At 62.9% G+C, this 56,315-nt stretch carries 54 protein-coding genes and 1 pseudogene (1 of these 55 running past the window's edge); 37 read left to right on the top strand and 18 right to left on the bottom strand.

Features of this window, described 5'->3' with window-relative positions:
- From AC0L2C_RS26580 to AC0L2C_RS26560, 5 genes are all read left to right on the top strand, one after another.
- On the top strand, positions 1–439 hold the 3' end of the coding sequence (locus tag AC0L2C_RS26580) for an ABC transporter permease (RefSeq protein ID WP_023802089.1). The gene continues 629 nt to the left of window position 1, outside the view; 439 of the gene's 1,068 nt are visible here — the last part of the coding sequence; the start codon falls outside the window, past its left edge; the stop codon is at positions 437–439.
- Between the two features lie 145 nt (positions 440–584).
- On the top strand, positions 585–1,511 hold the full coding sequence (gene nikC / locus AC0L2C_RS26575) for a nickel transporter permease (RefSeq protein ID WP_419695864.1): 927 nt from the start codon (positions 585–587) through the stop codon (positions 1,509–1,511).
- The gene (locus AC0L2C_RS26570; protein ID WP_287226871.1) at positions 1,508–2,341 is read left to right on the top strand and encodes an ABC transporter ATP-binding protein; all 834 of its coding nucleotides are present in this window, start codon (positions 1,508–1,510) and stop codon (positions 2,339–2,341) included. Before nikC ends, AC0L2C_RS26570 begins: the two co-directional genes overlap by 4 nt.
- Positions 2,338–3,087, top strand: coding sequence for an ABC transporter ATP-binding protein (locus AC0L2C_RS26565; RefSeq protein ID WP_287068179.1), 750 nt, complete (start codon positions 2,338–2,340; stop codon positions 3,085–3,087). Before AC0L2C_RS26570 ends, AC0L2C_RS26565 begins: the two co-directional genes overlap by 4 nt.
- A 330-nt stretch (positions 3,088–3,417) precedes the next feature.
- A complete protein-coding gene (locus AC0L2C_RS26560; RefSeq protein ID WP_473524810.1) occupies positions 3,418–4,695 on the top strand; it encodes a 4-aminobutyrate--2-oxoglutarate transaminase in 1,278 nt (425 codons plus the stop codon).
- Positions 4,696–4,868: 173 nt separating this feature from the next.
- Here the strand turns inward: AC0L2C_RS26560 and AC0L2C_RS26555 are convergent, their stop codons facing one another.
- Entirely contained in the window at positions 4,869–6,122 is a 1,254-nt protein-coding gene (locus AC0L2C_RS26555) for an NAD(P)/FAD-dependent oxidoreductase (protein WP_473524809.1), read from the bottom strand.
- Positions 6,123–6,593: 471 nt separating this feature from the next.
- Between AC0L2C_RS26555 and AC0L2C_RS26550 the strand changes: the two genes are divergently transcribed.
- From AC0L2C_RS26550 to trmB, 19 genes are all read left to right on the top strand, one after another.
- On the top strand, positions 6,594–7,886 hold the full coding sequence (locus AC0L2C_RS26550; protein ID WP_473524834.1) for an imelysin family protein: 1,293 nt from the start codon (positions 6,594–6,596) through the stop codon (positions 7,884–7,886).
- Positions 7,887–7,985: 99 nt separating this feature from the next.
- Entirely contained in the window at positions 7,986–8,297 is a 312-nt protein-coding gene (locus AC0L2C_RS26545; RefSeq protein WP_023802096.1) for a (2Fe-2S)-binding protein, read from the top strand.
- Entirely contained in the window at positions 8,263–8,748 is a 486-nt protein-coding gene (gene bfr / locus AC0L2C_RS26540) for a bacterioferritin (RefSeq protein ID WP_023802097.1), read from the top strand. Before AC0L2C_RS26545 ends, bfr begins: the two co-directional genes overlap by 35 nt.
- 12 nt (positions 8,749–8,760) lie before the next feature.
- Positions 8,761–10,368, top strand: a complete 1,608-nt coding sequence (locus AC0L2C_RS26535; protein ID WP_473524808.1) for a di-heme oxidoreductase family protein — start codon at positions 8,761–8,763, stop codon at positions 10,366–10,368.
- Positions 10,368–11,447, top strand: coding sequence for an imelysin family protein (locus tag AC0L2C_RS26530; protein WP_473524807.1), 1,080 nt, complete (start codon positions 10,368–10,370; stop codon positions 11,445–11,447). The genes AC0L2C_RS26535 and AC0L2C_RS26530 overlap by 1 nt, the downstream gene beginning before the upstream one ends.
- Positions 11,448–11,449: 2 nt before the next feature.
- Positions 11,450–12,556 (top strand): DUF1513 domain-containing protein, encoded by a 1,107-nt coding sequence (locus AC0L2C_RS26525; RefSeq protein ID WP_473524833.1) that lies wholly within the window; start codon positions 11,450–11,452, stop codon positions 12,554–12,556.
- Positions 12,557–12,737: 181 nt separating this feature from the next.
- On the top strand, positions 12,738–13,427 hold the full coding sequence (gene tsaB, locus AC0L2C_RS26520; RefSeq protein WP_473524806.1) for a tRNA (adenosine(37)-N6)-threonylcarbamoyltransferase complex dimerization subunit type 1 TsaB: 690 nt from the start codon (positions 12,738–12,740) through the stop codon (positions 13,425–13,427).
- Positions 13,427–13,921: a ribosomal protein S18-alanine N-acetyltransferase gene (rimI, locus tag AC0L2C_RS26515; protein ID WP_023802102.1), complete on the top strand. Its 495-nt coding sequence runs from the start codon at positions 13,427–13,429 to the stop codon at positions 13,919–13,921. The genes tsaB and rimI overlap by 1 nt, the downstream gene beginning before the upstream one ends.
- Positions 13,922–14,064: 143 nt before the next feature.
- Positions 14,065–14,865, top strand: a complete 801-nt coding sequence (olsA, locus tag AC0L2C_RS26510; RefSeq protein ID WP_023802103.1) for a lyso-ornithine lipid O-acyltransferase — start codon at positions 14,065–14,067, stop codon at positions 14,863–14,865.
- 99 nt (positions 14,866–14,964) lie between these two features.
- Complete coding sequence (gene miaB, locus AC0L2C_RS26505) at positions 14,965–16,386, top strand: tRNA (N6-isopentenyl adenosine(37)-C2)-methylthiotransferase MiaB (protein WP_473524805.1); 1,422 nt, start codon at positions 14,965–14,967, stop codon at positions 16,384–16,386.
- Positions 16,387–16,469: 83 nt separating this feature from the next.
- The gene (locus AC0L2C_RS26500) at positions 16,470–17,462 is read left to right on the top strand and encodes a PhoH family protein (protein WP_287305617.1); all 993 of its coding nucleotides are present in this window, start codon (positions 16,470–16,472) and stop codon (positions 17,460–17,462) included.
- A gap of 12 nt (positions 17,463–17,474) precedes the next feature.
- On the top strand, positions 17,475–17,981 hold the full coding sequence (gene ybeY, locus AC0L2C_RS26495) for an rRNA maturation RNase YbeY (protein ID WP_091600007.1): 507 nt from the start codon (positions 17,475–17,477) through the stop codon (positions 17,979–17,981).
- 27 nt (positions 17,982–18,008) lie between these two features.
- Positions 18,009–19,082, top strand: coding sequence for a hemolysin family protein (locus AC0L2C_RS26490; protein ID WP_023802107.1), 1,074 nt, complete (start codon positions 18,009–18,011; stop codon positions 19,080–19,082).
- An 87-nt stretch (positions 19,083–19,169) separates the two neighbouring features.
- Positions 19,170–19,580, top strand: coding sequence for a VOC family protein (locus AC0L2C_RS26485; RefSeq protein ID WP_287175354.1), 411 nt, complete (start codon positions 19,170–19,172; stop codon positions 19,578–19,580).
- A gap of 86 nt (positions 19,581–19,666) precedes the next feature.
- The gene (locus AC0L2C_RS26480; protein WP_128174036.1) at positions 19,667–20,491 is read left to right on the top strand and encodes an alpha/beta fold hydrolase; all 825 of its coding nucleotides are present in this window, start codon (positions 19,667–19,669) and stop codon (positions 20,489–20,491) included.
- A 180-nt stretch (positions 20,492–20,671) separates the two neighbouring features.
- Positions 20,672–22,264: an apolipoprotein N-acyltransferase gene (lnt, locus tag AC0L2C_RS26475; protein ID WP_473524804.1), complete on the top strand. Its 1,593-nt coding sequence runs from the start codon at positions 20,672–20,674 to the stop codon at positions 22,262–22,264.
- Between the two features lie 140 nt (positions 22,265–22,404).
- A complete protein-coding gene (locus AC0L2C_RS26470) occupies positions 22,405–22,824 on the top strand; it encodes a helix-turn-helix domain-containing protein (protein WP_023802110.1) in 420 nt (139 codons plus the stop codon).
- Positions 22,825–23,152: 328 nt separating this feature from the next.
- Complete coding sequence (gene metK, locus AC0L2C_RS26465) at positions 23,153–24,466, top strand: methionine adenosyltransferase (protein WP_287175352.1); 1,314 nt, start codon at positions 23,153–23,155, stop codon at positions 24,464–24,466.
- A gap of 26 nt (positions 24,467–24,492) precedes the next feature.
- Entirely contained in the window at positions 24,493–25,194 is a 702-nt protein-coding gene (gene trmB, locus AC0L2C_RS26460) for a tRNA (guanosine(46)-N7)-methyltransferase TrmB (protein WP_091599999.1), read from the top strand.
- Positions 25,195–25,275: 81 nt separating this feature from the next.
- Here trmB and AC0L2C_RS26455 read toward each other — a convergent pair whose 3' ends face one another.
- Positions 25,276–25,440: a hypothetical protein gene (locus AC0L2C_RS26455; RefSeq protein WP_095517012.1), complete on the bottom strand. Its 165-nt coding sequence runs from the start codon at positions 25,438–25,440 to the stop codon at positions 25,276–25,278.
- 321 nt (positions 25,441–25,761) lie between these two features.
- Between AC0L2C_RS26455 and rimP the strand changes: the two genes are divergently transcribed.
- The 10 genes from rimP to AC0L2C_RS26405 all read left to right on the top strand — a co-directional run bounded on the left by rimP (position 25,762) and on the right by AC0L2C_RS26405 (position 38,176).
- Complete coding sequence (rimP, locus tag AC0L2C_RS26450) at positions 25,762–26,406, top strand: ribosome maturation factor RimP (protein ID WP_473524803.1); 645 nt, start codon at positions 25,762–25,764, stop codon at positions 26,404–26,406.
- Positions 26,407–26,453: 47 nt separating this feature from the next.
- Entirely contained in the window at positions 26,454–28,049 is a 1,596-nt protein-coding gene (nusA, locus tag AC0L2C_RS26445) for a transcription termination factor NusA (protein ID WP_023802116.1), read from the top strand.
- A 38-nt stretch (positions 28,050–28,087) separates the two neighbouring features.
- Positions 28,088–28,738: an RNA-binding protein gene (locus AC0L2C_RS26440; protein ID WP_091599993.1), complete on the top strand. Its 651-nt coding sequence runs from the start codon at positions 28,088–28,090 to the stop codon at positions 28,736–28,738.
- A complete protein-coding gene (gene infB, locus AC0L2C_RS26435) occupies positions 28,735–31,302 on the top strand; it encodes a translation initiation factor IF-2 (protein ID WP_023802118.1) in 2,568 nt (855 codons plus the stop codon). Before AC0L2C_RS26440 ends, infB begins: the two co-directional genes overlap by 4 nt.
- A gap of 225 nt (positions 31,303–31,527) precedes the next feature.
- Positions 31,528–31,965: a 30S ribosome-binding factor RbfA gene (rbfA, locus tag AC0L2C_RS26430; RefSeq protein ID WP_128169859.1), complete on the top strand. Its 438-nt coding sequence runs from the start codon at positions 31,528–31,530 to the stop codon at positions 31,963–31,965.
- A complete protein-coding gene (truB, locus tag AC0L2C_RS26425) occupies positions 31,965–32,927 on the top strand; it encodes a tRNA pseudouridine(55) synthase TruB (RefSeq protein ID WP_473524802.1) in 963 nt (320 codons plus the stop codon). Before rbfA ends, truB begins: the two co-directional genes overlap by 1 nt.
- A gap of 43 nt (positions 32,928–32,970) precedes the next feature.
- Complete coding sequence (gene corA, locus AC0L2C_RS26420) at positions 32,971–34,065, top strand: magnesium/cobalt transporter CorA (RefSeq protein ID WP_128169861.1); 1,095 nt, start codon at positions 32,971–32,973, stop codon at positions 34,063–34,065.
- A gap of 77 nt (positions 34,066–34,142) precedes the next feature.
- On the top strand, positions 34,143–34,517 hold the full coding sequence (gene rpsO, locus AC0L2C_RS26415) for a 30S ribosomal protein S15 (protein ID WP_274609416.1): 375 nt from the start codon (positions 34,143–34,145) through the stop codon (positions 34,515–34,517).
- A 406-nt stretch (positions 34,518–34,923) separates the two neighbouring features.
- Positions 34,924–37,071 (top strand): polyribonucleotide nucleotidyltransferase, encoded by a 2,148-nt coding sequence (gene pnp / locus AC0L2C_RS26410; RefSeq protein WP_023802123.1) that lies wholly within the window; start codon positions 34,924–34,926, stop codon positions 37,069–37,071.
- 91 nt (positions 37,072–37,162) lie between these two features.
- The gene (locus AC0L2C_RS26405; RefSeq protein WP_287067264.1) at positions 37,163–38,176 is read left to right on the top strand and encodes a class I SAM-dependent methyltransferase; all 1,014 of its coding nucleotides are present in this window, start codon (positions 37,163–37,165) and stop codon (positions 38,174–38,176) included.
- Between the two features lie 41 nt (positions 38,177–38,217).
- Here AC0L2C_RS26405 and fabI read toward each other — a convergent pair whose 3' ends face one another.
- The 3 genes from fabI to fabA all read right to left on the bottom strand — a co-directional run bounded on the left by fabI (position 38,218) and on the right by fabA (position 40,910).
- Positions 38,218–39,030, bottom strand: a complete 813-nt coding sequence (fabI, locus tag AC0L2C_RS26400; protein ID WP_023802125.1) for an enoyl-ACP reductase FabI — start codon at positions 39,028–39,030, stop codon at positions 38,218–38,220.
- Between the two features lie 12 nt (positions 39,031–39,042).
- A complete protein-coding gene (gene fabB / locus AC0L2C_RS26395) occupies positions 39,043–40,263 on the bottom strand; it encodes a beta-ketoacyl-ACP synthase I (protein ID WP_287364326.1) in 1,221 nt (406 codons plus the stop codon).
- 128 nt (positions 40,264–40,391) lie between these two features.
- Positions 40,392–40,910: a 3-hydroxyacyl-[acyl-carrier-protein] dehydratase FabA gene (gene fabA / locus AC0L2C_RS26390; RefSeq protein ID WP_023802127.1), complete on the bottom strand. Its 519-nt coding sequence runs from the start codon at positions 40,908–40,910 to the stop codon at positions 40,392–40,394.
- A gap of 243 nt (positions 40,911–41,153) precedes the next feature.
- On the opposite strand from fabA, the gene irrA reads away from it, so the two are divergent.
- On the top strand, positions 41,154–41,585 hold the full coding sequence (irrA, locus tag AC0L2C_RS26385; RefSeq protein WP_027151698.1) for an iron response transcriptional regulator IrrA: 432 nt from the start codon (positions 41,154–41,156) through the stop codon (positions 41,583–41,585).
- 183 nt (positions 41,586–41,768) lie between these two features.
- Here the strand turns inward: irrA and AC0L2C_RS26380 are convergent, their stop codons facing one another.
- Positions 41,769–42,326, bottom strand: coding sequence for an SH3 domain-containing protein (locus AC0L2C_RS26380; protein ID WP_027151699.1), 558 nt, complete (start codon positions 42,324–42,326; stop codon positions 41,769–41,771).
- A 158-nt stretch (positions 42,327–42,484) separates the two neighbouring features.
- Between AC0L2C_RS26380 and AC0L2C_RS26375 the strand changes: the two genes are divergently transcribed.
- Complete coding sequence (locus AC0L2C_RS26375) at positions 42,485–43,486, top strand: 2-hydroxyacid dehydrogenase (RefSeq protein WP_023802130.1); 1,002 nt, start codon at positions 42,485–42,487, stop codon at positions 43,484–43,486.
- Positions 43,487–43,514: 28 nt separating this feature from the next.
- Here AC0L2C_RS26375 and AC0L2C_RS26370 read toward each other — a convergent pair whose 3' ends face one another.
- The 12 genes from AC0L2C_RS26370 to AC0L2C_RS26315 form a co-directional block, all read right to left on the bottom strand.
- Positions 43,515–43,997, bottom strand: a complete 483-nt coding sequence (locus AC0L2C_RS26370) for a GNAT family N-acetyltransferase (protein ID WP_473524801.1) — start codon at positions 43,995–43,997, stop codon at positions 43,515–43,517.
- Between the two features lie 3 nt (positions 43,998–44,000).
- Complete coding sequence (locus AC0L2C_RS26365) at positions 44,001–44,756, bottom strand: molybdopterin-synthase adenylyltransferase MoeB (protein WP_473524800.1); 756 nt, start codon at positions 44,754–44,756, stop codon at positions 44,001–44,003.
- Between the two features lie 294 nt (positions 44,757–45,050).
- A complete protein-coding gene (gene recF, locus AC0L2C_RS26360) occupies positions 45,051–46,205 on the bottom strand; it encodes a DNA replication/repair protein RecF (RefSeq protein ID WP_473524799.1) in 1,155 nt (384 codons plus the stop codon).
- A gap of 130 nt (positions 46,206–46,335) precedes the next feature.
- Positions 46,336–47,454 (bottom strand): DNA polymerase III subunit beta, encoded by a 1,119-nt coding sequence (dnaN, locus tag AC0L2C_RS26355; protein WP_023802134.1) that lies wholly within the window; start codon positions 47,452–47,454, stop codon positions 46,336–46,338.
- Positions 47,455–47,777: 323 nt separating this feature from the next.
- Positions 47,778–49,250 (bottom strand): chromosomal replication initiator protein DnaA, encoded by a 1,473-nt coding sequence (dnaA, locus tag AC0L2C_RS26350; protein ID WP_287067253.1) that lies wholly within the window; start codon positions 49,248–49,250, stop codon positions 47,778–47,780.
- Between the two features lie 935 nt (positions 49,251–50,185).
- Positions 50,186–50,452: a 30S ribosomal protein S20 gene (gene rpsT, locus AC0L2C_RS26345; RefSeq protein ID WP_023802137.1), complete on the bottom strand. Its 267-nt coding sequence runs from the start codon at positions 50,450–50,452 to the stop codon at positions 50,186–50,188.
- A gap of 204 nt (positions 50,453–50,656) precedes the next feature.
- Positions 50,657–51,430, bottom strand: coding sequence for an enoyl-CoA hydratase (locus AC0L2C_RS26340; RefSeq protein WP_287067251.1), 774 nt, complete (start codon positions 51,428–51,430; stop codon positions 50,657–50,659).
- An 81-nt stretch (positions 51,431–51,511) separates the two neighbouring features.
- Positions 51,512–52,420 carry a bifunctional DNA-formamidopyrimidine glycosylase/DNA-(apurinic or apyrimidinic site) lyase gene (gene mutM, locus AC0L2C_RS26335; RefSeq protein ID WP_473524798.1) on the bottom strand — a complete coding sequence of 303 codons (909 nt, stop codon included), beginning with the start codon at positions 52,418–52,420 and terminating at the stop codon, positions 51,512–51,514.
- Positions 52,413–53,651, bottom strand: a complete 1,239-nt coding sequence (locus AC0L2C_RS26330; RefSeq protein ID WP_473524797.1) for a phosphopentomutase — start codon at positions 53,649–53,651, stop codon at positions 52,413–52,415. The genes mutM and AC0L2C_RS26330 overlap by 8 nt, the downstream gene beginning before the upstream one ends.
- Positions 53,652–53,885: 234 nt before the next feature.
- A complete protein-coding gene (locus tag AC0L2C_RS26325; protein ID WP_128178175.1) occupies positions 53,886–54,485 on the bottom strand; it encodes a TadE/TadG family type IV pilus assembly protein in 600 nt (199 codons plus the stop codon).
- 55 nt (positions 54,486–54,540) lie between these two features.
- Entirely contained in the window at positions 54,541–55,098 is a 558-nt protein-coding gene (locus AC0L2C_RS26320) for a TadE/TadG family type IV pilus assembly protein (protein WP_128169869.1), read from the bottom strand.
- Between the two features lie 152 nt (positions 55,099–55,250).
- Positions 55,251–55,673, bottom strand: coding sequence for a pilus assembly protein N-terminal domain-containing protein (locus AC0L2C_RS26315; protein ID WP_287306574.1), 423 nt, complete (start codon positions 55,671–55,673; stop codon positions 55,251–55,253).
- 366 nt (positions 55,674–56,039) lie between these two features.
- On the opposite strand from AC0L2C_RS26315, the pseudogene AC0L2C_RS26310 reads away from it, so the two are divergent.
- Positions 56,040–56,210: pseudogene (locus tag AC0L2C_RS26310) on the top strand (Flp family type IVb pilin); the annotation flags it as partial.
- Positions 56,211–56,315 lie beyond the last annotated feature (105 nt).

The following is a 56,315-nucleotide window of genomic DNA, read 5'->3' as shown; positions in this document are numbered from 1 at the left end:
ACAGTGGGATGTGTTTCGCGATGCCTTCCGCCACATCATCCTGCCGGCCTCGCTGCTTGGCTATTTCTCGCTCGCCTATATCAGCCGGATGACGCGATCGTTCATGCTGAACGAGCTTGCCCAGGAATATATCGTCGCGGCGCGCGCCAAGGGCCTGTCGGAAACACGCATCATCTGGGGCCACGCGCTGCGCAACGCCGCCGTGCCGATGGTCACCGTGATCGCGCTCTCCTATGCCGGCCTGCTCGAAGGCTCGGTGCTCACCGAGACCGTGTTTTCCTGGCCGGGTATCGGCCTCTACATCACCAATTCCCTGCAGAACGCCGACATGAACGCCGTGCTCGGCGGCACCATCATCATCGGCTCGGTGTTCATCGGCATCAATCTCCTGTCCGACCTGCTTTATCGGGTGCTTGATCCGAGGACCAAAGTGAGATGAGCAGAGGTAACGCACTTGCGGGCTTGGCTGCGGCCAATCACCCCCACTCCGGCCCTTCGGGCCACCTCTCCCCCTGCCCGGGGGAGAGGAAAAGCTGGTCGCACGCGTGGCGCCTTTCCTCTCGACAGCTCCGAGAGGCATTGTCATGACTGCCTCCCACGCCGGCCCCCTCTCCCGTCGCGACTGGCTGCTCAGCGAGCGGCCGGCGTCGCGCATGCAGGCCAGGCTCGGCCGCGCCTATGTCGCGTGGCGGCGCTTTTCAGCCAACCGGCTGGCGTTTCTCGGCCTGCTCATCATCATCGCTTTGCTGGTGGTCGCCGCCTTTGCCAATGTGCTGGCGCCCTATTCGCCGACATTCGGCGACCTCAAGGGCTCGCGGCTGCTGGCGCCAAGTGCCGAGCACTGGTTTGGCACTGACGACCTTGGCCGCGACATCCTTTCGCGCGTCATCTTCGGCTCGCGATGGACGCTTTACGTCGTCATTCTCGTCGCAGTCATCGCCGCTCCTATCGGCCTGCTGGTCGGCACCGTCGCCGGTTATGCCGGCGGCTGGATCGATGCGATCCTGATGCGTATCACCGACATCTTTCTCGCCTTTCCGAAGCTGATCCTGGCGCTGGCCTTCGTCGCCGCACTCGGCCCCGGCATCGAGAATGCGGTGCTCGCTATCGCCGTCACCTCATGGCCGCCCTACGCCCGTATCGCGCGTGCCGAAACGCTCACCGTGCGCAATTCGGATTACATCAAGGCGGTGCAATTGATGGGCGCCTCGCCGTTCCGCATCGTGCTGCGCCACATCATGCCGCTCTGCATCTCCTCGCTGATCGTCAGGGTGACGCTCGACATGGCCGGCATCATCCTGACCGCCGCCGGTCTCGGCTTCCTCGGCCTCGGCGCGCAACCGCCGCTGCCGGAATGGGGCGCGATGATCGCGTCGGGCCGCCGCTTCGTGCTCGACCAATGGTGGGTGGCCGGTGCACCGGGCTTTGCCATCCTCTTCGTCAGCCTCGGCTTCAACCTGCTCGGCGACGGCCTGCGCGACGCGCTCGACCCCCGCAGTGGTGACCAATGAGCACGCTTCTCGAGGTCGACGATCTGCGCGTCACCTTCCCGACGCGCACCGGCCGGATCGAGGCGGTGCGCGGCGTCTCCTTCTCTCTCGGCCGCGAACGGCTCGGCATCGTCGGCGAGAGCGGTTCCGGCAAGTCGCAGACCGGCCGCGCCATCATGGGCCTCACCCCGCCGCAGGCCGAGGTCACGGCCAGGAAACTTGCCTTCGACGGCACCGACCTGCTCGCGGCCTCGCCCCGCGACCGCCGGGCGCTGCGCGGCAAGCGCATCGCCATGATCCTCCAGGATCCAAAATACTCGCTCGACCCGGTGATGAGCATCGGCCGCCAGATTGTCGAGACGCTGCGCACGCATGAGAAGGTCGGCAAGGCGGAAGCCCGCGACCGCGCGCTTGCAATGCTGGAGGCGGTGCAGATCCGTGACCCCGCCCGTGTCTTCGACCTGCATCCGCACGAGGTGTCGGGCGGCATGGGCCAGCGCGCCATGATCGCCATGATGCTGATTGCCGGGCCGGAGATGATGATCGCCGACGAGCCGACCTCGGCGCTCGACGTCACCGTTCAGCTCGACGTGCTCGGCATCCTCGACAGGCTGGTCAGCGAGCGCGGCATGGGCCTGATCTTCATCTCGCACGATCTGCGCCTGGTCTCGTCCTTCTGCGATCGGGTGATCGTCATGTATGCCGGCAAGGTGGTCGAGCAGCTCAAGGCGTCGGAGCTCGGCCGCGCCCAGCATCCCTATACGCGCGGCCTGCTCAACTGCATGCCCAAGATCGGCGCCGACCGCCACCCGCTGCCGGTGCTCGACCGCAAGCCGGAGTGGGCGGCATGACGGCAGCACTTTCCGTCGACCGGCTGGAGGTGGTCTTCGACCGCTTTCGCGCGCTGAAGGGTGTCAGCCTCGAGGTGCAATCCGGCGAATCCTTCGGCCTGGTCGGCGAATCCGGCTCCGGCAAATCGACGCTGCTGCGCGCGATCGCCGGCCTCGCGCCGGCCGCTTCGGGCAGCATCACCGTCAACGGGAAAAAACTCGGCAAGCGCCGCGACAAGGCCTTCTATCGCGAGGTGCAGATGGTCTTCCAGGACCCCTACGGCTCGCTGCATCCGCGCCAAACCGTCGACCGACTGCTGCAGGAGCCGCTCGCCATCCACGGCTTTGCCGATGGCGAGAAACGCATCCAGCGGGCGCTCGACGAGGTCGGGCTCGGCACCGGCTTCCGCTTCCGCTATTCGCATCAATTGTCGGGTGGCCAGCGCCAGCGGGTGGCGATTGCGCGGGCGCTGATCCTCGAACCGGCGATCCTGCTGCTCGACGAGCCGACCTCGGCGCTCGACGCTTCCGTGCAGGCGGAGGTGCTCAACCTGTTGGAAGACATCCGGCGGCGGCGCAAGCTGACCTTCCTGATGGTCAGCCACGACCTCGCCATCATCACCCATATGTGCGAGCGGCTGATGGTGATGCAGAACGGCGAGGCGGTCGAGCATCTCACCGCTGATGACCTCGTCGAGCGCCGCGTCAGCAAGGATTATACGCGCAATTTGCTCAGGGCGAGCGACGGGTTTGTGCGGACTGCGTGAGTGGGCTTACTTTCAATTTCCTACGTCGCATTCCTTGGCGCCCCCCTCTGGCCTGCCGGCCATCTCCCCCACGGGTGGGGAGATTGGCCGTCACCACTGATTTCGCCAATCGCGAACGTTGTAGAAGGAGCGCCGTCGATGAAGCTGCCGATCTCCCCCCTTGTGGGGGAGATGGCCGGCAGGCCAGAGGGGGGCGCGAAGGAACACGACGTTAATGGCAGGCCCAACGACCCGGCGCTGGTGCCAACTTGAGGAATGTATGAAATAAGGCAAGAAGACTTCCGAGCATATACCAAACGAGAACGGGCGCCGGCCCGGTGAGGGAACATCATGAAGAACTCAGCCATCTCCGAACGCAAGAACCAGTCGATCTCGCGCGGCGTCGGCATGACCACGCAGATTTATGCCGACCGCGCCGAGAACTCGGAAATCTGGGATGTCGAGGGCCGGCGCTACATCGATTTCTCGTCCGGCATCGCCGTCGTCAACACCGGCCACCGCCATCCCAAGGTGATCGAGGCGGTCAAGGCGCAGCTCGACCGCTTCACCCATACCTGCCACCAGGTGGTGCCCTATGAGAGCTATGTCAGGCTGGCCGAACGGCTGAACGGCTTGCTGCCGGGCAAATTCGACAAGAAGACGATTTTCGTCACCACCGGTGCCGAAGCGGTGGAGAACGCCATCAAGATCGCCCGCAACGCAACCGGCCGTCCGGCGGTCATTGCCTTTGCCGGCGGCTTCCATGGCCGCACCTTCATGGGCATGGCGCTGACCGGCAAGGTTGTGCCCTACAAGGTCGGCTTCGGCGCCATGCCGGCCGATGTTTTCCACGCGCCGTTCCCGGTGGCGCTGCATGGGATCACGGTCGCCGATTCGCTGGCCGCGCTCGACCGGCTGTTCAAGGCCGATGTCGATCCGGCCCGCGTCGCCGCCATCATCGTCGAGCCGGTGCAGGGCGAGGGCGGATTTTACGAGGCGCCGCGCGACTTCATGACGGCGCTGCGCAAGATCTGCGACCAGCACGGCATGCTGTTGATCGCCGACGAGGTGCAGACCGGTTTTGCCCGCACCGGAAAGATGTTCGCCATGGATCATCACGAGGTGGCGCCCGACATCACCACCATGGCCAAGAGCCTTGCCGGCGGCTTCCCGCTGTCGGCGGTCACCGGCCGCGCCGAGATCATGGATGCGCCCAGCCCCGGCGGGCTCGGCGGCACCTATGGCGGCAGCCCGATCGGCGTTGCCGCGGCGCATGCCGTGCTCGACGTGATCAAAGAGGAAAAGCTCTGCGACCGCGCCAACACGCTGGGCAACCGGCTGAAGCAGCGGCTGCAATCGATCCGCGACGACACGCCGGAGATCGTCGATATCAGAGGCCCGGGCTTCATGAACGCTGTCGAGTTCAACGATGTGAAGAAGGGCCCGCCGTCGGCCGAGATCGCCAATGCGGTCCGGCTGAAGGCGCTCGACAAGGGCCTGATCCTGCTCACCTGCGGCGTCTACGGCAACGTCATCCGCTTCCTCGCGCCAATCACCATCCAGGATGGCGTCATGAACGAAGCGCTCGACATCCTGGAAAGCTCGATCCGCGAGGTCCGTGCCGCCTGAGCGGATCTTTCCGGGCGTTGGCGCTGCCCCTCACCCTTGCCCTCTCCCCGTGAAAAACGGGGAGAGGGGGCGCCAGCGTTGCGATCAGCCCCTTCCGCCCGTCCTTCACGGGGAGAAGTGCCCGGCAGGGCGATGAGGGGCAGCGCCGAGATCGACAATTGGCGGGCGGCTCCCTACTCCGCGGCGCGGACGGGCTCTACCTGCTGGAAAGCGGCGAGCGCCGCCTTCAATCCGTCCGGTCCTGTCGCGACCGTCTGCGGCGTCGGCGAAAAGCCGGCGCCGAGCATCTTGCGGCCAAGCATGTGGTCGCCAGGCCGGTTGACCGATTCGATGCCGAGCAGACGATTCCCAGCATAGTGGTAGATGGAGAACCGGTTCTCGTTGACGTCGCCCAGCACGACATGGCTGTCGCCGCCCGAAATCAGGCCGACCATCTGCAGCTTGATGTCACCGATATCGGACCAGAACCACGGCACCGCCGCAAAGGCGTCCGCATGGCCGACAACGGTGCGTGCTGCAAGACGCGCCTGGTCGGTCGCATTCTGCACCGATTCCAGCCGCACATCGCCGCCGGTGAGCCAGTGCCGGTAGGAGGCGGCATCGCCAATGGCGAGGATTTCGGGCACCGACGTGCGCATCTGCTGGTCGACGCGGATGCCGTTGGCGATAGTGATGCCGGCGGCTTGCGCCAGTTCGACATTCGGCACGACGCCGATGCCGATGATGACCATCTGCGCCGGCAGCCGCTCGCCGGATGCGGTGATTGCCGCCGAGACATGGCCGTTCTCGGCTTCGAGCCGTGCAATCGTGGTGCCGGTGAGAATGCGCACGCCGGTCGCTTCCAGCCGCTGCCGCACGTGGCGCGCGATGATCGGCGCCACCGCCCGACCGAGCAGCCGGTCGACCGCCTCGACCACGATGACCTTGCGGCCGGCCGCTGTGAGCGTCGCGGCGATCTCCAGCCCGATGAAGCCGCCGCCGAGGATGACGACATCCTCGCTCTGCGCGCTCAATTCGCGGATCAGGCGCGCGTCGGCGAGCGAGCGCAGCGACACCACGCCCGAAAAATCCGAACCCGGCAGCGACAGCATGCGCGGCCGCGAACCGGTCGCCAGGATCAGCCGGTCGAACGGCAGTGTGCCGCCATCCGATAGCTCCAGCCTGCGGCCGCCGGCATCGATGCGATCGATGCGGACGCCCGGCCGGTAGTTGATCGCGCTGCCGGTATAAAAAGCCTCGCCGCGCAGCGGCTGCGGTTTGGCCTCCTGATCCTTGATGAAGGTCTTCGACAGCGGCGGCTTGTGGTAGGGCAGTTCGTCCTCATCGCTGATGAGGATCACGGGTTCGTCGTAGCCGTCCTCGCGCAGGCTGGCGGCCGCTTGCACGCCCGCATGACCCGCACCGACAATGACCACACCGTTTTTCATCGCAGCCCCAATTCCTCATCTCTCCTAGGCGTTATCCAAGTCTAGGACGTCTCGCCAAGTGGCGATTGTCTGACGCCGCCGCAAGACCACCCTTGCGGGTCGCACCCGGAATGGCGCTCTGTCAATCGTTCGTTCGACGGCGGCGCGGCAAATACGGCTAAAGTTGATACTTGCAGTTTAGAATAATTCTAAACTGTTGTTTCAATTGGCTTTTCTCTCTGAAATTGGTTGACTTCCGGCACCTTCATCGCTTTATGGAAGCGTGCGCGTCAAGCGCATCCCTTTGATGTCTGGGCCTTGAACCCTTTCGATTGGAGGCATTTCGATGTCTTTCTTCCGCAAACCGCGCTATGCCGCGGCCTGTATCTCGCTCAATGGCATGGACCTGCCTTGGCGCCGATTGCCTGCCGACGCGCCTTTGGCGCAGGCATTTTCACTGAATTCCCGAGGGAGATGACAATCATGAGAGCGATGATCACGGCGCGATATGGCAGCAGGCTTGCAGCGATCGGCGCCACGGTGGCCTTGACGGCGGCGATATTCGTGCTGCCGGCCAAGGCGGAAACCGATGCCAAGGCGGTCATCAAGACCTATTCCGATATTGCGCTCGCCAAATATGAGGATTCGCTGACCACGGCGCAGGCGCTCGGCAAGGCCGTCGACGCGCTGCTCGCCAAGCCTTCGGTGGAAACGCTCACCGCCGCCCGCGAGGCCTGGAAAGCGTCGCGCGTTCCCTATCAGCAGACCGAAGTCTATCGCTTCGGCAACGCCATCGTCGACGACTGGGAAGGCAAGGTGAACGCCTGGCCGCTGGACGAAGGCCTGATCGATTATGTCGCCGAGAACTACGGCACCGAGTCGGACGCGAATGCGCTGTATACCGCCAATGTGATCGCCAACAAGTCGATCGAGATCGACGGCAAGAAGATCGACGCCACCAATCTTACTCCCGAGTTCCTCTCCGGCACGCTGCAGGAAGCCGGCGGCATTGAGGCCAATGTGGCGACTGGTTATCACGCCATCGAATTCCTGCTGTGGGGCCAGGACCTGCACGGCACCGGCCCGGGCGCTGGCGAACGGCCCTATACCGACTACGACCTCGCCAATTGCACCGGCGGCAATTGCGATCGTCGCGCGCAGTACCTGAAGTCGGCGAGCGAGCTTCTGGTTTCCGATCTGCAGGACATGGTCGACGACTGGAAGGAAGGCGGCGCCGCCCGCAAGAACCTTGCAGATGGCGAGCCGAAAGCCGGCATCTCGACCATCCTCACCGGCATGGGCTCGCTGTCCTACGGCGAACTCGCCGGCGAGCGCATGAAGCTCGGCCTGCTGCTGCACGACCCGGAAGAGGAGCATGACTGCTTCTCCGACAACACCTACGATTCCCATCTCTACGATGCCGTCGGCATTCGCGCCGCCTATAAGGGCAACTACACCCGCCTCGACGGCACCGTCGTCAAAGGACCGTCAGTATCCGACATGGTCAAGGAGGCCGATCCGGCGGTCGACAAGGAACTGTCGGACAAGCTTGATGTCACCGTCGCCAAGATGGAAGCCATCAAGGCGCGGGCGCTTGGCGGCGAGGCCTATGACCAGCAGATCGGCGAAGGCAGTACGCAAGGCAACGCCACCGTGCAGGCGGCGATCGACTCGCTGGTCGACCAGACCAAGTCGATCGAACGCGCCGTCGGCACCCTGAAACTCAATGCCATCGCCTTCGAGGGCTCGGACAGCCTCGATGCGCCGGACAAGGTGTTTCAGTAAGGCGTCGATGCCCGGAGCCCGAAACCGAAAGCCCAGGCTCCACTAAGAAAATAAGCCACATGGCGCCGAGCACGCGCCGTCAGCCACACAGAGCAAATAATGCTGATCTGCCATTGCAACATCATCACCGAGAAGGAGATTGAGCAGACGATCGTCGGGCTGCTGGATCAGGACCCCTGGCAGCTTATCGTGCCGGCGAAGATCTATCATGCCATGCAGAAGCGTGGTCGCTGTTGCGGCTGCTTCCCAAATGTGGTCGAAACGATCATTCGGGTAACCGAAAATTACCACGCCCGCTCGGAGGCGAGCGGCGTGGATGTCGTTTCACACCTGGATCGCGTCAGAGGCCTGCGCGTCCAATACGGGAGCAGAACCCATGAAAGGCGAACAACAGATCATAGAGCGGCTTAACGAGGCTCTGTTTCTGGAACTTGGAGCAGTCAATCAGTACTGGGTGCATTTCCGCCTGCTGGAAGACTGGGGATACGCCAAGCTGGCAAAGAAGGAACGCGCGGAATCGATCGAGGAGATGCACCATGCCGACCGGCTCGTGGCCCGCATCATCTTCCTTGAAGGCCATCCGAACCTGCAGTCGGTAGCGCCGCTGCGCATCGGACAGAATGTCAAGGAAGTGCTCGAATCGGATCTTGCCGGCGAGTATGACGCGCGCACTGCCTACAAACGGTCGCGCGAGATTTGTGACGAAGCAGGTGACTATGTGACGATGAAGCTGTTCGAGGATTTGTTGTCCGACGAGGAAGGTCACATCGACTTCCTCGAGACGCAACTCGACCTGCTCGCCTCGATCGGCGAGGAAAAATACGGCCAGCTCAACGCCGCATCGGCCGACGAGGCGGATTAGGGACATGCCGGAATGCGGCGCCGCTTAGACTACTTGCGCCGCTTGCGGCGGGCCGAGGATTGCGGCCTGTCGTCCCAGCACAACCCGCGATACAGCTGGCTTCGTGGGCTTTCGCCTGCCGTAGTGGTCGCGCTGACCGCCACGGCGCTGGCCGGCGCGCCCGAACCGGCGGGTCTCGCCACCGGCCGTGCCGATCTGACGCCGAAGGATCTGGCGCGCGTCATTGCCATCACCAGGCCGACCAGGGATTTCTCCAAGCCCGAGCAGTTCGAGCCGATGCAGGGTGGCGCCGGCACGTCGCGGAAAGGCGCCAACAAGGACGCTTTCTCGCAATCTTCCGCCAATATCACTTTCGAGGAACAAGGCACCTTCAAGCTCGGCAATGCTCTTTTCCGCAAGAACTGGGTGTCATCGCCCTCGTCGACGCAGGCATCGGACGGGCTTGGTCCGCTGTTCAACGAGCGGGCGTGCCAGAATTGCCATCTGAAGGACGGTCGCGGTCATCCGCCGCAAGCCGACAGCGGCACCACCTCGATGTTCCTGCGGCTGGCGCGGCAGGCGAGCACCGAGGAGGAGAAAGCAGCGCTCGCCGCCGGCAAGGTGCTCAACTTCCCTGATCCGGTCTACGGCTCGCAATTGCAGGAACTCGCCGTTCCGGGCCTTCGCGGCGAAGGCAGGATGCGTGTCGTCTACCAGGAGCAAAAAGTCACGCTGCCGGACGGCACCGTGGTTTGGCTGCGCAAGCCGAGCTATTCGGTCGATGATCTTGCCAACGGGCCGCTCGATCCGCACACCACGCTTTCGCCGCGCTTGACGCCGCCGATGATCGGCCTCGGCCTGGTCGAGCAAATCGCGCCGGCCGACATTCTCGCCAGTGCCGATCCGGACGATCGCAACAGTGACGGCATCTCCGGAAAGCCCAATATTGTGCGCGACGGCCACAGCGGCGAGCCGACGCTTGGCCGCTTTGGCTGGAAGGCGCAGACCCCTTCGATTCGCCAGCAAGCGGCGGACGCATTCGCTGGCGACATCGGCATTTCGTCGCCGGAAGTGCCGAACCACTGGGGCGATTGCACCGCGGCCGAAAAGAACTGCCTTGCCATGGCAAACGGCGTACAGGAGCGCCTCGGCCCAGTCGAGGCGCCGCCGCCGGTGATGGACCTGGTCACCTTCTATTCGCAAAACCTCGCCGTGCCGGCGCGGCGCGATCTCGACAAGCCCGATGTGCTGGCCGGCAAGAAGCTGTTCTACGACATGGGCTGCATTGCCTGCCATACGCCGAAATTCGTCACCCGCCGCGGCACGCCCAACAAGGCGCAGGCCTTCCAGCTGATCTGGCCCTATTCCGATTTTCTGCTGCACGACATGGGGCCGGGCCTCGCCGACGGGCAAGCGGTGGGCGATGCCAGCGGGAGCGAATGGCGCACGCCGCCGCTGTGGGGCATCGGTCTTACCCAGACCGTCAACGGCAACACCTTCTTCCTGCACGACGGGCGGGCGCGCACCCTGACCGAGGCGATCCTGTGGCATGGCGGCGAGGGGCAGAAGGCGCGCGACCGCTTTGCCGCCGCCGCCGCGCCCGATCGCGCCGCATTGGTCAAATTCCTGGAGTCTTTGTGATGTCGAAGCGTCTGGCGTTTGTTCTGGTTCTCCCGCTGGTCCTCGCCGGCGCATTGCCGGCGTCCGCAGCGGTGAAGGCTTCCGACGTGATCCAGCGAGCGATCGACGGCTTTGTCCGCCCGGCCTATGCACGCCTGCAAGACCATGCCGACAGCCTGAGCAAGGCAGTGCGCACGCTGTGCGACGCGCCTTCGCAGGACCATCTCGATGCGGCGCGCGCCGAATTCTCCGGCACCGTGGATGCCTGGTCGGTCGTCGAGATCATCCGCATCGGACCGATCACGCAGAACAACCGGCTGGAACGCATGCTGTTTTGGCCGGACCGCAAGAGCATCGGCCTGAGGCAGGTGCAGGCGGCGTTGGCCAGTAAAGACCGGACCGCCGCCGATCCGGCCCATCTGGCGACAAGGAGCGTCGCCATGCAAGGGCTCGGCGCGCTGGAATTCGTGCTTTACGGCGATGGCGCCGAGCGGCTCGCCGGCAAGGACGATCCCTATCGCTGCGCTTACGGCGCGGCCGTCGCCGGCAACATCGAAACGATTGCCGCCGAGGTCAGCGACGCCTGGAACAAGCCCGACGGCTTTGCAGCACTTTGGGCCAATCCGGGGCCGCAAAACCCACTCTACCGCGACGGCACGGAAGCGGTGACCGAATTGGTCGGCGTCTTCATCAACGAACTGGAGATGGTCCGTGACGTGCGCCTGAAAGGTTTTCTGGGCAGTAGCCCGCAGGCCGACAAGCCGAAACAGGCGATCTACTGGCGTTCACAAAACACCGCGCGTTCGCTGACCGGAAATCTTTCGGGGATGGACGCTCTGTTCCAGGCTTCGCAGCTTGGCGACGCGCTGTCGCCCGATGCGCGCTGGATGGCGGAATCGATCCACATCCAGCTCGTCAACGGCGCCGCCGACGCCACCGCCATCAGAGGCCCGATCGACAAGGCGCTTGCCGATCCGGCGCTGCGCCAGAAGCTCGACCACTTCTCGCTGGTGACATCCAGCCTCTCGACCCTGATTGGCACCAGGCTAACCGCCGAATTCGGCCTGACCGCCGGTTTCTCGTCGCTCGACGGAGACTGATTCTGAAAACGTCGCTGATCGACCGCCGCGACTTCCTGAGGGCTGCCGGGGCGGGCTTTGTTGCCGCGATGGCGCCGTCGGCATGGGCGAAGACGCTTAGCACGGACGCCGTCTTCGCCACCGCTTTCGTCAAGCGCGACGGCAGCTATGGCGCGGCGATCCTGTCCGAGGCCGGCAAGGTGCTGCATGCCATCGACCTGCCCGCCCGCGGTCACGACGTCACCTTCGATCCGCTGTCGAAACGCTCGGTGGTCTTTGCCAGGCAGCCCGGCACTTTCGCGGTTGTGTTCGACCATACCGGCCGCGACGAGCCGCTGACCATTGCCAGCATCAGTGGCCGGCATTTCTTCGGCCACGGCGTGTTTTCGACCGACGGTGCGCTGCTCTACGCCACCGAGAACGATTTCGACAATGCCGCCGGCGTGGTCGGCGTCTATGACACGCGTGCGAAATTCAAGCGCGTTGGCGAGTTCCCGACCTATGGCATGGGTCCGCACGAGATGCTGCTGCTCGGCGACGGCAGAACGATTGCCGTCGCCAATGGCGGCATCGAGACGCATCCCGATTATGGCCGCGCCGAGCTCAACATCGCGATGATGAAGCCATCTTATGTGCTGGTCGACCGCCTTACCGGCGACCTTGTCGAAAAGCACGAATTGCCGCCGGCGCTGCACCAGCTTTCGATCCGGCATATGGATACCGACAAATCCGGCGCGGTCTGGTTCGGCTGCCAGTACAGGGGGCCGGGCGGCGATCGTCCGTTGCTGGTCGGCCGCGCCGCGCGCGGCAAGGATCTGCAACTGCTCGACATGCCGCAGGACGTGCTGTCCGGCTTCAGGAATTACATCGGCTCGGTCGCCGCCAACCCTGCTGCCGGTACCGTCGCGGTGTCCTCGCCGGAAGGCAACTCGCTTGTCATCATCGATGCGGCCAGCGGCCGGATCGTCGCCACCAGCGCACTGGCCGAGGTCTGCGGCGTGGCGCCCGACGGGGCGAGCTTCATGGCGACGACCGGCACGGGGCAGATAGCCCAAGCCGGCGGCGCGACACGGTCCGAGCCGGACTATGTCTGGGACAATCACATGCTGCGCATCGACCAGGCCGCATAGTGCGGCACTGGTTCATTGACGGTTGTGGTCGCCGAGAGTTACCTCTTTTTGGGCGAGGTCGAAGCGAAGCCGCCAAACGATTTATGCATTATCCCCTTGCAGGGACGAGCCATGGCAGGCACAGGGAAATTGTCTTTCGAACCCCCTGTGCCCCAAGCGGGCGCTGCCAATCGGCCGTCTCATGAAGTTGCTTGCCATCGATTGTGCCGCCAATCTCTGCGCCGCCTGTGTCTACGACGCGGCGGCCGGGAAGGAACTCGGCCGCTCGGTGCTCGATCTCGGCAAGGGCCATGCCGAACATCTGATGGCTGTGATCGAAGAGGCGTTGACGACCGGCGGCACCGACTATGCCGGTCTTGGCGCCATCGCTGTCTCCACCGGCCCGGGCTCCTTCACCGGCCTGCGCGTCGGCGTCTCGGCGGCGCGGGGCCTGGCGCTGGCGCTGAAAATCCCGGCAATCGGGGTGACGACGCTGGAAGCGCTGGCGGCGCAGGCGAAAGAGACATTTCCCGGCCGCGCCGTGCTGGCCGCGCTCGACGCCGGCCGCGAGGAGATCCATGCAGCGCTTTACGACGAAGCATCCGTTTTGATTTATGGTCCCGCGGTGGCCACGCTTTCGCAAGCCGCCGCCATGGCGGTTGACGGGTTTCCGGTTCTGGCCGGCACCGCGGCCACGCAAATTGCTGCATCGGCCGGGCGCGCCTTCGACGTCGGCCCGACAAGCGCCACTACGGATATCGCAATCTATGCCCGGCTGGCCGCTGCCAAGGGTGAAGGCGAAAAGCCGAAACCGCTTTATCTGCGCGGAGCTGACGCCAAGCCGCAGGCCGGGTTTATCCTGTCCAGGAAGAAAGCCGGGAAGACAAACTGATGCGCATTCCTTTCCTCCAGCCGCGCCGCAGGGACTTTGCGCTCGAGCCGCTGACGGTCGCCGACAGTGCGGCCCTGTCGGTGCTGCATCGCGAGGATTTCGTCCGGCCGTGGAGTGATGACGAATTCGCCGCGCTGATCGAGCAGGACACGGTGTTCGGCTATGCCGCGCGCGAGACCGGCCAGGGTGCCAAGCCGCCGGTCGGTTTCGTGCTGGCGCGCCTGGCGGCCGGCGAAGGCGAGGTCCTGACTGTCGCGGTGGCGCGCTCCCATCGCCGCCAGGGCCTTGGCTGGCAACTGATGGATGCGGTGCTGCGCGAACTGCATGCGCAACGGGCCGAGGCGCTTTTCCTCGAGGTCGACGAGACCAACGTCGCCGCGATCGCGCTCTATCGGCGGCTGGGATTCCGCGAGGTCGGCAAACGTGCCAACTACTACAGATCGCCCGAGCACGGCCCGACCGGAGCGCTTGTCATGCGCCGCGATCTTCGCTAGCGCATCGGCCCGCAAATCGGAACCGATTCTCGGAAAGCACGATGCGCAGGTTGAGATGCGCAGATTAAAAAGCGCTAGAGCGTGCTTGGACGTCCAGTTGGACGCGTCGCTCTAGCCAGAACTCGGGACAGGGCCAAGAGCGAATGATCGGAAAAATCAGGATTTTCCTGGCGCTGGGCCTCGTTGTCGCAGGCTCGTTGATCCTCGTGCCGTTGCAGATCCTGTCGATGAAGACCGGCCTGTGGCGCGAGACGTTCATCCTGAAGATCTGGCACCGGCTCATCATCCGGGCGCTCGGCATGCGCATCCACGTCAAGGGGACCTTGTCCAATCAGCGCCCATTACTGGTTGCGTCGAACCACGTTTCATGGACCGACATCATGGTGCTGGGGTCGATGGCCGACGTGACGTTCATCGCCAGGGCTGACATGGCCGGCTGGCCGTTGATCGGCATGTTGTCGAAGCTGCAGCGCACCGTTTTCATCGAGCGCGAGCGCAAACGTTCGTCGGGTGACCAGGCGAGCGAGATCGCCAGCCGCATGGCCAAGGGCGACGCCATGGTGCTGTTTGCCGAAGGTTCGACCAGCGACGGCAATATGATCTTGCCGTTCAAGAGCACGCTGTTCGGCGCCGCCTCGATGGCGATTTCGGAAGGGGCGGCCGAAACAGTCTTCATCCAGCCGGTGGCGATCGTCTATACGCGCCTGCACGGCGTGCCGCTCGGCCGCAGGCACCGGCCGATTGCCGCCTGGATCGGCGACGAGGATTTGATGCCGCATCTCAAGGTGCTGATGGCGGAGGGCGGGCTCGATGTCGAAGTGCATTTCGGCGAGCCGGTCGCCTTCTCCAAGGGCTCCAGGCGCAAGGAAACGGCCAGGCTGATGGAAAGTCAGGTGCGTGATATGGTGCAGGCGGCGCTCGCCGATCCGCGCCCGAGCCGGTAAGCCGGAAAAGCTCCAGCGCTTTGCGCGTCCAAAGGAGGCGCGGCGCTGTAAGGCAGAATCGTCTGTTTTTTGTCGGGGAAAGGCGTTAGAAGCCGCCAGATGGAATTGAACACGATCGAACGGGACGACATCGATACTGCGACCGAAACTGCGGTCGCGCCGCCTGCCGCGAGCCGGAAGGTCTTCATCAAGACCTATGGCTGCCAGATGAACGTCTACGATTCGCAGCGCATGACCGACGCGCTGGCCGCCGACGGCTATACTGCGACGGATGCGATCGGCGAGGCCGATCTGGTGCTGCTCAACACCTGCCATATCCGCGAGAAAGCCGCCGAAAAGGTCTATTCCGAACTCGGCCGCATTCGTGAGATGAAGGCCGAACGGGCTCGGGCCGGCCGCGAGATGCTGGTCGGCGTCGCCGGCTGCGTGGCGCAGGCCGAGGGCTCCGAGATCATCCGCCGCTCGCCTTCTGTCGATCTGGTCATCGGCCCGCAGACCTATCATCGGCTGCCCGACGTGCTGGCACGGGTGCGCGGCGGCGAAAAGATCGTCGAGACGGACTACGCCATCGAAGACAAGTTCGAGCATCTGCCGCAGCCGAAGCGCGCCGAGATCATCAGGCGCGGCGTCACCGCGTTCCTGACGGTGCAGGAAGGCTGCGACAAGTTCTGCACCTTCTGCGTGGTGCCCTATACCAGAGGCTCGGAAGTGTCGCGGCCGGTGGCGCAGATCGTCGCCGAGGCCGAGCGGCTGGCGCAAGCCGGCGTGCGCGAGGTGACGCTGCTTGGACAGAACGTCAATGCCTGGCACGGCGAAGGCGAAGCCAAAGGGGGCAAGACCGAGGAATGGGGTCTTGGCCGCCTGCTGTTCCGGCTGGCCGAGATTCCCGGGCTGGCGCGGTTGCGCTACACCACCAGCCACCCGCGCGACATGGACGACGAATTGATCGCCGCTCACCGTGACTTGCCGGCGCTGATGCCCTATCTGCATTTGCCTGTGCAATCCGGCTCCGACCGCATCCTCAAGGCGATGAACCGCAGGCATACGGCAAAAGATTATTTGACGCTGCTCGACCGGATCCGCGCCGCACAGAGCGATATCGCGCTTTCGGGCGACTTCATTGTCGGCTTTCCCGGCGAGACGGATGCGGATTTCGAGGCGACGATGGACCTTGTCCGCCAGGTGAACTATGCCTCGGCCTTCTCGTTCAAATATTCGCCGCGCCCCGGCACGCCGGGCGCGGAAATGGCCGATCATGTGCCGGAAGCGGTCAAGGACGAGCGCCTGCAGCGACTGCAGGCGCTGTTGCTGACCCAGCAGCAGGAGTTCGGCGCCAGCCTGGTCGGCAGCACCATCGACACGCTGATCGAGAAGCCGGGCCGCCAGGCTGGCCAGAAGGTCGGCCGCTCACCGTGGCTGCAGCCGGTTATTGTTGATGAAAAGTCCGGCGAAATCGGTGAGATTATCCAGGTACGAATCACGAAGACGGGTTACAACAGCCTGTTCGCCGAATTGGCCTGAAGGTCTCGGCAGATGAGGAGAGACGGTTGAGCGCTGCGGAAGTGAAGAACCTGCCCCAGAACCTACCATCGGGGGCTTCGGATATGGCGCACATCGTTCTGACTTTCGACAACAACAAGCTTGCCAGCGCCCTTTATGGCCAGTTCGACGAGAATCTGGCCAGGCTCGAGCAGAAGCTTGGCGTCGATATCCGCTCGCGCGGCAACCAGCTGACCATCAAGGGCTCCGCCTCGGCCGCCGAGCAGGCGCGCCGCGCCCTGGATAATCTCTACGGCATTCTCCAGAAAGGCGCTGACATCGGCCAGTCGGACGTCGACGGCGCCGTGCGCATGGCGATCGCCGCCGACGACCAGCTGACGCTGCCGACGCTGGAGCGCAAGGGCAAGGTGTCAGCCGCCCAGATATCGACGCGCAAGAAGACGATCTATGCCCGCTCGCTCAACCAGGACGCCTATATGCGCGCGCTGGAGCGGTCCGAGCTCGTCTTCGGCATCGGCCCGGCTGGCACTGGAAAAACCTTCCTGGCGGTGGCGCATGCGGCGATGCTGCTCGAACGTGGCATGGTCGAGCGCATCGTGCTGTCGCGGCCTGCCGTCGAGGCCGGCGAGCGGCTCGGCTTCCTGCCCGGCGACATGAAGGAGAAGGTCGATCCCTATCTGCGGCCGCTCTATGACGCGCTTTACGAGATGATGCCGGCCGACAAGGTCGAGCGGGCGATTGCCGCCGAGGTGATCGAGATCGCGCCGCTGGCCTTCATGCGCGGCCGCACGCTGGCGCACTCCGCCGTCATCCTCGACGAGGCGCAGAACACCACGCCGATGCAGATGAAGATGTTCCTGACCCGTCTCGGCGAGAATTCGCGCATGATCGTCACCGGCGATCCGACCCAGATCGACCTGCCGCAAAACACCAAATCCGGTCTGGTCGAGGCGCTCAGGATCCTCGACGGCGTCACCGGCATGGTGACGGTGCGCTTCAACGAAGGCGACGTCGTCAGGCATCCGCTGGTCGCCGAGATCGTCAAGGCCTACGACCGCGACGGCAAGCTGGCCCGGGGCCTGGGCGCCGAAGGCTGAAGATGCAGCCTTATGGCTGAGGACAAAAAATCTGTAGGCGGGGATCTTCCGGTCCCCGTCGACATCGATATAGCAGTCGAAGCGGGCGACTGGCCCGATGAGGCCGCGCTGACGCGGCTGGTCGATCGCGCCGTTGCCGCCGCGTTTGCCGAAACCGGCGCGGCCGGCCGTTCCGAGCTCAGCATCGTTTTTTCTGACGATGCCCACATCCGCAGTCTCAATGCGGGATGGCGCGGCAAGGACAAACCGACCAACGTCCTGTCTTTCCCGGCTTTTCCGCTCGCCAAGGGCCGTCCGCTGCCGCCCATGCTCGGCGACATTGTGCTGGCCGCCGAGACGGTCGCGCGGGAAGCGGCACTGGAAGACAAGCCTGTCGACAACCATATCACCCATCTCGTCATCCATGGCCTGCTGCATTTGCTGGGCTACGATCACGAGACCGACGCCGAGGCCGAAGAAATGGAAGCCGTCGAACGCGCAGCACTTGCAAGGCTTGCCATTCCCGATCCCTACGCGTAACTAAAAAGATCAAATGACCGGACGACGATGAACGACAAACCAGAGACTGCCGCCCACCCAGACGCCGGCAGTGCGACCAAGCCATCCGAACAGACGGAAGAGGACTCTAGTCCGAGTACCACGACCGGCAGCTTCGCCAGCGAGCCATCGCCTGCCGGTCCTTCCCTGTTCGATCGCGTGCTCGGCCTGTTCAGGCAGCGCAACGGCACCAGCCTGCGCGAGGAGATCGCCGACGCGCTTGCCGAAACGGCGAGCGATGCCGGCGCCTTTTCGCCCGGCGAACGGGCCATGCTCAACAACATTCTGCGCCTGCGCGAGGTTCGCGTCGAGGATGTCATGGTGCCGCGCGCCGACATCGAGGCGGTCGAGATCACGACGAACCTGGGCGATCTTCTGGGACTGTTCGAGCAGTCCGGCCATTCCCGCATGCCGGTCTATTCGGAGACGCTCGACGACCCGCGTGGCATGGTCCACATCCGGGACGTGCTCGCTCACATCACCAAGCTGGCCCGCGTCAGAAAGAGCAGGACGACCAGGAAAGCCGCCCCTGCCACGCTTCTCGATCTCGCCAAGGTCGATCTCACGCGCACCATCGGCGACCTGACCCTGATCCGCCCGGTGCTTTTCGTGCCGCCGTCGATGCTCGCCTCCGACCTGATGGGGCGCATGCAGGCGATGCGCACCCAGATGGCGCTGGTCATTGACGAATATGGCGGCACCGATGGTCTGGTCTCGCTCGAGGATATCGTCGAGATGGTGGTCGGCGACATCGAGGACGAGCACGACGAGGACGAGCCGATGATCACCCAGACCGGCGAGGGCGTGTTCGTCGTCGACGGCAAGGCCGAGATCGACGATGTCGCCAAGATGATCGGCGAGGATTTTGCCGCCGGCGAGCATGGCGAATATGTCGACACGATCGGCGGCATGATCTTCAACACGCTTGGCCGGGTCCCTGCACGCGGCGAAGTGGTGCAGGCCATCCCCGGCTTCGAATTCCATGTGCTCGACGCCGATCCACGCCGCGTCAAGCGTGTGCGCATCGTGGAGACCCAGAAAAGCGAGCGCCGGCGGCGCGCCGTCCGCGCCGAGCAGGCTTGAAAGACGCCGCTCGCCCGATGATGGTCGACGATCCGTTCAAGCGCTCAACCTTGGGGTCCGGCATATTCTACAGGAACGCGCGCCGCCTTGATCTGGCTTGAAAAGGCTTTCGGCTTCGAGCCGAGCATGGTGGTCAGCGACGCTGATGACAGGCTCAATTCCGAGATGCGGTTCGGTGACGGCTATATGATCGTCGATTCCGAATGGGCCGACCATGTAGCCAGTCCCGCGTCGGTCGCCGGCAAGAACACGGAGTCGGTTTATGTGCGCCTCAAGGACGGCCTAGATTCCCACTGCGATCGTGCAAGGGCGGCGGGAGCCGAACTCGTCCAGGAGCCGGCTGACCAGTTTTACGGTGAACGGCAGTACAGGGCGCGCGATCCTGAAGGTCACGTCTGGACATTTTCCCAGACCGTACGCGTTGTTCCACGCGAGGAGGCTGAACGGCTGGGCGATCTGCAGATTGAAGGCTGGCACCGACTAGAATCCTCGGGCTGAATTTCAGCAATGGGTGGGAAGCGGTCTCGAACTACATGGTTTGCGAACCAATTCGGACGCTGTCCTGAGTACTAGGAGAATGTCTGATGTCGTGGAAACTCGATGAGACCGTGGAAACATCCGCGGGCGCTGTGGCAGCGGGTCAATTTGGTAGTGGACCCGCGCTTGTGCTGGCTCACGGCTGGCCGTGGTCTTCGTTCTCATGGCATCGGATTATTCCAGATCTTGCAAGGCGGTATCGTGTCCACTGGTACGATATGCCCGGATACGGGCGATCCGACAAAGGCGCGGAGCAGCGCACCTCACTCGATGTGCAAGGAGAAGTATTCGCCGAGATGCTCGCGCATTGGGACCTTGAGCAGCCCACCGTTGTTGCCCATGATTTCGGCGGAGCGACGACGCTACGGGCGCATTTGCTGCATGGCTGCGACTTCGAGCGGTATGTCCTGATGAATGTCGTCGCCATGCGCCCTTGGGGATCGGAGTTCTTCGATCATGTCGGTCGCCATGTGGATGCCTTTCTGGGGCTGCCGCCGCATATCCACAGAGCGCTCGTGGAAGCATATATCAAGGGGGCGATCGTAAATGACATCGCGCCCGGAGATTTCGAGAAACTTGTCGAGCCGTGGCTTGCCGAGGAGGGACGAGGAAGCTTCTATCGGCAATTCGCGCAAGCCGACGAAAAATATACCGCCGAAGTCGAGCCGGCGTTCGGTGATATCAGGTGTCCGGTAAAGATAATTTGGGGCAAGGACGATCCATGGATCCCGCTGGAGCGAGGCCAAGCGCTTCATGCGCTGATCCCGCAGGCATCGTTCGAAACATTACCTGGCGTCGGTCACTTGCCTCAGCTCGAAGCCCCGGATCTCGTGCTGGAGCGGCTGAACGCATTTCTATCACGCGCATTATAGTGATACACCGGCACGTGCGGTCTGCGCGACAATTCACATGCGACACTTATCTTGCCGGCGTCAGTCGCCCCACCTATCCAGCAGACCTAATCCGGCAGTCTGGCTGAAGCATGGCCGTTTGGAGCGTGGACTGCGGCCTGATAAATCTTCTGCCGTGATTCGCACGACTCGGAAGCATCGATGAAGCGCCTGGCCGGCCGGATAATTCTGCTGTGGGGCTGGCGCCGCGCGCTTGTGGCGTTTCTTGCCGGTGCGCTGGCGGTTCTTGCCCAGGCGCCTTATGATTTCTTCGCCGTCTGTTTCGTTTCGTTTCCGCTGCTGGTCTGGCTCCTCGACGGCGCAACCGGCGAAGCCTCCGATGGCTGGTTCCGGCATTTGCGGCCGGCCTTCGCCGTCGGCTGGTGGTTCGGCTTCGGCTATTTTCTCGCCGGATTGTGGTGGATCGGCTCAGCACTCCTAGTCGAGGCCGACAGTTTCGCCTGGGCGCTTCCCTTCGCAGTGGTCGGAATTCCGATGGCGCTCGCCTTTTTCTATGGCTTCGCGACAGCGGTTGCCCGGCTGCTGTGGAGCAACGACATCGGCCGCATCGCCGCCCTTGCCTTCGGCTTCGGCTTGGCGGAATGGCTGCGCGACTTTCTGTTCACCGGCTTTCCCTGGAATGCCGTCGGCTACGCGGCGATGCCGGTGCCCCTGCTTATGCAGAGCGTGTCGGTGACCGGCATGGTCGGCATCAACGCGCTGGCGGTCTTCGTCTTTGCCTTGCCGGCCCTGCTTGCGGCGCGCCGGCATGTCCGCCTGGGGGGTGCACTGGCTGCCGTTCTCGTCGCGGCCCATGTCGGCTTCGGCTCTGTCAGGCTTGCTGCCAAGGTCGAACCCGCAACCCGCGCAATCGACGTCCGCATCGTGCAGCCGGCCGTCGACCTCAGCGAAAAGTGGGACCCTTCAGTGCCCGACCGGATCTTCGCTACACTGATGGGGCTTTCGGCCAAGGCGCCAGAGAATGGTCATGCCAAGCCGCAATTGATCCTGTGGCCGGAAACCTCCGTGCCGTTTTTTTTCGCCGAACGTCCCGATGCGCTGACCGCGCTGGGAGAGATGCTTGGCGACGGCCAGACGCTGATCGCCGGCGTCGTCCGGGAGGAAGGCGGGTCGGCGGAAGATGCCGACAGGCGGTACTACAATTCGGTGGTGGCAATCGACGACAAGGGTCAAATCGCCGATGCAGTCGACAAGGTTCATCTGGTGCCCTTTGGCGAATATCTGCCTTTTGCCGACCTGCTTGGCCGCTTGGGGCTCAAACAACTCGTCGCCGGGCCGACAACCTACGCGGCGGGCAATGAGCGGCACCCGATCGCGTTGCCCGGCGGCATCCGTGTGCTTCCGTTCATTTGCTACGAAGTCATCTTTCCCGATCTGGTGGCGGTTGACGCAACGTCAGCTGAGCTTATTGTGAATGTCACGAACGACGCGTGGTTCGGTGACACGCCGGGTCCGTACCAGCATTTCAGGCAGGCGCAGATTCGTGCGGTGGAGAACGGGGTGCCATTGTTGCGTGCAGCCAATAACGGCATTTCCGCTGTCGTCGATCCGCGCGGACACATCCTTGACGCGCTGGCAATCGACGCCCGCGGAGCCATCGATGTCCACGTGCCGATTTCCAATCGAGCCATCGTTTCTTCCAGCCAAAGACGCATTAATGGACTGATGATCATGTTGCTGTTCGCTCTCGCCGCTTTCACAATGAATGTAAGGCAACGGCTACGGGCGAATTGACAGTCGACACATTAGAAACTCATACTGTAACCGCCTGAAATTTCTCGAAGTCAGCACGTCGGTTCTGTTGGGGCACTGGCCGCCGGCTTCGTTTTGGGCAGAAAAAACACAAAAAGCCGGAAAAATTCGGCGAGGAAAAAATGGCAGAAGAAAACAAGAAGAAGCCGAATCCTATCGACATCCATGTGGGAAGTCGCATCAGGCTTCGTCGCAATATGTTGGGAATGAGCCAGGAAAAGCTGGGCGAGAACCTCGGTATAACGTTTCAGCAGATACAGAAATACGAAAAGGGTACCAATCGCGTTGGCGCCAGCCGTTTGCAGGCAATCGCCTCGATACTGGGTGTGCCCGTCGCTTTCTTTTTCGAGGACGCGCCGGGCCAGGAGGCCGTGGGCAACCGCGGATTTGCCGAGGATGCATCAATGGCTTCTGCCGTCGAATTCTGCGGCAGTCCTGAAGGTCTTCAACTCAACCGGGCCTTCGTCAAGATCACCGACGTGAAGATACGCCGCAAGGTTATCGAGCTTGTGAAGGCCCTTTCCTCCGACGCAGTCGATTGATTACGCAGATTGGTCTGGGTCGATTGATTGGGTAGCGGTTGAAAAGTCGAAGATAGCGAAGCCGTCATTGCGGGCAGGCAATTTCTTGCGATCTCGCGCATCGTGGAATTTACATCCCGCAGGCGTGCAGGAGGGCGGATCGATTTTGCTCGACAGCCATGCTCAAAGTCTTTCTCCATCAACGTGTTGAAGCTAAAGCACGTGCTGGAGCCAAGCAGGCTGGCGGCCTCCTGCCGGCGGTCAAAGTGGTACAACATAATGGTGCCCACCGCTTGACGAGCGCTGCTCGACACAGCTAACACGTGGCGCGCCAATCGGCAGCGTGCCGATGATTTTTCAAGAGGGGACACCCGTGACGCGGCAAAACTATCTATTCACCTCGGAATCCGTTGCCGAGGGTCATCCCGACAAGGTCTGCGACCGTATCTCCGACGAGATCGTCGATCTGGTCTATCGCGAGGCCAGAAAGACCGGCATGGACCCCTGGAAGGTCCGCGTCGCCTGCGAAACGCTGGCGACCACGAATCGCGTCGTCATCGCCGGCGAGGTGCGCGTCCCCGAGACCCTGCTCAAGAAGGACAAGGGCGGCAACATCCTGATGGATGCCGCCGGTCATCCGCTCGTCAATCCGGCCAAGTTCAAGTCGGCCGCCCGCAAGGCGATCCGCGAAATCGGCTATGAACAGGCTGGTTTCCACTGGAAGACGGCAAAGATCGAGGTTCTGCTGCATGGCCAGTCGCCGGATATCGGCCAGGGCGTCGACAATGCCTCCGACCGGCAAGGCGAGGAAGGGGCCGGCGACCAGGGTATCATGTTCGGCTATGCCTGCCGCGAGACCCCGGATCTGATGCCGGCGCCGATCTACTACAGCCACAAGATCCTCGAACTGCTGGCCGCCGCGCGCCATGAAGGCAACGGCGATGCCGGCCGGCTCGGGCCGGACGCCAAGAGCCAGGTCACCGTCCGCTATATCGACGGCAAGGCGGCGGAAGTGACGCAGATCGTGCTGTCCACCCAGCATCTCGACGCCAACTGGGATTCGAAGAAGGTTCGCAACGTCGTCGAACCCTATATTCGCGAGGCGCTGGGCGACCTGAAGATCGCCGACAGCTGCAACTGGTACATCAACCCGACAGGCAAGTTCGTCATCGGCGGGCCCGACGGCGACGCCGGCCTGACCGGGCGCAAGATCATCGTCGACACTTACGGCGGTGCTGCGCCTCATGGCGGCGGGGCTTTTTCCGGCAAGGACACCACCAAGGTCGACCGTTCCGCGGCCTATGCGGCCCGCTACCTCGCCAAGAACGTGGTGGCGGCGAAGCTCGCCGATCGCTGCACCATCCAGCTTTCCTACGCCATAGGCGTGGCCCAGCCGCTGTCGGTCTATGTCGACCTGCACGGCACCGGCAGGGTCGATGAGGCAAAGCTCGAGCAGGCGCTGCGCACCGTGATGGATCTGTCGCCGTCCGGCATCCGCCGCCATCTCGATCTCAATAAGCCGATTTATGCCAAGACGTCGTCTTATGGTCATTTCGGCCGCAAGGCCGGCCGCGACGGGTCCTTCTCCTGGGAAAAGACCGACCTCGCCAAGGCTCTGAAGGACGCACTCGCCGAAGCGCCTGCCGAAGCAGTCGCGGCCTAGCCGCGGCGTCCATAGATCCGGAAGACATGGATCCGAAAGACCGGCCAAGCCGTGCGACCGAAGCATTTTTCGGTCGCCGGCGCGGCAAGGCCATCCGTCCGCAGCAGGCAGCGGCACTGGAAAGCGGTTTTAGCACTTACCGGCTTGATCTGACGGCCGGACCGCCGGCCGACTTGCGCAGCCTGTTCGAAGCCGATGTCCGCGCCATTCATCTCGAAATTGGTTTTGGTGGCGGCGAGCACCTGCTGCATCGGGCGACGGCGGCTCCTGAGACCGGTTTTGTCGGCGTCGAGCCTTTCGTCAACGGCATGGCCAAGATGATGATGGCGGTCAGGGAACGGCCGCTTGCCAATCTTCGGGTCTATGACGACGACGCCACGCGCCTGCTCGACTGGCTCCCGCAAGCCTCGCTCGACGGCATCGACCTTCTCTATCCCGATCCCTGGCCGAAGAAGAAACACTGGAAGCGCCGCTTCGTCAGTCCGGTCAATCTCGACCGTTTCGCGCGCGTGCTGAAGTCAGGCGGAACATTCCGCTTTGCGTCCGATATCGATAGCTATGTGAACTGGACGCTGCTGCACTGCCGGGCACATGAAGCGTTTGCGTGGCAGGCTGAAGAGGCAGCCGACTGGCAGCGGCCCTATAAGGGTTGGCCGGGTACACGCTACGAGGCGAAGGCCGTTCGCGAAGGCCGGCGGCCAGCCTACCTCACCTTCGTCCGAAGATAGTCCTATTCAAAGCGCGCCTAGCGCACTTTGCCGTCGACGAGGACCAGAGATGTCCTCGTCCCTGCGTCGCCGGACTTAGACTTAGAAGCGGCCGATCTTGTTGAAGGCGGCCGGATCCATGCCGAGATTGCGCAGATCGCGTGCGCGCGGCTTGCGGCCGGCTTCGACGGCGTGCGAAGCGGCGACGGCGCTGCCGAAGACGGTGAAGAAATCGCCGATGGCCGAGAAAACCTTGCGGTTGGTCATGATTATGCCCTTTCGCCTGCTGCAATGCGTGATTGATTTTGTGCAACGCAACATAGATAGGCGCGTACTGCCTGATATCACAGGGACGTTGGCGCATGGCCGCCATGCGCCCTGTGCAACGCTGCCGCCCCCGACAGTTTCGCCCACCCTGCATGCGGACGATTCATCTGCTTACCGACACGGACTGCATGCGGGCTTGAAACGACGGCTGCGATCGTCTATATCAGGCTCAAATTCTTGGTCGGTATGGCGAAGAGTGGGTCCACCCGGTCCCGCTCTTTTTTGTTACCTTCCGGCCGCCGACGAAGCGACAGGAATAGAATGACGGCAACGGTACCCGACAGCGACGACCGCATCATCCGCGAAAGCGGCATCGATGCGCGCATCGCGCTGATCGTGCAGCCGGTTCTGCGTGCCATTGGCTTCCGCCTTGTCAGGGTGCATCTGACGGGCCAGAACGGGCTGACGCTGCAGATCATGGCCGAACGCGAGGACGGCACCATGACCGTCGAGGATTGCGAAGAGGTCAGCCGGGCGGTGTCGCCGGCGCTTGATGTCGATGATCCGATCGAAAAGGCGTATCATCTCGAAGTGTCGTCGCCGGGAATCGACCGGCCGTTGGTCCGCAAGTCGGATTTCGCGACCTGGACGGGTCATCTGGTGAAGATGGAAACCTCGGTCCTCGTCGCCGACCGCAAGCGCTTCAAGGGCAAGATTGCCGAGAGCGACGCGGACGGCGTGCTGATCGAGCGCGACAAGGCGGCTTATGGCGAACAGCCGACGGTGCGTGTGCCCTACGATGCGATTGCCGAAGCACGGCTGATCCTGACCGACGACCTTATCCGCGACGCACTGTCGAAGGACAACAGGGCGCGCAAGGAAGCCAAGAAGCGCCGCGGCGAGCCCGAACACGCGCCAGAGGGCGTTGAAGCGGGCGTGGAAGATGAAACCGAACAGGAAATGTGATTGGGCTGCCGGGCGCAACGGCTCGGCAACAAGCTCGGGAGAAAAAGATGGTTGTAAGCGCCAACAGGCTTGAACTGCTGCAGATCGCCGATGCGGTCGCGCGTGAGAAGTCGATCGACAAGTCGATCGTCATCGCCGCCATGGCCGATGCGATCCAGAAGGCGGCGCGCTCGCGCTATGGCCAGGAAACCAACATCCGTGCCGACATCAATCCCAATACCGGCGAGATGAAGCTGCAGCGGCTGATGGAAGTGGTGGAGAAGGTCGACGACTATGCGACGCAGATCGCCATATCCTCGGCGCGTGAGCGCAATCCCGACGCCCAGCTCGGCGACTTCATTGCCGAACAGCTGCCGCCGATGGATTTCGGCCGCATCGCCGCCCAGTCGGCCAAGCAGGTCATCGTGCAGAAGGTGCGCGAGGCCGAGCGTGACCGCCAGTACGACGAGTACAAGGACCGTATCGGCGAGATCGTCAACGGTACTGTCAAACGCGTCGAATACGGCAACGTCATCGTCGATCTCGGCCGCGGTGAGGCGATAATCCGTCGCGACGAGCTGATCCCGCGCGAAAATTACAAATATGGCGATCGCGTCCGCGCCTATGTCTATGACGTGCGCCGCGAGCAGCGCGGTCCGCAGATATTCCTGTCGCGCACCCATCCGCAGTTCATGGCGAAGCTGTTCACCATGGAAGTGCCGGAAATCTACGACGGCATTATCGAGATCAAGTCGGTCGCCCGCGATCCGGGTTCGCGCGCCAAGATCGCCGTCATCTCGCGTGACAGTTCCATCGATCCGGTCGGCGCCTGTGTCGGCATGCGCGGCAGCCGCGTTCAGGCGGTGGTCGGCGAATTGCAGGGCGAGAAGATCGACATCATTCCGTGGTCGCCTTCGGCCGCTTCCTTCATCGTCAACGCGCTGCAGCCGGCGGAAGTCGCCAAGGTCGTGCTCGACGAGGACGCCGAACGCATCGAGGTCGTGGTGCCGGACGACCAGCTGTCGCTGGCCATCGGCCGCCGCGGCCAGAACGTCCGGCTCGCCTCGCAGCTCACCGGCTGGGATATCGACATCCTGACCGAGCAGGAAGAGAGCGAGCGACGCCAGAAGGAGTTCGTCGAACGCTCGGCTCTGTTCATGGATGCGCTCAACGTCGACGAGATGGTCGGCCAGGTGCTCGCCTCCGAAGGCTTCACCAGCGTCGAGGAAGTCGCCTATGTCGATGCCGACGAGATCGCGTCGATCGATGGCTTCGACGAGGACACCGCCTCGGAAATCCAGGCTCGCGCCCGCGAATATCTGGAGAAGATCGAAGCCGAGCATGACGAGAAGCGTAAGGCGCTCGGCGTCAAGGACGAGTTGCGTGAGATTCCAGGCGTGACCACCGCCATGATGGTGACGCTCGGCGAGGATGGCGTGAAGACGATCGAGGATTTCGCCGGCTATGCAGCCGATGATCTGACCGGCTGGAAGGAACGCAAGGACGGCGAGACGAAGGTATTCCCGGGCGTGCTCGCCAATCACGGCGTGTCGCGGGCCGATGCTGAACAGATGGTTCTGGCTGCTCGCCTCAAGGCCGGCTGGATCACCGAAGACGAGCTTGCAGCCGAAGACGTGCCGGCTGACGAAGCCGTTGGTGCGTGAGGTGAAACCGCATCGCACACAAGCCGCCCTTGGACGAGATGAACGATCGCACTTGCATCGTCACGCGCAAACAGGCCGAACCGGATGAACTGATCCGTTTCGTCGTCGGCCCGGATTCGGCCGTCGTTCCGGATATCAAGAAAAACCTGCCCGGACGCGGTTGCTGGGTGACTGCCGACCGCCTACATATCGACAAGGCGGCAGCGAAAAACCTGTTCGCTCGCGCCTTCAAGGCGCAGGTGACCGTGCCGACCGATCTCGGCGACATGGTCGACGGGCTGCTTTCCAGATACGCTCTGGGCATGCTCGGTCTTGCCCGCAAGGCAGGCGCGATCGCGCTCGGCGCCACCAAGGTCGAGAGCGCGGTGCGTGGCGGGCTGGCGCTTTTCGTGTTGCATGCGACCGAGGCGTCAGATGACGGCGTCCGCAAGATCAGCCAGGCGCGACGGGCAACCGTCCACCTCGGTGGCCCCGCCATCCTTGCCTACAAACTTTTCTCCGAGGCCGAGTTGAGCTTGGCATTGGGGGGTACAAATGTGATACATGCTGCCGTTCTCGCGGGAGACGCGGGCAGGGCGGTCCAGAAGCGCATGGTTGCGCTCGACCGGTATCGGGGCGGTTCCCCGGACGATCTGGCAATGCTTGCGGCCGTTGCTGACGAAGATGATGCCGCAGAGGATATGGAATGAGCGATACGAAATCGGGCGACGACAAGACGTTGAGTGTTACGCCGAAGAAGACTTTGACGCTGAAGCGCCCCGGTACGGAACAGGGCACCGTGCGCCAGAGCTTCTCGCATGGCCGCACCAAGGCGGTCGTGGTCGAGACCAAGAAGCGCAAGTTCTCGCTGCCCGGTGACAAGCCGGAGCCGGCTGCTGCCCCTGTGTCCGTCTTCACGCCGAAGCCACCGGTCGCGGCAGCGCCGGTTGTGCAGGAAGCGCCCAAGGCGCCGCCGCCTCCGCCGCCGGTCGAACGCGGCGGCATGGTGCTGAACCAATTGTCGCGCGATGAAATGGAGGCGCGCCGCCGGGCCCTTGAGGGTTCGAAGGTGCGCGACGTCGAGGATCGCCAGCGCGCCATCGACGAGGCCAAGCGCCGCGCCGAGGATGAAGAGCGCCGCCGTCGCGAGCGCGAGGAGTCCGCGCGCCGCCAGGCCGAGGAAGAAGCCCGGCTGCAGGCCGAGGCCGAGTCCCGCCGGCGTGCCGAGGAAGAGGCGCGCCGCCGCGCGCCGCTGACCGCCGAACTGGCGACAGTCGACGACGAGGACATCAAGCCGAAGCGGACCGGCGCCGGCGCCCCGGTGCGCCGTCCGGTCACGCCGGAAGTGGCGCGTCCGGCCAAGCCGACCAAGGGCGAGGAAGATCGCCGCCGCGGCAAGCTGACGCTGAATGCCGCACTTTCCGATGAGGATGCGCGGGCGCGTTCGCTGTCGTCGATGCGTCGGCGCCAGGAGAAATTCAAGCGCGCGCTGCATAACGAACCGCGCGAGAAAGTCATGCGCGAAGTGATACTTCCCGAAACCATCACCATCCAGGAACTGGCGCAGCGCATGTCCGAGCGCGCCGTCGATGTGGTCAAGTTCTTCATGAAACAGGGCCAGATCCTGAAGCCGGGCGACGTCATCGACGCCGACACGGCCGAACTGGTCGCTACCGAATTCGGCCACACGGTTCGCCGCGTCGCCGAGTCCGACATCGAGGAAGGCCTCTTCAACATCGCCGATCGTCCCGAGGATCTCGAGCCGCGTCCGCCGGTGGTGACCATCATGGGCCATGTCGATCACGGCAAGACGTCGCTGCTCGATGCCATCCGCAATGCCAATGTTGTGTCCGGCGAGGCCGGCGGCATCACCCAGCATATCGGCGCCTATCAGGTCGAGAAGAACGGTAACAAGATCACCTTCATCGACACGCCTGGCCACGCCGCCTTCACGGCGATGCGCGCCCGTGGCGCTCAGGCGACCGACATCGCCATCCTGGTAGTGGCGGCCGACGACAGCGTGATGCCGCAGACGATCGAATCGATCAGCCATGCCAAGGCGGCCGGCGTTCCGATCATTGTGGCGATCAACAAGATCGACAAGCATGACGCCGACCCGCAGAAGGTGCGCTCGGAACTGCTGCGCCACGAAGTCTTCGTCGAATCGATGGGCGGCGAGGTGCTGGACGTCGAAGTGTCGGCGACCAAGGGCACCAATCTCGACAAGCTACTCGAAGCAATCCTGCTGCAGGCCGAAATCCTCGACCTGAAGGCCAATCCGGACCGCACCGCCGAGGGCGTCGTCATCGAAGCCCAACTCGACAAGGGCCGCGGCCCCGTAGCCACGGTGCTGGTCCAGACCGGCACGCTGATGCCTGGCGACATCCTTGTTGCCGGTAACGAATGGGGCCGGGTGCGCGCGCTGGTCAACGACCGCGGCGGGCAGATCAAGGAAGCGCCGCCGGCGATGCCCGTGGAAGTGCTCGGACTGCAGGGAACCCCGCAGGCCGGCGACCGCTTCGCCGTCGTCAACAACGAGGCCCGCGCCCGCGAGATCACCGAATATCGCCAGCGTCTGGCGCGTGAGAAGGCGGTGGCCAAGCATGCCGGCCAGCGTGGTTCGCTCGAACAGATGATGTCGCAACTGCAGACGAGCGGGCTGAAGGAATTCCCGCTGGTCATCAAGGGCGACGTGCAGGGCTCGATCGAGGCGATCAGCGCGGCGCTGGACAAGCTCGGCACCGACGAGGTGCGTGCGCGCATTGTTCATGCAGGCGCCGGCGGCATCACCGAAAGCGATGTCTCGCTGGCGGAAACCTCCGGCGCCGCAATCATCGGCTTCAACGTTCGCGCCAATGTGCAGGCGCGTGCGGCGGCCGCGGCTGCAGGCATCGAGATCCGCTACTACTCGATCATCTACAACCTTGTGGATGACGTGAAGGCGGCGCTGTCCGGCCTGCTGTCGCCGGAGCGTCGCGAGACCTTCATTGGCAATGCCGAGATCCTTGAGATCTTCGACATCACCAAGGTCGGCAAGATCGCCGGCTGCCGTGTCACCGAAGGCAAGGTCGAGCGCGGTGCGGGCGTTCGCCTGATCCGCGACAACGTCGTCATCCACGAAGGCACGCTGAAGACGCTGAAGCGCTTCAAGGACGAAGTTGCGGAGGTTCCGGGTGGCCAGGAATGCGGCATGGCCTTCCAGAACTACGAAGACATGCGCGTCGGCGACGTCATCGAGTGCTTCCGCGTCGAAATGGTGACCAGGACGCTCTGAGTTCGAGCAACTTGAGTTCGAGCATTTACAGACCGGGCGGTGGTCGAAAGGCTGCCGCCTAAACCATGATCCGAAAAGTGGTATCCGGTATTCGGAGAAGATCATGGTCAACAAAAAATAGAGCCTGATCCATTCCGATTTCTATCGGGATGGATCAGGCTTTAAAGCATATGAGACATGCGGCGCGGTCCCATCCCGTGCCTCATGATTTCAGGATAGAGAAAAATGCCCCGTTCAACCACGTCAGGTCCATCCCAGCGCATGCTTCGCGTCGGCGAGCAGGTGCGGCATGCGCTGTCGGAAACCTTGCAACGTGGCGAGATCCTCGATCCGCTGATCGAGAATTCGGTGGTTTCGGTCTCGGAGGTGCGCATGTCGCCCGATCTGAAGATCGCCACGGCTTTCGTCTCGCCGCTTGGCGCCAGTGATGCCGATGCGGTGGTCGAGGCGCTCAACAAGCATGCGAAATTCGTGCGCGGCCGCGTTTCCGGCGCGCTCCGGCAGATGAAGTACATGCCGGAATTCCGCTTCCGGCTCGACACCAGCTACGACAATTTCCAGAAGATCAACGAATTGTTGCACTCGCCCGAGGTGGCGCGCGATCTCGGCCCAGACGCCCAGATCGGCGACCAGAACAAAGACAACGACAAGGACGAAAAATAGTGGCGCGTCGCGGCAAGAAGAAGGGTCGGCCGATCTCCGGCTGGCTGGTGCTGGACAAACCCGTCGGCATGGGTTCGACCGAAGCCGTCTCCAAGATCAAATGGCTGTTCCAGGCGGAAAAGGCCGGCCATGCCGGCACGCTCGACCCGCTCGCTTCCGGCATGCTGCCGATCGCGCTCGGCGAAGCGACCAAGACCGTCCCCTATGTCCAGGATGGCGCCAAGGTCTACCGCTTCACGGTTGCCTGGGGTGAGGAGCGTTCGACCGATGACCTCGAAGGGCCGGTGACGAAAAGCTCCGAGCAGCGTCCGGCTGAAGCCGATGTGCTTTTGCTGATGCCGAAATACACCGGCGTCATCCTGCAGACACCGCCGCAATTTTCGGCCATCAAGATCGCAGGCGAGCGCGCCTATGATCTTGCCCGCGACGGCGCGACGGTCGACATTCCGGCGCGGGAAGTCGAGATCGGCCGCCTCGACCTGATCGAGCACAGTGCTGAGAGCACCATTTTCGAGGTCGAATGCGGCAAGGGCACCTATGTCCGCTCGCTGGCCCGCGACATGGGCCGCGATCTCGGCTGTTTCGGTCACATCGCCGAACTGCGCCGGATCGAGGTCGAGCCGTTCACGCAGGAAGACTTCGTCACCATCGCCGAGCTGGAAGCCGCCCGCTTCGGCGAACAGCCCGATGAGGGTTCGGATTCAGCGGACACGGTGCCGGTCGACTTCGACGCCATCGACGCGTTTCTGGTCGACACGTCAGCCGCGCTCGACTGCCTGCCGCAGATCGCGATCAGCGACGACGCGGCAACAAAAATCCGCCTCGGCAACCCGGTCATCATCCGTGGCCGCGACGCGCCGGTGGAAGCCGAGGAAGCCTGCGCCACGGCGCGCGGCAAGCTGGTCGCCATCGGCGCCATCGAGCAAGGCATGTTCAAGCCGAAGCGGGTCTTTGCCGGCTGAGCCCCCTCGTCTAATCTCGATCAGAGGTACATTCGAGGGGCACATGGCAAAGGCCGAGACGATCAGGAAGCGGGCGCCGGTGACAGCACGGCGGCCACCGATCGGCGCATCACCAGGCACACTGATCGCCGACCCTGCGGCGCGGCGCAGCGAACTGCGACTGACACTGATGTCGCCCGACAAATTCGAGACAATCGAAGATGCCAGCATCAACGACCTGAATGCTCATTGCAACGCATGGCCGGTCATCTGGCTCGATTGCACCGGTCTCGCCAACATCCCGCTGATCGAGGAGATCGGCCGGATTTTCAGCCTGCATCCGCTGGCGCTGGAAGACGTCGTCAACACCGGCCAGCGGCCGAAGGTGGACTTCTTCGAGGACCATGCCTTCGTCGTCGTCAGGATGATCGACGACGTCACCGCGCATCGTTACGAGCAGATCGCGGTCTTCTTCGGCAGGAACTTCGTCGTCACCTTCCAGGAGCGCGAAGGCGATCCGTTCGATCCCGTGCGCAAGCGCATCGAAAGCTCGATGCCCAACCGGCTGCGCTCACGCGGCGCCGACTATCTCGCCTATGCGCTGATCGACGCCATCGTCGACAGTTATTTCCCGCCGATCGAGACCGCCGGCGACTTGGTCGACAGCATCGAGGACCAGATGCTGCGCGCGGCGGACAAGCACCAGATGCGGCGGCTTCACGAGTTGCGGCGCGACGCCAACGTGCTGAAGGGGGTGCTTTGGCCGATGCGCGACGCGCTGGCGACGCTGATCCGCAACGACGTGCCCTACGTCAAGCCAGAGACCAAGATCTTCCTGAACGACACGCTCGATCACTCGCTTCGGCTCATCGAACTGGTCGAAACCCAGCGCGACATGCTGACCGGTCTGATCGAGATGCATCTGTCGCTGAGTCAGGCACGCACCAGCGACGTCATCAGCTATCTGACGATCGTCTCGGTGATCTTCATCCCGCTCACCTTTCTCGCTGGCGTGTGGGGCATGAACTTCGACCCCGAAGCCTCGCCATGGAACATGCCGGAGCTGAAGGCCCAATACGGCTATCCGGCAGCGCTGGTGTTCATGGCCGTTGTCGCGCTCGTGCTTGTCGCCTTCTTCAGATGGAAGAAGTGGCTTTAGCCGAGGCGAAATCTTCGTTTGTGCAGCAAAAAGCCGGCTTGTGAATTGGGCTGGTGTTTTTGCCTGAATTGCCCTATATGCGCCGCAGCATCGTGCAATGCCACGTTGCTTGTACCGGCCCCTGCTGGACGACATCCCGGCCGAGGGCGTCCCGTTTCCTCAAACAGATAAGGAAAAACACGATGTCGATTACTGCCGAGCGCAAGAAGGAATTGATGGGTGAATTCGCAACCGCTAAGGGCGATACCGGGTCTCCGGAAGTCCAGGTGGCCATCCTTTCCGAGCGCATCAAGAACCTGACCGACCATTTCAAGGACCACAAGAAGGATAACCATTCCCGCCGTGGTCTGCTCGCTCTCGTCTCCCAGCGCCGCAGCCTGCTTGATTATCTCAAGCGCAAGGACGACGCGCGCTATCAGACGCTGATCGAGAAGCTCGGTCTGCGCCGTTGACGAATTGACCGGCGGGTTCTTTCGAGAGCCCGCCGGTCGCGCATTGGAGCAGTCCGTTGCTCCAATGAAGGAAGTAGAGCGCCGCGCTTCGATTTGGACGCGCACATGGGACGCTCTGAAACTTTGAATTTGCGCAAGGCATTTCCGAGAGCCGCGGTTTTCGGGTCATGCGCAAGGCCAGTCGGATCGATTGGCCAGACCCGGTTTCGATATAGCACAGGGCCATTCGAAACCGCCCATGGACGGTCATGGGGCAGGATTGCAGGACGCTCGCGCGGCACCCGCGCCGGATTTACCCGAGCTTCCCGTTGTCTTGCCCGTGGCTGCCCGAGAAACGAAGCCAAGGGAAAGGGGCACTCGCGCACGGTGAAATGGCGCGGCCCTTTCCGCATATGAAGGACAAGACATGTTCAATCACCACAAAGTGGAAATCGAATGGGGCGGCCGTCCGCTCATCCTCGAAACCGGCAAGATTGCGCGCCAGGCTGACGGCGCGGTGCTCGCCACCTACGGCGAAACCAAGGTTCTCGCCACCGTCGTTTCGATGAAGGAACCAAAACCGGGCCTCGATTTCTTCCCGCTGACCGTCAACTACCAGGAAAAGACCTATGCCGCCGGCAAGATCCCGGGCGGCTATTTCAAGCGCGAAGGCCGTCCGAGCGAAAAGGAAACGCTGGTTTCCCGTCTCATCGACCGTCCGATCCGCCCACTCTTCGCTGACGGTTACAAGAACGACACGCAGATCGTTGTCACCGTCGTCCAGCATGATCTCGAAAACGACCCGGACATCCTGTCGATCGTCGCCACCTCGGCGGCTTTGACGCTGTCCGGCGTCCCTTTCATGGGTCCGATCGGCGGCGCCCGCGTCGGCTACATCAACGGCGAATATGTGCTCAATCCGCATGTCGACGAGATGCAGGAATCCAAGCTTGACCTGATCGTCGCCGGCACCTCCGACGCCGTGCTGATGGTCGAGTCCGAAGCCAAGGAACTCGGCGAGGATCTGATGCTCGGCGCCGTCATGTTCGGCCATCGCGGCTTCCAGCCGGTGATCGACGCCATCATCAAGCTGGCAGAAGTCGCCGCCAAGGATCCGCGTGACTTCACCGCGCCGGATTATTCGGCGCTTGAAGCCGAGATGCTGAAGATCGTCGAAGGCGAGCTTCGCGATGCCTACAAGATCACCGACAAGCAGAAGCGCTATGCCGCCGTCGACGCCGTCAAGGCGAAGGTCAAGGCTGCGTTCGCACCCGCCGAAGGCGAAGAAGCCAAGTATACGTCCGAGCAGATCGGCACCGTGTTCAAGGAGCTCCAGGCCAAGGTCGTGCGCTGGAACATCCTCGACACCGGTTCGCGCATCGACGGCCGCGATCTGAAGACGGTTCGCAAGATCGTCTCCGAAGTCGGCGTCCTGCCGCGCACCCACGGCTCGGCGCTGTTCACCCGCGGCGAGACCCAGGCGCTGGTCGTCGCCACGCTCGGCACCGGCGAGGACGAGCAGTATGTCGATTCGCTGACCGGCATGTACAAGGAGAAGTTCCTCCTTCACTACAACTTCCCTCCCTATTCGGTCGGTGAAACCGGTCGCATGGGTTCGCCCGGCCGCCGCGAAATCGGCCACGGCAAGCTCGCCTGGCGCGCGATCCGCCCGATGCTGCCGACATCGGACCAGTTCCCCTACACGCTGCGCGTCGTCTCGGAGATCACCGAGTCCAACGGCTCGTCGTCGATGGCTACCGTCTGCGGCACCTCGCTGGCGCTGATGGATGCCGGTGTGCCGCTGGCCAAGCCGGTCGCCGGCATCGCCATGGGTCTGATCAAGGAAGGCGAGCGCTTCGCGGTGCTCTCCGACATCCTCGGCGACGAGGACCATCTCGGCGACATGGACTTCAAGGTTGCCGGCACCGCCAACGGCATCACCTCGCTGCAGATGGACATCAAGATCGAGGGCATCACCGAGGAGATCATGAAGATCGCACTGGATCAGGCCAAGGACGGCCGCCAGCATATCCTCGGCGAAATGGGCCATGCGCTGTCCGGCGCGCGCTCCGAACTCGGCGAATTCGCGCCGCGCATCGAGGTCATGCACATCCCGACCGACAAGATCCGCGACGTGATCGGCTCGGGCGGCAAGGTCATCCGCGAGATCGTCGAAAAGACCGGCGCCAAGATCAACATCGAGGACGACGGCACGGTCAAGATCGCTTCGTCCAACGCCAAGGAGATTGAGGCGGCGAAGAAGTGGATCCACACCATCGTCGCCGAGCCGGAAGTCGGCGAAATCTACGAGGGCACGGTCGTCAAGACCGCCGACTTCGGCGCTTTCGTCAACTTCTTCGGTCCGCGTGACGGCCTCGTCCACATCTCGCAGCTCGCCAATGATCGCGTCGCCAAGACTTCGGACGTCGTCAAGGAAGGCGACAAGGTCTGGGTCAAGCTGATGGGTTTCGATGAGCGCGGCAAGGTCCGTCTGTCGATGAAGGTCGTCGACCAGGCCACCGGCAAGGAAATCGCCCGCGACAAGAAGGCCGACGGCGAAGAAGACGCCGCCTGAGCGATCTGACCGTACAATCAAAACGGGCGCGCCGACAGGTCGCGCCCGTTTTCATTTTCTGGACAAGCCAGCTGCACTTCGAGATCGAAAAATGTCCGCCGAGCCGCTGAAGACACTGTTCCATCCGTTCGAGGCCGAGGCTGTTACCTTGCCGCGCAAGGGCGAGCGTGTCCTCTTTCTCGGCGCTGAGCCGGGCTTCCGCCTGCCCGAAGGTTTTGATGCAGCACTGCATCTGGTGCGAGGCTTCCGGCCGCACTTTCGCGCGCTGCAGGCGGCCGGTTTCACCGTCACGCCGCGCCTGCAGGGCGAAGGTTTCGATGCGGCACTGGTGCTTGCCGGCCGTCATCGCGGGCAAAACGAATTGCGCATTGCCGAGGCGATCGAGTGTGTGAGGCCGGGCGGATCGATTGTCGTTGCCGGCGCCAAGGACGATGGCATTGCCAGCCTGCGCAAGCGCATCGACGAGCTTGTGCCGCTCGATGGCCATTTGCCGAAACATCACGGCATCGCCTTCTGGTTCCATCGACCGGCCGATGCTGCGGTCGCGGCAGCGCTTCGCGCCGCCAATCCAGCCCTTCTGCTCGAGGCCCGGTTCCGCACCGCGCCAGGCATGTTCTCTTTCGACAAGATCGATGCAGGTTCGAGATTGCTGGTCGACAATCTGCCCGGCGATCTGCGTGGCAGCGTTGCCGATTTCTGCGCCGGCTGGGGCTATGTGGCGGCCGAAATCGCCGCCCGCTCACCTGGCATATCGGCGCTCGATCTCTACGAGGCCGAGTTCGATGCGCTGGAGGCGGCGAAAGGCAATATCGGCAACACAGCGGCGGAACCCAATTTCTTCTGGATCGATCTTTTGAGCGAGCCGGTCGAGCGGCGCTATGACGCCATCGCCATGAACCCGCCCTTCCATCGCAGCCGGGCGGCCGAGCCCGAGATCGGCGCCGGCATGATCCGCGCCGCGGCAAAGGCGCTGAAGCCGGGCGGGCGGCTGTTCATGGTGGCGAACCGCCAGCTTCCCTACGAGCCGGTGCTGGCGGCCGCCTTCTCCAGCCATGCCGAGATCGCCCGCGACGGCATGTTCAAGGTTTTCGCGGCGCGCCGCTGAAGGCTGGTTCACGCGGACAACGGCATCTTCTGCGGCCGAAATTACTCTCGTCCGCTGTCGGTCCGCTTCAGCTCGTCGAGCGCCGGCATTGACACGATGTGGTAGCCGGAATCGACATAGTGGATTTCGCCGGTGACGCCCGACGACAGGTCGGACAGCAGATAGAGCGCGGAACCACCGACTTCGTCGATGGTCACTGTGCGGCGCAGCGGCGAGTTGCGCTGCTGGTAAGAAAACATGTGGCGTGCGTCGGAAATCCCGGCGCCGGCCAGTGTCCGCACCGGTCCGGCGGATATGCCGTTCACCCTGATGCCGCGCGGGCCGTAGTCGTTGGCGAGGTAGCGGACGCTGGCTTCAAGCCCGGCCTTGGCGACGCCCATGACGTTGTAGTTCGGCATGACGCGGACCGAACCGGCATAGGTCAGCGTGATCATCGAGCCGCCGTCCTTCATCAGCGCGGCTGCATGACGGGCGACCTCGGTGAAGGAATAGCAGGAGATGACCATGGTACGGACGAAATTGTCGCGGCTGGTGTCGGCGTAAAGGCCTTTCAGCTCGTTCTTGTCGGAAAAGCCGATGGCATGCACGACGAAGTCCAGCCCGCCCCAGGCCTCGCCCAAGGTCTCGAAGGTGGCGGCAACTGACGCGCTGTCCTCGACGTCGCAAGGCACGACCAGCGAGGAGCCGAGCTTGTCGGCGAGCGGCTTGACCCGGCGCCCGAAGGCTTCGCCCTGATAGGTGAAGGCGAGTTCCGCCCCATGTTCGGACAGTTTCCGGGCGATGCCCCAGGCGATCGAATGGTCGTTGGCGACACCCATGACAAGCCCGCGCTTGCCCTTCATCAATCCGTCCATGGTTGGCAGTCCTTATGCGGAATAGCGCTGGAAAATCAGCGTTGCGTTGGTGCCGCCGAAACCGAACGAGTTGGACAGGACGGTGTCGATCCTGGCATCGTCGATGCGCTCTCGCACGATCGGCATACCCTCGAATTCCGGATCGAGCTGCTCGATGTGGGCGCTCTCGCCGATGAATCCGCCTTGCATCATCAGGATCGAGTAGATCGATTCCTGCACGCCGGCCGCACCGAGCGAGTGGCCGGTCAGCGATTTCGTCGAGGTGATGAACGGCATGTTTTCGCCGAACACCTCGCGGATCGCGCCCATCTCCCTGGAGTCGCCGACCGGCGTCGAGGTGCCGTGCGTGTTGATGTAGTCGACCGGCGAAGAGACGGTCGCCAACGCCTGCCGCATGCAGCGCACCGCGCCTTCGCCCGAGGGCGCCACCATGTCGAAGCCGTCCGAGGTCGCGCCATAGCCGACGACCTCGGCGTAGATCTTGGCGCCGCGCGCCTTGGCGTGCTCGAGTTCTTCCAGCACCAGCACGCCGGCGCCGCCGGCAATGACGAAGCCGTCGCGATCGACGTCATAGGCGCGCGAGGCAGCCGATGCCCGGTCGTTGAACTTGGAGGACATGGCGCCCATCGCGTCGAACAGGTCCGACATCGTCCAGTCGAGATCCTCATGGCCGCCGGCGAAGACCATGTCCTGCTTGCCCCACTGGATCAGTTCGTAGCCATTGCCGATGCAATGCGCCGAGGTCGAGCAGGCCGAAGAGATCGAATAATTGACGCCGTGGATCTTGAACCAGGTGGCGAGCGTCGCCGAAGCGGTCGACGACATCGCCTTCGGCACCGCGAACGGGCCGATGCGCTTGGGGCTGCCGTTCTTGAGCGTGGTTTCAGCGGCCTCGACGATGGTTCTGGTCGATGGTCCGCCCGATCCCATGACGATGCCGGTGCGCTCATTGGTGATGTCGTTCTCGCCAAGTCCAGCGTCCACGATCGCCTGTTCCATGGCGACATGGTTCCAGGCCGCACCTTGCGACAGGAAGCGCATGGCGCGGCGATCGATCAGCGCGGTGGGGTCGAGCGTCGGCGCTCCCCAGACCTGGCAGCGGAAGCCGTGTTCGGCGAAGGAATCCGAGAAGCTGATGCCGGATCTGGCATCATGCAGCGAGGCCTGCACCTCGTTGGCATTGTTGCCGATCGACGACACGATGCCGAGGCCCGAAACTACGACCCGTCTCATTCGCAACTCCTTCCAGCGCGTGAACCCGAAACCTGCCGGACCGAAACCTGCCGGACAAGGATGCGCAAATTAAGTTCTACAGCTTCCTTTGCGCCTCCCGCGGACTCGCCGCGCTGCGCAGGCGCCGGTCAGGCGGCAGCCGATTGCTTCGACAGACCCACCTTGAGATCCGTTGCTGCGTATATGGGTTCGCCATCCGCCTTCAGCCAGCCATCGGCGATACCCAGCACCAGCCGGCCGCGCATCACGCGCTTGAAATCCACGCCATATTCTACCTTCTTGACCGACGGCGTCACCATGCCTTTGAATTTCACTTCGCCGGTCGACAGCGCCATGCCCTTGCCCGGCTCGCCGAGCCAGCCAAGGTAGAATCCCGTCAATTGCCACATGGCGTCGAGGCCCAGGCACCCCGGCATGATCGGGTTGCCGATGAAGTGGCAGGCGAAAAACCACAGGTCCGGCTTGATGTCGAATTCGGCGCGGATGAAGCCCTTGTCGAAGGCGCCGCCGGTCTCGCTGATTTCGGTGATGCGGTCGAACATCAGCATCGGCGGATAGGGGAGCTGGGCGTTTCCAGGTCCGAACAGCTCGCCGCGGGCGCAGGCAAGCAGTTCCTCGTAATCGTAGCTGGATTTCGAAACCGCCATCAGTCTCCGTCCCCAATAATCGTCCGGGCGGTAGCGCGCCCTTGTCGTTGGTTTCCTAACACAATCTATTTCAGGGCGGAAACCGGCGTTTGCGCTTAACCCGCCCGCCTGCCGGGGTCAATGCGCGCTATTGATCGTATTCGGCCGACAGAATATATGTCGGGGGATGTCCAGGTTCAGTCAATGTTGGTTTTTTGCCGTTCTGGACAGGTTTTGAGGCGAAACTTGAGCTTGGATGGATAGATGGATCTGGGCTGCCGGAAGGAAAATGTCGCTGTGGACAAGCGGGTTCGCGAAGCTGGCCTGAGGCCGACGCGTCAGCGCATTGCGCTGGCCGATCTGCTTTTTGCCAAAGGCGACCGCCATCTGTCGGCCGAGGAACTGCACGAGGAGGCAATCGCCGCCGGCGTGCCGGTATCGCTCGCCACCGTCTACAACGCCCTTCATCAATTCACCCAGGCGGGCCTCCTGCGCATCCTGGCCGTCGAGGGGTCGAAGACCTACTTCGACACCAACACCTCCGATCACCATCATTTCTACATTGAGGGCGAAAACAGGATTTTTGACATCGCCAGCGGTCCTGTCACGGTTTCCAACCTGCCGGAGCCGCCGGAGGGCATGGAGATCGCCAATGTCGATATCGTGGTGAGGCTGCGCCCCAAACGCTCCGATTGATCCGCTCTTTATAAGGCGGCGAGATACCGTTTCGCCTGTATCGGCCTCTAAAGCGCGTCGCGTTTGGCCGGCCTCATGCGACGCGCTTCAGGTTGTTGTTTTTACGCATGTCGTTGTCGCAAAACCGCTGCGCACTTTTGCGCGACATGCGTTGGACCATCATCCCGAACCGGCAAGAAGAGGTCAGTCCTTGACCCGTTCGCCCGGATAGGCGCCCCAGACCAGCGACTGGGCGAGCCAGCCGGTGTGGCCACTGAAGGTCATTTCGCACCACTGGCCGTCACAGGACTTGATCGTGCCCATGGCGCCAGGCTCGACGATTGCGACGATGCCGGCATCCTTTTGCGGGTCGTCGAGTAGGTTGATTCGGGCATCTTTGCCGCGCTGCCAGGGTGCTACGATCGCCGTGCGGCGACCTGAAAGCAGCGACTGGTTGATCCAGCCTTCCGAGCCGTCGGCATCGCGCACCCGACGCCAGGTGTCGAATTCCTGGATGATCTCCATCGGCAGGCCGGGCTTCATATACATCCAGTCGACGGAATAGTTGACGCCTGGTCCGACGCGGGAGTTGACGCGGCCGGCCTTCAGGCTGACGAAGCGCGGCAGCGGCAGGCCGCTCGGCCCGAGCGTGACGCTCTGGGTCGGTGCTGCCGCATTCTGTGCCGCCACATCCGGGGAATAAAGCAGAGCGCCGAGAAATGCTGCGCTGAGGGCCAGGCGGAGCGACGCGAAACCAGACACTTTCGTTCCCTTTCGGCGCCGGCTCATCGGCCCTGGCGCCCCTTTTTCTTTGTCTTCGGCGGAACCTCTTGTTACATGGAGAACTGGCACCGCGACCGGCCTGCAGTTTCGCCTGTCTTGGTTAAAGAGGTCTCAACGAGGTCGGGTTCGAGGAAACAATGGTAGGCAGAAAAAGGCCCCTCGTCGTCATCACGCGCAAGCTGCCCGACCCGGTCGAGACCCGCATGCGTGAGCTGTTCGACGCCCGGCTGAATGTCGAAGACCGGCCGATGACGCAGCCGGAACTGGTCGCGGCGGTCAAGGAAGCCGACGTGCTGGTGCCGACCATAACCGATCAAATCGACGCGGCGCTGATCGCTCAGGCCGGCGACAATCTCAAGCTGATCGCCAATTTCGGCAACGGCGTCGACAAGATCGACGTGTCAGCAGCAGCGAAGAAGGGCATTACCGTCACCAACACGCCGAACGTGCTGACCGAAGATACCGCCGACATGACCATGGCGCTGATGCTGGCGGTGCCGCGGCGGCTGGCGGAAGGCGCCAATGTGCTGACCGGCGACAAGAAATGGGCCGGCTGGTCGCCGACCTGGATGCTCGGCCGGCGTATCTGGGGCAAACGCCTCGGCATTGTCGGCATGGGCCGCATCGGCACCGCCGTCGCCCGGCGGGCCAAGGCGTTTGGCCTGTCGATCCACTATCACAACCGCCATCGCGTGCTTGCCGCGGTCGAGGATGAGCTGGAGGCGACCTATTGGGAAAGCCTCGACCAGATGCTTGCCCGCATGGACATCATTTCGGTCAATTGTCCGTCGACGCCGGCGACCTTCCATCTGCTTTCGGCGCGGCGGCTGGCGCTTCTGCAACCGTCCGCTTACATCGTCAACACGGCGCGCGGCGACATCATCGACGAGGACTCTCTGGTCAAGCTGATCCAGGACGGCAAGATCGCCGGCGCCGGGCTCGACGTCTACGAGCATGAGCCGGCGCTGAACAGCAAATTGCTGAAGCTCGCCGCCAAGGGCAAGGTCGTGCTGTTGCCGCATATGGGGTCGGCGACGCTCGAAGGCCGGATCGACATGGGCGAGAAGGTGATCATCAACATCCGCGCCTTTTTCGATGGCCATCGGCCGCCGGATCGCGTACTGCCGCTGCGGACGTGACCGGCTGCCATCTTAAATTAGCGTATACTTACAAAAGCACCTTGCGCATGGTGATCGAGGTCGGTCGGTCATAGCCACTGTGCGCCGTCCGTTTCGTTTCGCGAAAGCCAAGGCGGGCAAAGGCCACGTGATTCCCGGTCAATTCGATCCGCGTCTGAAGCTCGATCGCAGGCTTGCCGCGGTCGCGGGCAAGGTCCTCGACAGCTTGCATCAGCCGCCTGGCAATGCCTTGTCCCTGAAAGTCCGGTTCGACCGCGAGCTTTCCGACATAGAAATCGTTGGCCCGCTCGAGGACAAAAACGCAGCCGACAATCCTGCCGTCGTTCAGCGCCGCAAAGCCCGTCTCCTGCCGGGCCTTGTCGCGGAGATCCTCGACCGTAAGCCGATGCGCCGACGATGGCGGATCGATGACGCCGTCCATGGCAGCGAAGGCGCGCATGATCAGCGCCAGCACCTCGTCCCAACGCTCGAAATCGGCCGGAAGCTGCGCGACGGAAACCAGGCTGCCCAAAATCTAGCTGCTCTTGTAGCGGATCGTGTCGAAGCGCGCGGCCAACGCATCGTAAAGCAGCAGCCGGCCGACCAGCGGCTCGCCGATGCCGGCGATCAGCTTGATCGCCTCCATGGCCTGCAGCGTGCCGACGACGCCGGTCAGCACGCCGAGCACGCCGGCCACGGCGCAGGATGGCACCAAGCCGGCCGGCGGTGGTTCCGGGAAAAGATCGCGATAACTCGGATTCGGGCTGCCGTCGGTGCCGGTCTCGAACGGTTTCAGCACGGTCACCGAGCCGTCGAAGCGGCCGACGGCGGCATGGACCAGCGGCCGCTTTTCCGCGGCGCAGGCGTCGGCCACCGCATAACGGGTTTCGAAATTGTCGGAGCCGTCGACGACGATGTCATATCGGGCGACTAGGGCAGGGGCGTTGTCCGCCGTCAGCCTGAGATTGTGTAGTTCCACGGCGACGTTGGGGTTGATGCGGGCGATCGCCGCCTTGGCACTGTCGGTCTTCGCCATGCCGACAGCGCCGGTGCCGTGGATCACCTGCCTTTGCAGGTTCGACAGCGAGACGCTGTCGTCGTCGACGATGCCGAGCGTGCCGACGCCGGCTGCGGCAAGATATTCAAGCACCGGCGCTCCCAGCCCGCCGGCGCCGACGACCAGGACCCGAGCCCGCTTCAGTCGCTGCTGGCCGGCGCCACCGATCTCGGGCAGCACGATGTGGCGGGCGTAGCGTTCGAGTTCTTCGTCGGTGAGCGCGGTGGTGATCATCGCCGGACCATATAGCGGGAGAAAAACCTTGTCAGGCGGTAATGCACGTTGCCAAAGCCTGCCATCGGCTTGCCCATCGGGGTGCGCAGCGGTTGAATAGTGAATAGTGAATAGTGAATAGTGAATAGTGAATAGTGAATAGTGAATAGTGAATAGTGAATAGTGAATAGCGACCACTCAGTAGTGATTAGTGATTAGTGAATAGTGAAATAATGGCGCTCTCACCACCATTTACCATTTACCATTTACCATTCACCCTTCACCCTTCACCCTTCACCCTTCACCCTTCACCCTTCACCGAACCGTGCCATGATCGACGGTCAAAAACTGCGCGCGTCCGTCGAGACTGGAAAACAGCGCCGCATCGGTCCCGGTCATGAAAGCTTGGCAATTCAGCTCTTCGAGGATCGAGAACAGCGCGGCGCGTCGGCCCGCGTCGAGATGGGCGGCGATTTCGTCGAGCAGCAGGATCGGCGTCATGCCAGACATCTCGCCGGTCAGCCGGGCGTGCGACAGGACCATGCCGACCAGCAGCGCCTTCTGCTCGCCCGTCGAACAGAGTTCGGCCGGCATCGCCTTGGGCCGGTGCCGCACCACGAGGTCCGACCGGTGCGGGCCGTCGAGCGTGCGCCCGGCGGCGCGGTCGCGATCGCGAGCTTCGGCAAGCGCGCGGCGGAACCGCTCCTCGACATCGACAGCCGCGCTGGTTGTGACCTCGCTTTCCAGCGCGCCGGACAGGCCGATGTCGGCTTGCGGAAATGGACCGGAGCTTGGCAGCCTGTCGATCATGGCGGTGAGCAGGCGCACCAGTTCGCCACGCGCCGCGGCAATCGCCACACCGGTTTCGGCCATTTGCGTCTCGATCGCATCGAACCAGGCGCCATCGCGCGAGCCTTCGGCGAGCAGTCGATTGCGGCCGCGCATCGCTTTTTCGTAGTCGAGCGCGCGCTGGCCGTGGCCCGGATCGATCGCCAGCACCTGCCGGTCGAGAAAGCGCCGCCGATCTGCGGCCGGCCCGGTGAACAATGCATCCATCGCCGGTGTCAGCCAGACGACGCGCAACCATTCCAGCATGTCCTCCGCCGAGCGCGCCGCCGCGCCGTTGATCCGCACCCGCCGGCCGCCTTCGGCGGCGTCGCCGCCCGCGATGCCGGTGCCGATCTCGACCGGGCCGACCGGCCCATCGAGCCGGGCATGAATGGCAAAGCCGCCCTCGCCGCCGTCGCGCGCCACGTCGGCATAAGGCGCACGGCGCAGGCCGCGCCCCGGCGTCAACAGGGAAATCGCCTCCAGCAGATTGGTTTTGCCGGCACCATTGTCACCGGAAAAAACCACCGGGCCGGGATCGAGATCGATCGAAAGTGTTGTGTAATTGCGGAAATTGGTAAGCGAAAGCTTACTTATACGAGTCTGCTGATCGCGCTCAGGCTGCTTCGCAACTCCGGTCATGACAGCAAGATGGCCTCGTTCGGGCCTAAAGCGCGCCGCGTTTGACCGGCCTCATGCGACGCGCTTTAGGTTTGTTGTTTTTATCCATGTCGTTATCGCAAAACCGCGGCACACTTTTGCGCGACATGCATCAGACCCGCATCGGCATCAGCACGTAGAGGGTGGTTTCGTCGGCCATGTCGTGGATCAGCGTTGGCGAGCCGGCATCCGCCAGCATGAATTTTGCCTCGGTGCCGGTCAACTGGGCGGCGACGTCGAGCAGATATTTGGCGTTGAAGCCGATTTCGATCGCGTCGGACGAATAATCCGCGGCCAGTTCTTCGGTGGCGCTGCCCGAATCCGGATTGTTGACTGCAAGCGTGACCTGGCCTTCTCCAATCGAAAGCTTCACCGCCCGGCCGCGTTCGGACGAAATGGTCGAGACGCGGTCGACGGCGGCGGCGAAACTCTGGCGGTCGATGATCAGCTTCTTGTCGTTGCCGGTCGGGATCACCCGCTGATAGTCCGGGAAGGTGCCGTCGATCAGCTTCGAGGTCAAAACGACGCTGCCGATGGTGAAACGGATCTTGGTGTCGGACAATTCGGTGGTCACCGCGATATCAGGGTCGTCGACGAGCTTTTGCAATTCGCTCACCGTCTTGCGCGGAATGATGATGCCCGGCATGCCTTCCGATCCTGCCGGCGCGTCGATCTCGGCGCGCGCCAGCCGATGGCCGTCGGTCGCTACCGAGCGCAGCTTCAGCTTGCCGTCGGCGTCATGCGTGTGCAGGTAGATGCCGTTCAGGTAGTAGCGCGTCTCTTCGGTGGAGATGGCGAATTGGGTCTTCTCGATCAGGCCCTTGAGCGCGACCGAATCGAGCCGGAAGATATGCGAGAACGATCCGGCCGAAAGCTCCGGGAAATCGGATTGCGGCAGGCACTGCAGGCGGAAGCTCGAGCGGCCCGAGGTCACCGTCATGGCGTTGCCGTCCTCGTCGGTCTTCAGCATGACCTCCGCGCCGTCGGCGAGCTTGCGCACGATGTCGTAGAGCAGGTGCGCCGGGACCGTCGTCGCGCCGCCGCGCTCGACCTTGGCGGGCGTGGCTTCGGTCACCTCCAGGTCGAGGTCGGTCGCCTTCATTTCAAGGGTGGCGCCTTCGGCGCTCAGCAGCACGTTCGACAGGATCGGTATGGTGTTGCGCCGTTCGACCACGCGATGAACGTGGTTGAGCGACTTCAGGAGATTTGACCGTTCCAGGATAACACGCATGACGAAACAGGCTCGCTTGAATGAATGAGCGGGTCTCCGGCAAGCGGCAACCCGCGAAAGGTCTGAACAGGCTCAGAATCTGCACAAACTGACAGGAAAAAACCCGTGAACGCAAGCCCGTGCTGACGGTTCGGGCCGGTTACGCGGGCTTTCTTGGGATAAAACCGGCGAAGCCCGCAAGCCATGCCTGTCGCCCAAAAGCATGCCCTCGGATCAGGCCCGAGAGTGTGCATGGGCTTTGCGGCAACGACGTGCATAAAGACAGAGATTTCAAGCGCGTTGCAGTCATCCAGACGCGACACGCTTTTGTTTTTTCGGGCCGGTCAGGCCTGGTCGTTGATCAGTCTTCTCAGCAATTCGAGCTCCTGCGCCAGCGTGTTGTCGACGCCTGAAAGATCTTCGATCTTGCGCACGGCGTGCAGCACCGTCGTGTGGTCGCGGCCACCGAAACGCCGCCCGATCTCCGGCAAGGAGCGCGGTGTCATCACCTTCGACAGGTACATGGCGACCTGCCGCGGCTTGACGATGGTGCGGGTGCGCCGGTTGGACAGAAGTTCCGTCTTCGACACATTGTAGTGGCGCGCGACGATGCGCTGGATGTCCTCGATGCGCACCCGCTTCGGCTCGCCCGAACGATAGATGTGGCCGAGGATCTCATCGATGCGGTCGATGGTGATCTGCGGTTCGAACGACTGGCGGAACAGAAGCTGGTTGAACGCACCTTCGAGTTCACGCCCGCTGCCGGTCACCGTGCGGGCGACATGGTTGAGGATCTCCTCCGAGATGTCGAGCGATTGATCGTCGGCCTTGGCGGTGGCAAGGCGCAGCTTGAGCATGCCGATCCGCATGGCGAAATCCGGCGCCGACATTTCGAGCGCGACGCCGCCGTTGAGGCGCGAGCGGACGCGGGGCTCCAGTGATTCCAGTTCCGACGGCGGCCGGTCGGCGGCGACCACCACCTGCTTGGCGCTGTCGAGCAGCATGTTGATCAGATGGCAGAATTCATGCTGGATCGACTTGCCCTGCAGGAACTGCATGTCGTCGATGATGAGGAGGTCGATGTCGCGCAACTGTTCCTTCAGCGTCAGCGCGTTGTTGTCGCGGATCGCGGTGGCAAACCGCCACATGAAATATTCGGCCGTGAGATAGACGACGCGCGACTTCGGATTCTGCTTCAGCGATTCCGCCGCGATCGCCTGCAGCAGGTGCGTCTTGCCCAGCCCCACCGTCGCGTGCAGAAACAGCGGATTGAAGCGCACCGCGCTCGACTGCGATTCCGCCACCGCCTTGGCGGCGGCGAAGGCCACCCGGTTCGACGGTCCTTCGATGAAGGAGCCGAACGTGTAGCGCGGGTCAAGCGGCGAACCGAGCACATTGTGCCGGAACTCGGTCTCGGCAGGCATTCCCGGGCGAGGTGCCGGTACCCGCTCCACCCTGCCGGGGGCCGCTGTTCCCGCGGCCAGCGCCGTTTGCGCTTGCCTGGTCATCTTGCGCGCCGGGGCCACTTCGGGCTCGACGCCGTTGCGCCCCGGGCGGGTAGCGGTGCGCACGACGATCTCGATCTTGAGGATTTCAGGATCCTCGTGTTTCCACAGCTCGGCGATGAGGTCGAGGTAGTGGCCGTTGATCCACGAGCGCAGGAAGGCGGTGGGCACCGAGATGCGGACAATGCCCCGGGACGCCTCGGCGACCTTCATGCGCCCGAACCAGCTCGAATAGACTTCGGTTCCCAGACGCGCCTTCAAATGGGCCTTGACCCGGTCGAACTTTTGTTCCGCGTCGATGGAAGCCGACATGGCGTCCCCTCCGGTTAAGGTCCCAGGGAATGGGAGGTCGCCCGTAAGCTCCCTTTCGATGCCGCTCTGCATGATCGAGTTCCTTGTCCTTTTGTACCTTTTTCCGCCGGGAATGCGCCTCCTGCATCCATGTTTCCGGCGACCGTGTCCTCGCAGCGACACCACCGCCGCCGCCGGCAGCTGATGTCGCCTCATTGTCAGGGAACCGGCGCCGGCTCCTCGGAGCCAGCCCGCTTTGGTCATGTCAGGGCAATACAATTCCGCCCGGCGAAACGCCGGCGCGTCATTGATCTGCCATGTACAATTACGCCATTCCCCTACCGTATCGAAAAGGCAAACCAAACCCGTACGCGGAGATGATCCGCGTCATGAATTCTGCCACTTTTTTGCTGGCCGATTCAGGCTGGGTTAAGGGCCAACGGCCCGTCCCTCTCGATAGACAGACCTTAGCGAAATCGCTGTGGATAGGGCAAGGCCACGACTAACGGATTTTTAAGGAATGTGGTTAGCGCAAACGGGTTCGGAGCCTGCGTTGCACTGGCTTATTTTGACAAACCCATTGTGATTCAAACCCTTTTCCGGCGAATGTGAAAAAGGCCGCGTCGCGCGAAATTTTATCAAATAATTTTCTTGACAGGCAATTGTCCCCCATCCCTCGCACCCGATGTGAACAAGCTGTGGATGACCGTCCGCAACCGTTTGAAAAATAAAAGTGATTTTCGACAGTTGATATTTTCGCCGTGAACGCTTTCAGCGCCTGCGCCTGTCAGCCGGCATGTATATGCCGGCAAAGCAATTCGAACTTCGAAATCGTGCGGGGTGTTGCTTGCGGGCTTTCTTTTTAAGTACTTGCCGGCAAACGAAAAAACCCGGCACGAGCGGCCGGGTCTGAAAAGGACAAGTTTAGTAAAGATATATCAGCCCGGATATCCGGGTTAGGCCGACAACACCTTGAGGCGCTGGGCCAGGCGCGACACCTTGCGGGATGCCGTATTCTTGTGCACCACGCCCTTGCTCGCGGCGCGCATCAATTCCGGCTCAGCCACCTTGAAAGCAGCCTGCGCGGCCGCCTTGTCGCCCGAGGCGAGCGCCTCTTCGACCTGGCGGATGTAGGTCCGCACGCGCGAGCGGCGGTTCTTGTTGATCGCCGTGCGGCGGGCGATCTTGCGCGTTGCCTTTTTGGCCGAGGAGGTATTGGCCATGATGCCTCTCTTCTGATCTGGTGGGCGCATGCGGGATGCCGCAAGGCGCAAAAAACAAACGGGCAGCCACAGGGCCGCCTCGGTTGGTGCGGCTTATAGTTCAGCTTTTCCGGCGCGTCAACGCTGCTTCGCCTTCTTTTTGGGCCGCTGCTGTCGCTCGCTCCCGGCTGATGTCGTCGCCATCTACCAGTTCGAGAAATTTGGCTACCGGTTCGAGAAATTTGGCTTCCGCTTCTCGACAAAGGCCGCCATGCCTTCCTTCTGGTCATCGAGCGCAAACAGTGAGTGAAACAGCCGGCGCTCGAACCGCAGCCCCTCGGCCAGTGTCGTTTCATAGGCGCGGTTGACGGCCTCTTTCGCCATCATCACCGACGGCAGCGAAAAATCGGCTATCTTGGCCGCCGCGTTCAACGCCTCCTCGAGCAGCTCGCCGGCGGGCACGACACGCGACACCAGGCCGCAACGCTCGGCTTCCGCCGCATCCATCATCCGTCCGGTCAGGCACATGTCCATCGCCTTCGACTTGCCGACGAAACGGGTCAGGCGCTGCGATCCGCCCATGCCCGGCATGACGCCGAGCGTGATCTCGGGCTGGCCGAACCTGGCGTTGTCGGCGGCGATGATGAAATCGCACATCATCGCCAGTTCGCAGCCGCCGCCGAGCGCATAGCCGGCCACCGCCGCGATGACAGGCTTGCGCACCCGGGTGAGCTCTTCCCAGCCGATAAAGAAATCCTGCACATAGGCGTCGACAAAGGAGATCGCCCGCATTTCCTTGATGTCGGCACCTGCCGCGAAGGCTTTTTCGGAGCCGGTGATGACCATCGCGCCGATGTCGGCATTCGCGCAGAAGCCGTTCACGGCCGCGACCACGTCCGCCAGGACCTGCGAGTTCAGCGCATTGAGCGCCTTCGGCCGGTTCAGCGTGATCAGCCCAACCTTGCCGCGGGTTTCGACGATAATCGTTTCATAGGCCATGACTGTATCTCCTCACTCGGTCATCTCCTTGCATCAGGCGTCCAACTCACACCCGGCACCTGGCTTACACCCCCACCTAAGTCACAACTGACAGCTCCGGCAATAGAAGGTGGAACGCCCTCTTTGCACGATGCGCTCTATATGGCCGCCGCAGCCGTGCTTGGGGCAGGCCTCGCCCTCGCGATCATAGACGGCGAACGAATGCTGGAAATAGCCCAGAGACCCGTCGGTCTGCACATAGTCGCGCAGCGACGATCCGCCGGCGGCGATCGCATCGGCGATCACCGCGCGGATTGCTTCGGCCAGGGCGTCGCGCTGCTGTTTGGCCTTCTTTCCAGGCTTTGCGATGGTGCCTGCCTCGCGCAACGGCGACAGGCCGGCGCGCCACAGCGCCTCCGACACATAGATATTGCCGAGCCCGGCGATCAGCCGCTGATCGAGAAGTGCTGCCTTTAGCGGCGACTTCCGGCCTTTCAGCAGCGAGGCGAGCAGTTCGCCGTCCAACGCATTGCCTGTCGGCTCGACGCCAAGCCCCGCCAGCATCGGATGCGTGTCAGGCGCTCCTTCGGAAAACAGCATGAAGCCGAAACGGCGCGGATCGTTGAAGGTCACCCGGGACCGGGCGCCTTGGGGGGAGACGATATGGAAGACGACATGGTCGTGCACTGCTCTCTTCGGGCGCTCATGATAAAACGCGCCCAGCATGTCGCTGCTGTCGGGTAGTTCGCTGCCATCGGAGGTCTCGATGCGGAACGAGCCCGACATGCCGAGATGGCAGATCAGCACCGGACCGCCTTCCAGGTGCATCGTCAGGTATTTGGCCCGGCGGCCGAGCGCCGTAATCGTCTTGCCGGTCAGCCTCTCCAAAAAATTCTCGGGAAATGGAAAGCGCAGGTCGGGCCGGCGCGCCTCGACGCGGGCGATGCGGGCGCCTTCCAGAACCGGCTGCAGGCCCCGCCGCACCGTTTCGACCTCAGGCAACTCAGGCATGGCCGCCTATCGCTGCATAGAAGGAGGTGCCGTGACGGCCGCGTGCCGATCCAAGATGCTCGGCGACGGTTTCACCGATGTCGGCGAATGTCGTTCTCATTCCGATGTCGCCGCCAAACCCTGGTCCGATGCCGATCACCGGAATGCGTTCGCGCGTATGATCGGTGCCGTGCCAGGTCGGGTCGTTGCCATGGTCGGCCGTGAGGATGAGAAGGTCGCCTGCCCTCAGCCGTGCAAGCGCCTCCGGCAGCCGCCGGTCGAAGGCCTCGAGCGCGGCGGCATAGCCGGCAACGTCGCGCCGATGGCCGAACTCGGTGTCGAAATCGACGAAATTGGCGAAGACGAGATCGCCGTCGCCCGCGTCGTCCATCGCGCCGAGTGCTTTGTCGAACATCGCCATGTTGCCGGCGGCCTTGCGCACTTCCGAAATGCCGCGATGGGCGAAGATGTCGCCGATCTTGCCGACCGCGATGACCCGGCTGCCGCGCGCCGTCAGCCGGTCGAGCAGGGTCGGTTCGGGAGGCGGCACCGAATAGTCCCGGCGGTTGTGCGTCCGTTCGAAGCTGGCGGCGGTTTCGCCAATGAAAGGCCGCGCGATCACCCGTCCGATGTTCAGCGGATCGACCAGCCTGCGCACCACCTTGCAGAATTCGTAGAGCCGCTCCAGGCCGAAGTGAACTTCATGCGCGGCGATCTGCAGGACGGAGTCGACCGAAGTGTAGCAGATCGGCTTGCCGGTGCGGACATGTTCCTCGCCGTACCGCTCGATGATCTCGGTGCCCGGAGCATGGCAATTGCCGAGAATGCCCGGCACCTCTCCTTCGCGAATGATCGCTTCGGTCAGCTCGGCTGGAAAGGCGGGAACCGTGTCCGGGAAATAGCCCCAGTCGAAGCGGACCGGCAAGGCGGCGATTTCCCAATGGCCTGACGGCGTGTCCTTGCCGCTGGAAATCTCCTGCGCCGCGCCGTGGAAGGCGGATGCAAGCAGGGCCTTGCCGCCGCTGTCGAAGCAGAATCCTGTCGCGGTTTTCGCCGCGTGCGCCAGGCCGAGCGAGAGCATGTTGGGCACGAAAAGCGGGCCTTTGCGCAGCCCCTCGCGATCCGCCCGGCCTTCCGCGCAGGCTCGAGCGATGTGTCCGAACGTGTTGGAACCGGTGTCGCCATAGCGCTCGGCGTCGGCCGCGCCGCCGATGCCGAAGGAATCGAGAACAAAAAGGAAGGCGCGCGCCATTGCAGGGATTCATTATTATCGTTTGTCTGTCAGCCCAGACATAGGCGGCCGCGCCGCCATTGGCAATTCGGAACCAGACGGCTGTGTGCACATCCGGGCGCGATGGTAGAATTGTCGCCGGCATCGGCGTGGATCGACGAAAACGAGAGGGAACTCACATGCGACATGCAAGGCATCCGCGGCTATCGTGCGCCTGGTGTCAGGCCGATAGCAATGGCGATCGGGCGCCGTCGTTCAGCAGGTGTCGCAGGTAATCGTCGGGCTCCTGCGGGGCCTGAGATAATAAGTTTCGCCCATCGATATCGAGTTGAAAGCCGAACTGAAGCCAAGCCGCTTTTCACTATCCGCCGACCAGGTGATGATCGGCTCGTATGCCAGATTGCTTTCGACGCGAACGAGAAACGTGCCCTTGACCTCGAGCTGCGGTGCAACCGTGGTGACGGAGTTTTTGGCGGCGCCGGCGCTGAAGGCATCGCCGACCATCTTGCGTGACCAAGCGACCAGCACCCGCGGCGTCGGCTCGTTCGTGACCTCTATTGCGGTGATGGTGATTTCCGGGGTCGATCGGTTGTACGGCTGAAGGGTGGAGTTGCCGATCTGCATGATCGCATCGAGTTCGGCCGGCGTGACGGTCTGCTGCTGGGTGACGAGATCCGCCACCATGCTGCCGATGCGACTGACCTTCTTGTTGGTCTCGATGGCTTGCGAGGCTTCCATGGTCAAGAAGTACATCATCAGCAGGACGGGCACGATGAAGGCAAACTCAACCGCCGCGACACCGCGGCGATCACGGCAGAACCGTATGGCTTTCGCGCATATCCCAGCGGTCCTCATATGTGCCCCGCACGCCCCATGCTATCGTCCTTTTCCCACGCAGCGGTTTGCATTTTCAGTCGTCGAACGGCTCGTTCTTCCAGGTCATCGATGCGAAATGCAGCGTGTTGCCGTCTTTCAGATTGGCCATCGACTTGGCCATGAAATCGGTCATGACGGGCCATTTGTAAAAAACCCGCAGCATGTTTATCGATTCAGCCAAGCCCGGGGATACCGTAAAAGTCGAGGGGGTTATACCGGTCAACGCGATTTCGCCGTCTTGGATATTGAAGCCCGCCTGGGCCGCAGCGGCGAAGCTCGGATACGCGCGCAGATCCACTTCCAATCCCGGGCAGTCCTTGGCGACCATGATCTCCAGCCGGCTGCAGATCATGGACTTCAGCGTCGCCTCGGTTACGTTTGCCTGCCTTACCTGGCCCGTTCGCAGCTGGCGCGCGACATCGTCGGTGATATTGGCCATCACCTCTTGCCCGGCAAATGAAATGCAGCTCTCCAGTATGGCAAAGACGAGGAGCGCAAATGGCACCGCAAGCATCGCGAACTCCAAAGCGGTGCTGCCGCGCCGGTCGCCAAGGAAGCGCGCTGAAAGGCTTGATCGTCCTGCTTTGCTCATGTCCCGTGCCTGCCGATCCCTTAGGGGGTGTCGGGCAACATTAGCGCAAACCCATTGAAGTGCGGTTTTGATGATCGTTAAATTCGAAGGGGAGGTTTTAACAGGCCGATAACCGAAGCGGCTTTTTCAGCGAGACGAAACGGTCGGGTCGCTTACTGGCCGGCGCTCATCTCGGCTTCCGAGGTCTTCTCCGCCTCGCTTTTATATGAGCTTTCGCAATACGGCGTGCACGACATGGTCTGTATTTCGGCGCGTCGATAGATGCGCACCGAGGACGCGTCCTGTCGCACGACGGTGATCTGCTCGTCAACGATCGGACGGCCCTCCTGATCGAGGACGACGAGATTGGTGACGCCGAAGCCCTTGCCCGTCAGCACGATCGTCGAAGCATCCTGCACCGAGGCGTCGGCGATCGCCGGATTGCCGACGACGATCGTATCGGCAGCGCGCGACAATTTGACGATCTTCGCCTGGTTCATGGTGACCTCGATGCCGGCGCCGGCCTTGGCCGGCACGATAAGAGCCGTGGCGGCAAGCAGCGCGGCAATCGGAAAGGACGATCTCGGCCCGTTCATTGAAGCGCTCCACGGCGGCAATTTGCTCAACGGAACATGAACGAGATTGGTGAAGCAAGGGTTAAGGGAGGGGAGCCGTGATGATGTCGGGCTCGGCCCTTTGATCGCCTGGAGCTGGGATCGCCAGGAGCGGCCCGCCCCTTTCTCAGGTCGCTAAATTGCCCCTTTCGCAGCCTGCTGCGCCTGTCGGGTCCATAGGCGCCGCTTAGTCTACGGTTAACCACGCAATGTCATCGAAGCCGGAAAGGAATCGGTAAGGCTGTTTATTAAGTCGATCGAAAGAGCTTCTCGATAGATTGGCAGTATCCGATCAGCCAACAGAGAAGTTGACGGAATTGCTGTAACACCTGGAGTAGGAGCTCTCGAATGTCTAATCTCATTGCACGTTTTGTGAAGGACGAATCCGGCGCGACCGCCATCGAATACGGTCTGATCGCCGCTCTCATCGCGCTCGCCATCATGGTCGGCGCCGGCCAGCTCGGCACCGCGCTGGACGAGAAATTCAGCGATATTGCCGATACGCTCGAAGGCGCCGGTGGCGCTGCCCCGGCCCCTGCCCCCGCCCCCGCCCAGGGTGTTATAAAAAAAAGTCGCGGCCCCCCAAGCGAAAAATGTATATAACGGTGGGGGGCGGATCATTAA

It is taken from the genome of Mesorhizobium sp. WSM4845 (assembly GCF_055811455.1).
This window is presented reverse-complemented; position numbering and strand designations above follow the sequence as displayed.

Excerpts from the sequence above, each read along its gene's own strand:
- nikC (WP_419695864.1), top strand. The coding sequence starts at position 585 with ATGACTGCCTCCCACGCCGGCCCCCTCTCCCGTCGCGACTGGCTGCTC.
- AC0L2C_RS26570 (WP_287226871.1), top strand. The coding sequence starts at position 1,508 with ATGAGCACGCTTCTCGAGGTCGACGATCTGCGCGTCACCTTCCCGACG.
- AC0L2C_RS26565 (WP_287068179.1), top strand. The coding sequence starts at position 2,338 with ATGACGGCAGCACTTTCCGTCGACCGGCTGGAGGTGGTCTTCGACCGC.
- AC0L2C_RS26560 (WP_473524810.1), top strand. The coding sequence starts at position 3,418 with ATGAAGAACTCAGCCATCTCCGAACGCAAGAACCAGTCGATCTCGCGC.
- AC0L2C_RS26555 (WP_473524809.1), bottom strand. The coding sequence starts at position 6,122 with ATGAAAAACGGTGTGGTCATTGTCGGTGCGGGTCATGCGGGCGTGCAA.
- AC0L2C_RS26550 (WP_473524834.1), top strand. The coding sequence starts at position 6,594 with ATGATCACGGCGCGATATGGCAGCAGGCTTGCAGCGATCGGCGCCACG.
- AC0L2C_RS26545 (WP_023802096.1), top strand. The coding sequence starts at position 7,986 with ATGCTGATCTGCCATTGCAACATCATCACCGAGAAGGAGATTGAGCAG.
- bfr (WP_023802097.1), top strand. The coding sequence starts at position 8,263 with ATGAAAGGCGAACAACAGATCATAGAGCGGCTTAACGAGGCTCTGTTT.
- AC0L2C_RS26535 (WP_473524808.1), top strand. The coding sequence starts at position 8,761 with ATGCGGCGCCGCTTAGACTACTTGCGCCGCTTGCGGCGGGCCGAGGAT.
- AC0L2C_RS26530 (WP_473524807.1), top strand. The coding sequence starts at position 10,368 with ATGTCGAAGCGTCTGGCGTTTGTTCTGGTTCTCCCGCTGGTCCTCGCC.
- tsaB (WP_473524806.1), top strand. The coding sequence starts at position 12,738 with ATGAAGTTGCTTGCCATCGATTGTGCCGCCAATCTCTGCGCCGCCTGT.
- rimI (WP_023802102.1), top strand. The coding sequence starts at position 13,427 with ATGCGCATTCCTTTCCTCCAGCCGCGCCGCAGGGACTTTGCGCTCGAG.
- olsA (WP_023802103.1), top strand. The coding sequence starts at position 14,065 with ATGATCGGAAAAATCAGGATTTTCCTGGCGCTGGGCCTCGTTGTCGCA.
- miaB (WP_473524805.1), top strand. The coding sequence starts at position 14,965 with ATGGAATTGAACACGATCGAACGGGACGACATCGATACTGCGACCGAA.
- AC0L2C_RS26500 (WP_287305617.1), top strand. The coding sequence starts at position 16,470 with ATGGCGCACATCGTTCTGACTTTCGACAACAACAAGCTTGCCAGCGCC.
- ybeY (WP_091600007.1), top strand. The coding sequence starts at position 17,475 with ATGGCTGAGGACAAAAAATCTGTAGGCGGGGATCTTCCGGTCCCCGTC.
- AC0L2C_RS26490 (WP_023802107.1), top strand. The coding sequence starts at position 18,009 with ATGAACGACAAACCAGAGACTGCCGCCCACCCAGACGCCGGCAGTGCG.
- AC0L2C_RS26480 (WP_128174036.1), top strand. The coding sequence starts at position 19,667 with ATGTCGTGGAAACTCGATGAGACCGTGGAAACATCCGCGGGCGCTGTG.
- lnt (WP_473524804.1), top strand. The coding sequence starts at position 20,672 with ATGAAGCGCCTGGCCGGCCGGATAATTCTGCTGTGGGGCTGGCGCCGC.
- AC0L2C_RS26470 (WP_023802110.1), top strand. The coding sequence starts at position 22,405 with ATGGCAGAAGAAAACAAGAAGAAGCCGAATCCTATCGACATCCATGTG.
- metK (WP_287175352.1), top strand. The coding sequence starts at position 23,153 with ATGATTTTTCAAGAGGGGACACCCGTGACGCGGCAAAACTATCTATTC.
- trmB (WP_091599999.1), top strand. The coding sequence starts at position 24,493 with ATGGATCCGAAAGACCGGCCAAGCCGTGCGACCGAAGCATTTTTCGGT.
- AC0L2C_RS26455 (WP_095517012.1), bottom strand. The coding sequence starts at position 25,440 with ATGACCAACCGCAAGGTTTTCTCGGCCATCGGCGATTTCTTCACCGTC.
- rimP (WP_473524803.1), top strand. The coding sequence starts at position 25,762 with ATGACGGCAACGGTACCCGACAGCGACGACCGCATCATCCGCGAAAGC.
- nusA (WP_023802116.1), top strand. The coding sequence starts at position 26,454 with ATGGTTGTAAGCGCCAACAGGCTTGAACTGCTGCAGATCGCCGATGCG.
- AC0L2C_RS26440 (WP_091599993.1), top strand. The coding sequence starts at position 28,088 with ATGAACGATCGCACTTGCATCGTCACGCGCAAACAGGCCGAACCGGAT.
- infB (WP_023802118.1), top strand. The coding sequence starts at position 28,735 with ATGAGCGATACGAAATCGGGCGACGACAAGACGTTGAGTGTTACGCCG.
- rbfA (WP_128169859.1), top strand. The coding sequence starts at position 31,528 with ATGCCCCGTTCAACCACGTCAGGTCCATCCCAGCGCATGCTTCGCGTC.
- corA (WP_128169861.1), top strand. The coding sequence starts at position 32,971 with ATGGCAAAGGCCGAGACGATCAGGAAGCGGGCGCCGGTGACAGCACGG.
- rpsO (WP_274609416.1), top strand. The coding sequence starts at position 34,143 with ATGCGCCGCAGCATCGTGCAATGCCACGTTGCTTGTACCGGCCCCTGC.
- pnp (WP_023802123.1), top strand. The coding sequence starts at position 34,924 with ATGTTCAATCACCACAAAGTGGAAATCGAATGGGGCGGCCGTCCGCTC.
- AC0L2C_RS26405 (WP_287067264.1), top strand. The coding sequence starts at position 37,163 with ATGTCCGCCGAGCCGCTGAAGACACTGTTCCATCCGTTCGAGGCCGAG.
- fabI (WP_023802125.1), bottom strand. The coding sequence starts at position 39,030 with ATGGACGGATTGATGAAGGGCAAGCGCGGGCTTGTCATGGGTGTCGCC.
- fabB (WP_287364326.1), bottom strand. The coding sequence starts at position 40,263 with ATGAGACGGGTCGTAGTTTCGGGCCTCGGCATCGTGTCGTCGATCGGC.
- fabA (WP_023802127.1), bottom strand. The coding sequence starts at position 40,910 with ATGGCGGTTTCGAAATCCAGCTACGATTACGAGGAACTGCTTGCCTGC.
- irrA (WP_027151698.1), top strand. The coding sequence starts at position 41,154 with ATGGATCTGGGCTGCCGGAAGGAAAATGTCGCTGTGGACAAGCGGGTT.
- AC0L2C_RS26375 (WP_023802130.1), top strand. The coding sequence starts at position 42,485 with ATGGTAGGCAGAAAAAGGCCCCTCGTCGTCATCACGCGCAAGCTGCCC.
- AC0L2C_RS26365 (WP_473524800.1), bottom strand. The coding sequence starts at position 44,756 with ATGATCACCACCGCGCTCACCGACGAAGAACTCGAACGCTACGCCCGC.
- recF (WP_473524799.1), bottom strand. The coding sequence starts at position 46,205 with ATGACCGGAGTTGCGAAGCAGCCTGAGCGCGATCAGCAGACTCGTATA.
- dnaN (WP_023802134.1), bottom strand. The coding sequence starts at position 47,454 with ATGCGTGTTATCCTGGAACGGTCAAATCTCCTGAAGTCGCTCAACCAC.
- dnaA (WP_287067253.1), bottom strand. The coding sequence starts at position 49,250 with ATGTCGGCTTCCATCGACGCGGAACAAAAGTTCGACCGGGTCAAGGCC.
- rpsT (WP_023802137.1), bottom strand. The coding sequence starts at position 50,452 with ATGGCCAATACCTCCTCGGCCAAAAAGGCAACGCGCAAGATCGCCCGC.
- AC0L2C_RS26340 (WP_287067251.1), bottom strand. The coding sequence starts at position 51,430 with ATGGCCTATGAAACGATTATCGTCGAAACCCGCGGCAAGGTTGGGCTG.
- mutM (WP_473524798.1), bottom strand. The coding sequence starts at position 52,420 with ATGCCTGAGTTGCCTGAGGTCGAAACGGTGCGGCGGGGCCTGCAGCCG.
- AC0L2C_RS26330 (WP_473524797.1), bottom strand. The coding sequence starts at position 53,651 with ATGGCGCGCGCCTTCCTTTTTGTTCTCGATTCCTTCGGCATCGGCGGC.
- AC0L2C_RS26325 (WP_128178175.1), bottom strand. The coding sequence starts at position 54,485 with ATGAGGACCGCTGGGATATGCGCGAAAGCCATACGGTTCTGCCGTGAT.
- AC0L2C_RS26320 (WP_128169869.1), bottom strand. The coding sequence starts at position 55,098 with ATGAGCAAAGCAGGACGATCAAGCCTTTCAGCGCGCTTCCTTGGCGAC.
- AC0L2C_RS26315 (WP_287306574.1), bottom strand. The coding sequence starts at position 55,673 with ATGAACGGGCCGAGATCGTCCTTTCCGATTGCCGCGCTGCTTGCCGCC.